The organism is Paenibacillus sp. FSL W8-1187 (assembly GCF_037965485.1).
GTDB lineage: Bacteria > Bacillota > Bacilli > Paenibacillales > Paenibacillaceae > Paenibacillus_O > Paenibacillus_O pasadenensis.
The window spans coordinates 1531220-1588097 of sequence record NZ_CP150181.1 but is presented as its reverse complement, the minus strand read 5'-3'; the positions used below and the strand labels follow the sequence as shown (position 1 = coordinate 1588097).

Sequence of the window (56878 nt, the reverse complement as noted above, 5' to 3'; positions counted from 1 at the left end):
GTGTCCGCCTCGCTGGCCGCGATCCACTGCGCTTCCGCCGCTTCCATCGTCATCTGTTCCACCCTGCTCTCTGTCTGCTGCATCCGTACTCGGAATCTTGTTCCCATTATATCGGCCGCCTCCGCATGCCGCAACCGCCGTCCGCTGCCGTCCGCCGCCGTCCGCCGCAGCGGCGGACGCGAAAAAAGCTCCGGCCGGGACCGGTCAGGTCCCCGTGCCGAAGCTCGCAAGCCTTTGCCGGGCATCCGCTAGTGGATGTCCCGTTTTTTGAACCGGCCGCCCTTGACGTCATGGATGTTGCCGACCGCGAGGAAAGCGGCGGGGTCCATGTCGGTCACGATCGACTTGAGCTTGGCCTCCTCCAGCCGGGTGATGACGACGAAGATGACTTTCTTGTCGCCGCCGGTGAAGCCGCCCTCGCCGTTGAGGTAGGTGACGCCGCGCCCGAGCCGGCTCATGATCGCCTCGCCGATAGGGCGATGCTCGTCGCTGATGATCCAGGCCGCCTTGGACTCGTCGAAGCCCTCGATGACGATATCGATCATCTTGTACGCTATGTAGTAGGCGATCAAGGAGTACATCGCGCGGTCCCAGGAGAACACGAACCCGGCGCTCGTCAGGATGAACAGGTTGACGAACATGACGATCTCTCCGACGGAGAACGGCATCTTCTTGGAGAACAGGATCGCGACGATCTCGGTGCCGTCGAGCGAGCCGCCGAACCGGATGACGAGGCCGACGCCGACGCCCAGCACCATGCCGCCGAAGATCGAGGCGAGGAACTCGTCGATCGTCAGCGGGTCGACGTCATGCAGCAGGAACGTCGTAATCGACATGACCGCTACGCCGTACAGCGTGGAGATCGCGAACGTCTTGCCGATCTGCTTGTAGCCGAGGAACAAGAAAGGCAGGTTGAGCACGAATAGGAAAAGTCCGAGCGGAGCATCCGTCAAATAGGAAACCATGATCGAAATGCCGGTGATGCCGCCGTCGATGATATTGTTCGGCACGAGGAAGATTTCCAGCCCAACCCCCATTAAAATCGCGCCGATCGTCAGAAAGATCGTCCTCTTGACCACCTCGATCAGAGGCAGCCTCAAGTGCTGTCCGTGAACCGAAGCCATAACCCCTCACTCCCTCTCTCCTGTCTATATCTTTAATTATAAAGGTTCTTTTTACTAAATTAAAGCGTTTTTGACCGTTTTCGAATAAAAAACTCGCTTTGGAACGATTTATCTGCGATTACAGCCGGTTATCCCTCGTTATCTCGACTTCTCACCTATTTTCATCCGGAATCCATCAGGATGCTCCCGAATCCTCTTCTTTATATTTATTTTGGGCTTTGCCTCTTAGACCCGAATCCGGTAGCATGAAAGACAAACCGAGGAGGCGATGCGCACATGTCCCGCAACCGCAAAAAAGCCTCGGCGAAGCAAGGAGCTTCGCCAAGGCAGCATGAACTCGATTCGACTCGCAAGCTTTGGCCGCGCAAGCCGCAGACGCAGGTCGGCCCGAGCCGCAAGCAGCAAGAGCGCCGCACCTGGTGCCGCAAGGGCCGGGATGACGGCGCTTTTCCTGTTCTTTCCGGCCGACCGGCCTGAACATGCCGGGCTTCGGGACGCCGATCGTTCCGCATCCGCGTCAGATCAATGCTCTCGCTCCGGCTTTCCCTCATGCAGCCGGTCGACCGACACGGTTTTCGTTTTCTGCGGAGTCGTGCCGACCTGCACGGTCGCCATGCCGTTCGCCTCATCCACGTTCTCGATCCAGACCGAATCCCCGCCCAGATGCACCGCGAACATATCCGAAGAGCTGTAGATTTCCATCGCGCGCTTCACGTCCATTGGTCTTCCTCCTTCATCTCGTTCGCTGTACGGACTTCGATTCCTGGCAAAGCCTAGTCGGCCATCAGCTGGCTCTTGATGCGGCCGAGCCGCTCCGTCGGATCGGGCTCTTCCTGCTCGTCCAAGCCGATATCTTCCTTCAGCCTCATCGTGTCGGTCGTCGATTCGCCGATATGTCCGTTATGGATCGTCACCTGGCCGCCTCCTAGCCCTTCGCCGACCATCCGGTCGATGTCCATCTCATAGTCCACGCGTCCGCCGTGATCGTTCGTCCTTCCGGTTCCGGCATCCGTCTCGGACGTCGCGCCTCCATCCTCCAGGGAGCCGTCCAGCTCCGTGCTCATCTCCGCATCGAGCTCGGCCAGGCTGCGCTCGTCGCGCTTGCTCGCCAGCATATGCCGGTTGTCCAGCTCCTTCTCCAGCTTGCGCCGGATTTCTTCCTCGTTCATGCGCTTTCGCCTCCCTTGCTGTCGCTGAGCGTGCAGAGGCTGCATCCAGCCCTATGCGTCAATATGCCCTCCCGCCCACGCCCCCATGCATGGAAAACGGCGCCGAAACGCACACTGTCCGTATTACGAGCCGGGCCTTCCCCGGCGCCAGGAGGTCGACTGGACAGCGATGCATACGGTATGGAAAGGCGCGATCAGCTTCGGGCTGGTCCATGTGCCGGTCAAGATGTTTTCGGCGACGGAGGACAAGGATATCTCGCTGCGCATGCTGCATTCGGTCTGCGGCAGTCCGATCGCTTATGTGCGGGAGTGTCCGGTCTGCGACAGGAAGATCGAGTGGGACGAGATCGTCAAGGGCTATGAGTACGAAAAGGGCCGTTTCGTCACGTTCTCGAAGGACGAGCTGGAAGCGGCCGCGGGCGAGAAGTCCAAGACGATCCAGATCCTCGATTTCGTCGCTTTGGAGGAGATCGATCCGATCTACTTCCAGAAGACGTACTATCTGTCGCCCGACCAGGCCGGGGGCGGAGCCTACTCGCTGCTGATGGAGGCGATGAAGCAGTCGGGCAAGATCGGCATCGCCAAAATTTCGATCCGCTCCAAGAGCAGCCTTGCCGCCATCCGCGTGCTGGAGGACGGCTGCCTGGCGATGGAGACGATCTTTTATCCGGATGAGATCCGGGCCGTATCGCAGGTGCCGAACCTGCCAGGGCAGGTTCAGGTGAGCGACAAGGAGCTGGCGATGGCCAAGCTGCTCATCGATCAGCTGACGACGCCGTTCGAGCCGGAAAAGTACACCGACGACTACCGCAGCGCGATGCAGGATCTGATCCAGGGCAAAATCGCGGGCGAGGACGTCACCGTCGCGCCGCGCCAGGAGCCGGGGCGGGTGCTCGACCTCATGGCCGCCCTGCAGGCGAGCCTCGAGTCGGTCAAGACGCCGGCCGCGATCCCAGTGACGGATGCGGGAGCGGGAGCTGCCGCCGCCTCAGGCGGCAAGCGCAAGAAAGCCGCCTCCACCGGGGCGGCGGGAGGCGGGAAGACCGATTCGGCAGCGGAGTCCGCCTCCGCCAACGGGACGAAAAAAGCGCCGAAGCCTCGCGTCAAAAAGAAAAAGGACGCCGGGGCTTCCTAGATGGGAGCGATCCGCGCGGGCGGAAAAGTCGGGCGGGCAGGCGAGATGGGCATGGCGGGAGCCGGCAGTTCCGGCGCGGCCGAGGCGGATCCGTGGCCTATCGCTGGGGCGCAGGCGGGCGGCGCGGCCGAGGCAGTTCCGTGGCCTATCGCTGAGGCGCAGGCGGGCGGCGCGGCCGAGGCAGATCCGAGCGCGATCGCTGAGGCGCAGGCGGGCGGCACGGCCGAGGCAGTTCCGTGGCCTATCGCTGAGGCGCAGGCGGGCGGCGCGGCCGAGGCAGATCCGTGGCCTATCGCTGGGGCGCAGGCGGGCGGCGCGGCCGAGGCGATGCAGCCTATGGCGCCGATCCATGCGGCAAAGCTGCCGGAAGGGCCCGACTGGGGCTATCAGATCAAATGGGACGGCGTCCGCTTGCTCGCCACGATCGGCGGCGATGGCGGAATCGAGCTTTTTTCTCGCAACGGACTGCGCAAAAACGCCATCTATCCGGAACTCGTCGAGCTGCTGCGAAGCGCCGCCCCGGCGCTCGGTCCATGCGTGCTCGACGGCGAGCTTATCGCTTGGACCGGCGAGCGTCCGAGCTTCCAGCGGGTGCTGCAGCGCGAGCGGATGCGCGGCCGTTCGGCAGGCTCGGCGATGACGCTCCTGCGTCATCCGGATCCCGGCGTCCGCCCTTGGCGGGGCGGAGCCGAAAGCGCTGCGGCTGACGCAGCCATGGCAGCGGAAGAGCCCAGGAGCGGGGCCAAAAGCCCCGGGAGCGGTCAAAAAGGCGAGGCCTCGCAGTCGGAGCTTCGGCATGATCGGCCCGATGGCAGCGGCGAGCCGCTCGGGCTTCCCGGCCTCGCCTTTATCCTATTCGACCTGCTGGCATACGGGGGAACCGACCTGCGGGCGCTGCCCTATGCGAGCAGGCATCAGCGGCTGCTCAAGCTGGTCCCTCTGCTGCCGGACGGCATGCTCGTGACGGAGCTTTATTCCGACGGTCGCGCGTTGTGGCGATGGGTGCAGGAGCAGCGCTGGGAAGGCGTCGTCAGCAAGCGGCTGACGGCCCCCTATCGTCCGGCCAAGAAGCATCGGGACTGGTTCAAGACGAAAACCGCGCTGCGGATCGATGTCGATATCGTGGGGCTGAAGGTCCGGGAAGGGCAGGTCGCGAGCCTGGTCATGAGCTTGGAAGGGCAGTATTTCGGCAGCGTATCGCTCGGATTGACGGGAGAGATGAGGACGCTGCTGACGGAGCAGCTCGTTCCGGACGAAGCCTTTCGGGAAGGAAGCCGTCAGCACGGCACGCTTCCTTTTTCGGCGCTGCCGTCGGACCTTAAGGGCGAGCGGATCGTCTGGCTGGAAGCGCCGCTGCCTGGCACCGTCACGGGACTGGAGATTACCGAGGCCGGACAGCTCCGGCATCCGAAGCTGGCGGGCTTCGGCCGCGCGACGAGCTGATCGGAAGGAGGAGTTGCAAGCATGGCGGTCAAGCCGGAAATAGGAGAAATCACCGTCGAGGGAGTCACGCTCTCGATCACGAATCCGTCCAAGCCGCTCTGGCCGGAGGCAGGCGTGACGAAGCTGACGTTCCTGGAGAAGCTGATCCAGCTTTCTCCTTATTTGATCCGCCACTGCCGCGACCGGCATCTGACGACGATCCGCTATCCGCATGGCATCCACGACAAGTTTTTTTACCAAAAAAATTGTCCGGAGCCCCGGCCGGAATTCGTCGCCACGCGCGTCAGCGGCGGAATCGACTACGTCGTGCTGGACAAGCTGCCGACGCTGCTTTGGCTCGGCAATCTGGCCTGCCTGGAATTCCACGCTTCGTTCGACCTCGCGGACGATCCGGTCCATCCGCTGGAATGGGTGATCGACCTTGATCCATCGCAGGAGGAGGAGCCGCGCATCATGGAGGCGGCCCTGCTCGTCGGCGAGCAGCTCGCCGCGCTCGGCATCGAGTCGCTGGCCAAGACGAGCGGAGCGACCGGCGTGCAGCTCATCGTGCCGTTGGCGGATCGGCTCTCCTTCGACGAGCTGCGCTCGATCGGGCAATTCGTCGGCGAGTATATGACGCAGAAGCGGCCGGACCTGTTCACCGTCGAGCGGCTCAAGAAGCATCGCGGCGACCGCATCTACTTCGATTACTTGCAGCATTATCAAGGCAAGACGATCGCCGCTCCGTACACGCCGCGCGCCAAGCCGGGCGCGACCGTGTCGACGCCGCTCGGCTGGGACGAGATCCGCGCCGGCGCGCAGATCGCCGACTTTCATCTGCTCAATATCGCGGAGCGGCTGCAGGAGAAGGGCGATCTGCTCGAAGCCGCTCCACGCCAGCGGCTGCGGCCGATTTTGGAGTTTCTTCGGCGGCGGTGAGGAGAGTGGACTCGTGACGGCATTGGACAGCCCTCCCACTACGCGCAGTTTTTCCGCGCGTAGCGGGCTGGGGTGCGCGGGGCGCTTTCGCTACGCGCAGTTTTTCCGCGCGTAGCGGGCTGGGGCGCGCGGGGCGCTTTCGCTACGCGCAGTTTTTCCGCGCGTAGCGGGCTGGGGTGCGCGGGGCGCTTTCGCTACGCGCAGTTTTTCCGCGCGTAGCGGGCTGGGGCGCGCGAGGCGCTTTCGCTACGCGCAGTTTTTCCGCGCGTAGACGGCTAGGGCGCGCGGGGCACTCCCGCTACGCGCAGTTTTTCCGCGCGTAGCGGGCTGGGGCGCGCGGGGCGCTTTCGCTACGCGCAGTTTTTCCGCGCATAGACGGCTAGGGCGCGCGAGGCGCTCCCGTTACGCGCAGTTTTTCCGCGCATAGACGGCTAGGGCGCGCGAGGCGCTCCCGTTACGCGCAGTTTTTCCGCGCGTAGCGGGCTGGGGCGCGCGGGGCGCTTTCGCTACGCGCAGTTTTTCCGCGCGTAGCGGACTGGGGCGCGCGGGGCAGGGCGACTCCCGCACTTACGCTGCTAGAAACGAAACTCATCTCTAAAGTACTGATATCTCCGCACACAAGTCGATTTTCCCAGCGCGATCAACCTTCCCTTCTCCACTAACTTTTTCATATAATGCCGAGCTGTGCTGGGATGAATTCCAATTGCCTTTGCCACTTGGCTTGGAGAGACGTCCTTGAGTTGGGTCTGAGCAAATTGCAATATAGCCAGCTCTGTCGTTGACAGATTGAGGGAAGTCTCGGAAGGCTTTCGCTCAAGGGATTGAAGCAGCTGCCTGATCATCTGCTGAAGCAGCTGCGGATCTCTGGCAACCGTGTCGTAGGGAATCGCAACATTTCGGAAAGAATAAGTTTGAAGCTGAATTTCTCGCAGAAGCTCGCGCTCATACTTCGTTCGATCCGTCTGCTCCACATGGGGGCCGTATCCTTTCACGTCGAGGTTGAAGCGCAGATCGCCTCTCAGCCATGCGAAGTCCAGGTAGCATCTCGCGCCACGCCAGTCACTCACTTCATACTCAGGGTGCAATTCGTCGAGCGAACCGAACATCGGCCACCATACTTTCTTTAGAAACAGCTTCTCCCCATGTCCGTGACCTCGTTTCAGCCGATCTCTCCGTTCGCCTTTGCGCTTGCGAAGGTGGCCGTTCAGCCATACCGCATGCGCCTCCTCGAATTCATGTTCTTCCTTTGCCTTGATTCCTTTCGCCTCCCTATCGCCCATAAAAAAACGCCCTGCCGCGTGACGGAATGGAGTCGTCGATCCGCCTCCTTTCGCGAGCGAAAGGAAACGAATCGGGATTCGATCCGGTCAAGCAACAGGACGTGCTTCGTCCAGGCCATTGATTGCGCGCACAAGCTTCATCGCTTGGCGTTTTTTCAAAGAATAGCCCAAAACGATGTAATAGGCAAGAAGATTTTCTACCAACCTGTAGAACAAGCTGCACCCTCCGTGCGCCGCACGACGGCAGTCCGGACCCCTTCCACGCTCGCCAGCAGGCTCGCGCCATCCGCCGCATGACGGTGTCCGGACCCTTCGCCGCTTGCCGCGCCGCTCAGCCCGCCTGGCGGCGCTCCTTCACGACGCCCTCGCGCAGCTCGCGCGGCGGAGCCGGCTCGCCGCTCTGGACCTGGCGGGCTGCCTGCGGAGCAGGAGCCGGCGCAGGCTGCGCGGCTTCTTGCAGACGCGGAGCCTCCATGCGGCAGCTGCCGCTGAGGACGCCGCCGTCCTGCACGAGCAGCGACGCCGTCGTCGCGCTGCCATGAAGCTGCCCGCTGCTCAGGATCGTGAGCCTGCCGGTCGTCACGACATCGCCGTACACCTTGCCGGAGATGGTCAAGTCGCGCGCGGATATGTTGGAGCGGACCACTCCGCTTTCGCCGACGATGACATCCTCCTTGCACTCGATGTCGCCCCGGTATTCCCCTTCGATGCGCAAGCTGGCCTGGCAGGACAGCGTGCCCTCTGCGCGCGTGCCTTGCCCGATCAGCGTGTCGGCCGCCATCAAGCGCTTGTTTTCCTTGAACATGCTCCATCCCCTCCCGCAGTGTAGGCTCGTGCTATGTAGTATGTATTCTCGATGGAGGCCGTTCATGACAGAACTCGTCGAGGGCAGGCCGGTTCATGTTCGAGTCTGCCGCCCAAGCCCGCGTATCGCTCCACCCCCGATTCCTGCTTGAAATCGCCGTCCATCGTTGATACTTATAGAGAAGATCCTATTTCATCTCCTATAAGAAGGTGCCCCATGTTCTGGCTGCTGATCGCGCTCTTGGTCTTCCTCTTTCAAATCATGACCATCCTCATCCTGGAATACCGCCAGCCGAGCAAGACCGTCGCCTGGCTGCTCATCCTGTTCGTGCTGCCGGTCATCGGCTTCGTCATGTACTACTTTATCGCGAAAGAGTTCCAGAACCGCCGCACCGTCCGCCGCCGCGGCGTCATCGCCCGCGAAGTGCAGCTGAAGGCGCTGCGTCAGAGCGCGCTCGTCCACCGGGCGCAGGATATGGAAGCGCCTGACTTCGCCCATGAGGAGCGGCTGTTCAACCTGCTCGGCAGCTTCTCGATGCTCCCGATCACCGGCTGCAACGAGACGGAGGTGCTGACGAACGCCGAAGCGACCTACGCCTCCATCCTGGACGCTCTCGAGGGGGCGAAGCATCACATCCACCTCGACTACTACACGCTGCGCGACGACGAGATCGGCTGCCGCTTCAAGGAAGCGCTGCTCCGCAAAGCGAAGCAAGGCGTCGAGATCCGTATCATCTACGACGGGATCGGCAGCCTGGAGCTCAAGAGCTGGTTCGTCAAGGAGCTGGAGGAAGCCGGCGTCTGCGTGCAATGCTTCCTCACGCCGCGGATCGCCTTTTTCGACAAGCGCGTCAACTTCCGCAACCATCGCAAGATCGTCGTCGTGGACGGCACGGTCGGGTTCGTCGGCGGCATCAATATCGGGGACGAATATCTCGGCAAGGACCCCAAGCTCGGCTTCTGGCGCGATACGCATATCAAGCTGACCGGGGACTCCGTCTATTACTTGCAGCTCGTCTTCATGAGGGATTGGTGGTTCACCGCGCGGGAGCGGCTGGAAAAGCCGGAGTACTTGCCGGAGCACGGCTGCATCGGCGAGGAGCAGGTGCAGATCGTCGCCAGCGGGCCGGATACGAGCTCCGACGCCATCCTGGAAGGGATCTTTTCCGCCATCAGCGCGGCCAAGGAAAAGGTGTACATCGCGACGCCTTACTTCATCCCCGATCCGAGCGTGCTCATGAGCCTGCGGACGGCGGCGCTGAGCGGCGTGGACGTGCGCATCATCCTGCCGCATGGATCGGACTCCAAGCTGGTTCTCTACTCCTCGCTCTCCTATGTCGAGGACCTGCTCATGGCGGGCGTGCGCATCTACCGCTACCGCAAGGGCTTCATCCACGCCAAGGTCATGATCGTCGACCGGCTGCTCGCCTCGGTAGGCACGGCGAACATGGACATGAGGAGCTTTTTCAGCAACTTCGAGATCAACGCCCATGTATACAGCGCCAAGGCGATCTCGCGGCTGGAAGAGGACTTCATGGCGGATCTTGGAGACTGCTACGAGCTGACCCTGCATGAGTTCGAGAAGCGCCCACGGATGCAAAAAGCGACGGAGGTCGTGGCGCATATGCTTTCTCCGCTGCTGTAGGAGGCTGCGGACCGTGCCGCTTGGCGTGCGAGCGGGTCAGAACGAGCAGGCGCGTCGGTCGGGAGACCGTATGCGCGTGATGGGCCGATCCTTCGGCTTGTCGAAGGATCGCGGCTGCCGCTTGCACCGACTGGATCGCCGTCGCCGCTCCTTCCGCCCCTGCCGCCTGCACCGACTGGATCGCCCCGCCCCTGTAGCTTACACCGACTTAATCACCGTTGCCGCTCCTTCCGCCCCTGCCGCTTGCAACGAACGGCCGCTCCTACTCGCACCGAGCCACCGAGCTAACGATACTCAGCGACGCTATTCCGCTCCAAACGACGCTCTGCATTTTCTAGCGATACTCACAAGCGCTATTGAGCCTCCGACGGCGAAAAAACATGGTTTCAGCACCCAATAGCGTTCCTCAGTATCGTTACGATTTTCAATCGCCTCTTTTCAGGACGAATAGCGTCCTGCAGTATCGTTAGCGCACCGCAAGCGAACGAAAAAAGCCCCACGCTCGAAATCGAGCGTGGGGCTGTGCCTAAGATCAAGCTCGCCAGCGTGAGCGTGCATCCACGCCTGGCGGTCAGCCGCCGGCGCGGCCTCACAGATGCGCCAGCCATGCAAAGCCTCTGCGCATCAGCACACGCAGCAGCCTGCACACGCCGTCTGGGCGCATTTTACATCCCTCTGCGCATCGTCGTGTATGCACAGTGCTTGGGAGCAGGGCCCTGCGCGGAGCCTAAGCGGCTCCGTCGCCGCTTAGGCCGCGACGTCCCGCTTCGTGAATACGAACCAGGACAGCGCCATGAAGACGAGGTAGTAGCCGGCGAGCACGGCCAGCGAGAAGCCGAGCGTCATCGGAGAGCCGGAATGGAGCTCTCCGCTCGCGCCGCCGCTGCCGATGTAGCGCGTCAGGTTGAGGTGCTGGAACAGCACGTAGTCCACCCACGGCTTGTCCACGAGCCGCAGCAGCTGCGACAGCGTCGCGCCCATGAGCAGCAGGAACAGCGACAGTCCGATCGACAACGCGCTGCTGCGGAATACCGCCGAGATCATGAAGGCGAGCGTGACGCCTACGGCCGCGGAGATCAGCTCGAGCAGGAAGTACTGATGATAGTACGACCATGCCGACAGGCCCGGGTCGAGGACGCCGAACGCCTTTTCAGCTGAGACGCCCCGCTCGTAGCCGAACACCGCCGAGTTGATCAGCAGCACGGACAGATAGACGACCAGCAGCGTGAACATCACGAAGATCAGCACGGAGACGTACTTGGAGAGAAGCACCTTGGAGCGCGTCCACGGCCGGATCAGCAGCAGCTTGATCGTGCCGCCGGTGAATTCGCCGGCGACGCTGTCGGCGGCGATGATGACGCTGAAAATGTTGGCCAGCGGCACGAGCAGCATGAGCATGACGCTCGTCATCGACCACATCTCCAGCGGAGAGCTGGAGGAAGCCGAGGCGATGAGCGCGATCGCCGCCGCCAGCAGCGCCAGCAGGCCGAGCATGATCCATGCCCGCGGGCGCCGGTAGATCTTCATGTTCTCGTTCGCGACGAGAGCTGCAAAATCAAACAACCGATTCCCCTCCCGTCACTTCCAGGAATTGCTCTTCCAGCGTCTTGCCGGCGGAGCGGATGCCGTACACAAGGATGCCGCCGCGCACGAGCAGCGCGTTGATCTCGGCGACGTCGGCGCGGCGGGCGTCCAGCAGGATCGCCCCTGCCTCGCTCCGCACCTGCACCTGCGCCGGCACTCCGTCCGCCGTCCGGATGGCGTCCCGGATCAGCGCGGCCGCCTCGTCCGGACGGTCAACCTCGAACAGCATCTGCACCGGCATGCGGATGCCGGCCGCATCGGCCTCCTCGCCGCCGCGCAGGCGGCGGACGTCGATCAGCCGTCCCGCCTGGATGATCGCCGCCTGATCGCACATCAGCTCCATCTCCGACAGGAGATGGCTGGAGACGAACACGGTCGTTCCCTCCTCCGCCGCCAGCCGGCGCAAGTAATCGCGCAGCTCGCGGATGCCCGCGGGATCGAGCCCGTTTGTCGGCTCGTCCAGAATGAGCAGCGAAGGCTTGTGCAGCAGCGCCTGAGCGACGCCGAGCCGCTGCCTCATCCCGAGCGAGTAGGTCTTGACCTTGTCCTCGATGCGCTTGTCCAGGCCGGCGAGGCGGATGACCTCGTCGATGCGGTTGCGGCTGATGCCCGGCACCATGCGCGCATAGTGCAGCAGGTTCTGGTAGCCGGTCAGATATTTGTACATCTCCGGATTCTCCACGATCGCTCCGACATGGCGGATCGCCTTTTCGTAGTCGGTGCGGATGCTGGAGCCGCCGATCACGATGTCTCCCTCCGACATGCGCATCAGGCCGACCATCATGCGGATCGTCGTCGTCTTGCCCGAACCGTTCGGACCGAGAAATCCAAATACTTCGCCTTGCGGAAGCTCGAGCGACAGATTGTCGATGATCGTCTTGCCGCCGATCCGCTTCGTCACTTGCTTCAATTGAACGATAGGCTGGCTCAGCATGGTTGACCTCCCTCCGTTTCCATCCATATCCAGCCTATTATAGCCTATCCGCGCTCCGGTTGGAAACCGCGCCTGCATCCGCGGCAGCGAGCCTTTTTTTTGGCGAAGGCTGTTTCAGAACGGATCCTTCCCGGTTAAGAAGAAAAGGATCCGCCGCTCCTTCCTGCTTCTCGCCGTGCGGATCGCGGCTCTGAAGCAGAATCTAGTCTCCTCGGCCGTCTTTTCCGACAAAAAAAAGCATCCCGCCCATGTCCTAGGCCGGAATGCCTGAAGCGATTCGCAAGTGTGTCGTTGTTCCAGCTCGCTCAGGCGCTTAGGATCGAGCAGCCGTACAGCAGGCTGGACGGAGATGAGCTTGGTCCCGGGTCAGATCCGGATCCCCCAGGGGAAGTCGATAGGCCGGAGCTGGAAGCTTGCTTCGCATCGCGGCAGGACGTGCAGCTGCCAAGCGGATAGGACGCCTGATAGAATCCGGTCTGGAACAGCTTGTCCGCCGCTTCGAGGCGAAGCAGCTGCCCGCAGCATAGACAATGGAACATCTGCCAGTTCGCTTTCATGTCCATCTTATCACTCCTCAGACTGGAATGGTCTTGCCCCCTTCTCCTTACCCGAGCTTACCAGATACGAAACGTATCCCGATTTCGTTTATTCATCCGGCAACCGTCAAGCCGAGATCGAATAGTGGGCGAAGCGCGAATGCGCGATGTCGCGAGCTCCAGGGGCTTGTCCGTCCCGGTCGGCCGCAGCGCCTCCCTCTGCCTGATCCTCGCAGGCTTTGCAGCAGCCGAGCCGGTAGTCGACGCGATAAAAGCCCGTCCGGAACAGCACCGACGCCTCGGCGCCCGGAAGCTGACGGTCGCAGCTGAGGCAATGGAATTGATCGTTGAATCTCATCATGAATCCCCCTTTGGGTTGTCGTTCTGCTCCTCTGCAAGCAAGCCGCGGTATGGAAGCGAGAGCAGCATGAGCCCCCTCGAGCGTTTTGGTTGTTACGATCTGTATCAACACCTCTTTAATTTATTGCAATTCTCTTCATTCGTCAAGACAGTAGAGGACCCGATTCCGCAGAAAGTTGTCGAAATTCGCTGGATCGTTATGTATCCGCTTACATTTTCGACCAAAGAAGAAGAATTCCTTCTTTATTTAGCGATATTTTAAAAAAATCCGGCTTTCGCTTGAAAGCCGGATTTCGCTGCCGCCGCGTATCGAACCGCCGATGTCGGCCTTGACGCCAGTCAGCCGATCTTTTCCCACTGATCCCGGCTTCGCTGGTCCATGCGGTCGAGGTTGGACAGCTCGAACCGCCGTCCATCGTCGTCGGTCACGATCCAGCGCCCGTCCGCCAGGCTGTGGATGCCTTCGTGCAGGATGCTCATATGCAGCATGCTCGGACCGTAGTCGGTCTCGACCGACCAGATCCACTCCGGCCCCTTCTTGCGGATGGAGACGATGCGCTCGATGCGCGGAATCGTATACTCCCGCTCGAGCTCCATGACGGCCGCGATGCGGCTCTCCTCCTCGAGCTGATCCAGGCTCGGCAGCAGCAGCAGCTCCTTGCCCGTATCGGCGGTACGCACCGAGATGAGCCGATCCGGCAGCGAGTACGGAAAGCAGCGCACGAGCTTGACGCGGCCCATCGGCTCGCCGCCGAGCACGGCCTTGAGATAGCCTTCGCGGCTGTGGTACAGCATCACCTCGTAAGGCTTCGAGCGGTTCATGAACACCAGGTTGCCGTTCATCATCCCACCTCCGATTCGGTCATCTGCTTCTGCGACTCGACGAGCCGCCAGTACGTGCCCTTGCTGCGGTACAGCTCGTCATGCGTGCCGGTCTCGGCGATGCGGCCCTGCTCCAGCACGATCAGCCGGTCGGCGCCGCGCAGCGTCGAGAGCCGGTGGGCGATGGCGATCGTCGTGCGTCCTTTGACCAGGCGGGCCAGAGCCTCCTGGATGGCGCGCTCCGTCTCCGTATCGACCGAGGCGGTCGCCTCGTCGAGGATGAGGATCTCGGGATCGAGCAGCACGGCGCGGGCGATTGCGATCCGCTGCTTTTCGCCGCCGGAGAGGCGGTGTCCGCGCTCCCCGACCTGCGTCTCGTAGCCTTCCGGCAAGCCGCAGATGAAGCCGTGCGCCCCCGCCGTGCGCGCCGCTTCGATGATGCTCTCGGGCGACGCGTCCTTTCTGCCGTAGGCGATGTTCTGGGCGATCGTACCGTCGAACAGGAACGTCTCCTGCAGCACGACGCCGATGCGCGCGCGCAGGCTTTCCTGGGCGATGTCCCGCAGGTCGATGCCGTCCAGGCGGATGCTGCCGGCATCCGGGTCGTAGAACCGGCAGACGAGATTGATGAGCGTCGACTTGCCGGCGCCGCTCGGACCGACGAGGCCGATCATCTCGCCGGGGCGGATCGTCAGGTTCAGGTCCTTCAGCACGGCGCGGCTCTTGTCGTAGCCGTAGCGGACGCCTTCGAAGCGGATCTCGCCCTGCGCGCTCTCGAGCTGCACCGCATCCGGGCGGTCCGGCGTGTCGCTCTTCGCATCCATCAGCTCGAAGATGCGCTCGGCCGAGCCCATCACCCGGTTGATCATGTTGAGCGAGGCGCCGAACGCCTGCAGCGGACCGAAGAACATGACCAGATACGACGCATAGGCGGTCAGCGATCCGAGCGTCATGCCGCCGCCGAGCACCGACTTGCCGCCGGCGTACCAGACGAGCAGGCCGAACGCCGCGATGACGAGCGAGAACAGCGGCGAGACGCTCATCCACAGGTTGCCCATCGAGATCATGCGCTTCACGAGCGTATCGTTCGCCTGCGCGAAGCGCTGCTTTTCACGCCGCTCCTGGGCGAACGCCTTGATGACGCGGATGCCCTGCAGCGACTCGCCGATGACGTTGTTGACGTTCATGACGCTCATCCACTGCGAGTACCACAGGATGCGGATGCGCGGCCAGATCCAGAGGAAGCCGAGCGCCAGGAACGGCACCGGAATGAGGATCATCCACGTCAGCGGCGCGTTGAGGTAGAACAGCAGGCCGAGCACGCCGACCGCGAGCAGCACCTGCGAGAGGAACTGGATGAAGCCTTCGGTGAGGAACTGCTTGAGCTCCTCCGTGTCGTTCTGCACGCGGCTGATGAACTGCGACACCTGCCTGCGGTCGAAATAGCTCATCGACAGCTTCAGGATCGCGTCGAACGCATGCTTGCGGATGTCGCCCATCAGCCTGCCGCCGAAGCGCAGGCCGATGAAGCTGCGGGCCATCGAGACGCCCGTGCCGATCAGATGCACGGCCGCCATGGCGACGATGAGCCAGAGCAGCGCGCTGCGGCTGCCGCCTTCGGTGAAGTTGTCGATGAGCAGCTTCATCAGATAGGTCGGGATGAGCTCGAAGGCGATGCTGAAGAGCAGCAGGACGCCGCTGGCGATCATCAGCCGGCGATGCGGCTGAGCGTACGCCAGGATGCGGCGGACCATGAGGTATTTGTTGCTGCAGCGGAGGCACTTGGTGCGCCGGTGCCAAAGGCGCTTGCCGCAGACGCGGCAAGCGCGGGAGGGCTCGGCCGCGCCCTGCGGCTCGGCCGAGACGGCTGCGCCGCGCGGGGCGGCGGCTTGCGCCGCGCCTCTGCGCACGCGCGGCGGGAGCTTTTGGGGCGCGCCGGCTTGCGGCGCGGCGTGGGGCTCGCGCCCGGAGGGCGCGGAGGGGCTCGCGCCGGCAGCGTCGCTGCCCGGCGCGGGAGGCTGCGGAGCCGCTCCCCCGGGAACCGGGAGCGGCTCCTCGAGCCATGCGGCGATGCGCGGCATGGCGATGCGGTACGCTTCCAGATGCGGAAGCGTGAAGCGCGCCCCCTCGCGCATGCCGTCGCGTGTCAGCAGGACGAGCGCGCCTCCTGCGACGCCTTCCCGCAGCTCGATCTCGTCGATCGTGCCTTTCGGGAAGCGCCGCTGCAGACGGCCCTGCTCGTCGATCACCGCCGCTTCGCGGTCGGTGAACACGAGCTCATAGCGCTGGAACTGCCGCGCTTCGTTGATGTCCGCGCCAAGCCGCAGCCAGCCATCGGCCAGCCGCTGCCTCAGCGCCGCAGCCGCTCCATCGCCTCCCGTTCGCTCACCATCCGTCGGCTCGACCGCCTTACGTCTGCCGCCGCCTCTGCCTGCCTTGCCGTACGCCATGCCCTCCGCCTCCTTGCTGTCCTAAGTCGCTAGTGTTGGTGCTAGCGCTGCTTGCTAGCGCTCCGTGCTAGCGTTGCTTGCTAGCGTTGCTTGCTAGCGCTGCTTGCTAGCGTTGCGTGCTAGCGCTGCTTGCTAGCGTTCCGTGCTAGTCAGACCGTCGCTCCGCTGGCACTGCACGCCCCCTCTCATCACCGCCACGCTACTTCGCTTGCTCCTTGCTCTGCCCAGCGGCTAGCATTCCTCCGCTATCGCCTCGCTGATGCCACGATACCTCGCGTTCAGACCTGCAACCCGACATTTTCGGGTTGCAGCCCCCGATTCGCGCCTCCGGGCTCCTGCAACCCGATTTTTTCGGGTTACAGCCTCCGATTCGCTCCTCCGGGCTCCTGTAACCCGACATTTTCGGGTTGCAGCCTCTGACTCGATCCTCCGGGCTCCTGCAACCCGACATTTTCGGGTTGCAGCCCCCGATTCGCTCCTCCGCACTCCTGCAACCCGATTTTTTCGGGTTACAGCCTGTGACTCGCTCCTCCGGGCTCCTGCAACCCGATTTTTTCGACTTAATGCCCTTCGGGAGCCCGCGTTAGAGCACATTAGCTCGATTTTTTCGAGTTAATACCTGCTGGATGCCCAACTCGAACCCTACTAACTCGATTTCTTCGACTTAATGCCTCCTGGGACGCCCCTATTCGAGCCGAGTTACTCGGTTTCTCCGCGCAACTCCGACGCTGGCGCATCTGTTCGAGCCGAGTTACTCGGGTTTTCCGAGTAACTCCGACGCTGGGGCATCTGTTCGTGCCGAGTTACTCGGTTTCTCCGCGCAACTCCGACACTGAGGCTCCTGTTCGAGCCGAGTTACTCGGTTTCTCCGCGCAACTCCGTCGCTGCCGCATCTGTTCGAGCCGAGTTACTCGGGTTTTCCGCGCAACTCCGGCGCTGAGGCCCCTGTTCGAGCCGAGTTACTCGGTTTCTCCGCGTAACTCCGACGCTGGGGCTCCTGTTCGAGCCAAGTTACTCGGTTTCTCCGCGCAACTCCGACGCTGGGGCATCTGTTCGAGCAGACTAACCCGGGTCTTCCGAGCAACTTGGGCGCTTGGACTCTCGTTCGAGCCTATTCGCTCGTCCCGTCCGCGCATCGGCGCGCTGTCTTCGTCAACGCGAAGCCGCGCGGTACATCGGCTTGCGGGACATGCTCCAGGTGCCGAGCTTGCGCGTAAATTTGCGCGTCAACGGATAGTGCAGCACGAGCCAGCGCAGCAGCCGCGCCTGCCAATGCTTCGGCGTGATCCACTTGCCGCCGAATTCAGCGGCACGGCTGCCCGTGCCTGATGGCGCCGCTCCTGCCGCCCCAACCGCGGCTACCGCTCCCTTCGCGGCCCTTGCGCCATCCGCATAGGCCTCCGATTCCGCGGATCTCGCCGCACCAGCCCCAACCGCGGCTACCGCTCCCTTCGCGGCCCTTGCGTCATCCGCATCGGCCTCCGACTCTGCGGATCTCGCCGTACCAGCCCCAACCGCAGCTCCCGCTCCCTCCGCGGCCCTTGCGCCAGCGGCATCGGCCGCCGCCTCCTTCGCCGCGCCAGCCCCAGCTGCCGCGATCCTCGCCACGCCCGCTCCTCCGCCGCGCCGAGCTCGGCGGACGCCGGTCCAGAGGCCGAGGATCGCCTCGGGGCCGACCGGGTCGTCGGCGACATAACTCGTGTCCCCGCGGAACACGTACTGACGGCCGGCGCCCTCGCCGCGGATCTCGACCAGGCGATGCCCGGTCAGGATGCCGCTGCCGCTTACGAACAAGCATACATCCCCTACCTCCAGGTCCCGCGCGCGGACGCGCACGAAGCGGCTTGCGTCGCCTTCCCGGATTAAGGGATACATGCTCATGCCGAAGGAGGTCAGCTCCATGGCGCCGCGCTTTTGAATCAAGGCGGCCACCATGGGGGCCAGGTTGCCCGCCGGACTATTCATGCACGATCAGCCCTACGCGGATGAGCTCCGCTACATACGCCTCCACGTCGGCCTGCACCTGCAGCGGATCCGCCGCATACTCCGAGGCGACGCGCTCCGTCAGCTGCGAGATGGTCGGGCATGCCTCGAGCAGCTCCCATATGTAGCCGCCCATCTCGTTCACCTTCGTGATCGAGTGGCTTTCCAGATCGAGCAGCACCCATTCGCCGTCGAGCTCCGCCGTTTCGATCGATTCCTGCCGCTTCAGGAGCTGATTTGCCAGCACTGTCATGAGATGACCTCCCAGAATGAATCGTTTTTTTGAAAATGCAGCTCATACGCCGGCACGCGCTGCACGACCTCGCGGCAGACCGCGATCATCTTGGCCGTCTCCGGCTTGCTGTGCTTCCAATAGAACACCTTGTCCATGAGGCCGATCAGCGCCTCGACCTTGCCCACCGGCTCTCGCCGCACTTCCTCCGCCTGCACGAGAAAATGAACGCCGCCGAGCGGACTGGCATCGGCCTCGCCGCGCTCTTCGTTCTCGCTGCGCAGCGGCGAGTCGTGGATCGTCACGCCGCCGTCCGCATCCAGCAGCAGCAGCGTCGCCTCGTCCGACAGAATCGGCCGCGGCGCCGACAGCTCGGCCGCCGTCGATTTGCCCGCTCCGCTATGCCCGACGAACATCCACGCCTTGCCGCCGTCCACGACGCAGGAGCTATGCACGAGCAGCCCCTCGCGGCGATGGATCAGCCATGCGCTGTACCAGTTGATGAGCGCATGCTTCAGAGCCAGATCGTCGAATACTTGCAGCTTCACGCTCGAATAGTCCGCCGACGTCTCCATCCGGTAATCCTTGCGCGAGTACACGACCGTGTCGCCGTCCGCTTCGATCTCGACCGGACCCTCGTCGTACATCGAGCCGTAAAAATCCGTTATGTACAGCACCGCCTTGGCCCCTGCCGCTTCCGTCGATGCCAACGCCGCCACCACTTCGCTCTCGCTCGCTTCACCCGCAGCCGCCTCGACTGCCGCCTCGCCGCTCCCGACCGGCAGCGCCGCCAGCTCGTCCCGATCCTCCGGGAACCTCGCGGCGATCCATTCCTTCAGATGCTCGGTCTGCACTTCGAACCGGATGCGATGGTGGCCTACTTTTGCTTGATATAGATACATATTGTATCACCCCATATGTGACAATTCGCCGCAACGCCGACCCGAGAGAGGGGAACGGCCATAGGCCCGTTCCCCTCTTCGAGTCTGCCTGCGCTTGCTCGGCGGCAGCTTCCCGCCATCCTGCACGCTTCGACCTCGCTCCGCCCGCCTTGCAGCGGGCTTGCACGCTTCGACCTCGCTCCGCTCGCCTTGCGTCGAGCCTGCACGCTTCGACCTCGCTCCGCCCGCCTTGCGGCGGGCTTGCACGCTTCCAATCGCTCCGCACGCCTCCACGCTCGTCCGCCTGCAACGGCGCCTACTTGGCGCCGTCGTAGCGGTCCAGGTAGCCGAGCGGCTTCGTTCCGCAGCCGCATGGACCTCCCGGTCCGCCCGGCCCGTAGAACAGCCGGCAGATGAACGGCGCGAAGTTCTGGCTTTTGCACCATTTGTAGAAAAAATTATTGCTGATGTTGACCGTGCCGAACTCGACCGACTGATGGCCGAGCACGGCAGGAGCGCAATACGGCTTCATCGACACCCACCTCATCCGGATATGCTGAGTCTGCTACTTCTTCGGCGTCCAGCCTTCCAGATGGTCAAGCGGCGCCGAGAAGCCTTTTCCTCCGCTCGGGCCGATGTTGCCATAGAACAGCCGGCAGATGAACGGTTTGAAGTTGTAGCACTTGCACCACTGATAGAAGAAATTATTGCTGATATTGACGGTGCCGAACTCAACCGCCTGATGGACGAGCACTCTAGGTGCGGCATAGGTCTTGATCACGCTGCTTCACCTCGTTTTCAGCCAGGACTGGCCGTCACTTCGGCGTTCCCTTGATGCCGGAGAAAGGCTCGTTGAAGCCATGTCCCCCGCCTACGCTCCCAGAACCAAAGAACAGCCTGCAGATGAACGGCCGGAAGTTGAACTGCTTGCACCAGCGATAAAAGAAATTGTTGCTGATGTTCACGGTGCCGAATTCGACCTGTTCGTGCATGATGACTTTGGGCGGGTTGTAAGCCTTCATGGAAACCACCTCGCTTTCTTCAATTTACGATACATTTTGTATCATGTCAAGGTTATTCCTTGTCGGATTCCCCTTGATATGACCAGAGGACCTTCCATTCACCGGACTCCTGCGCGACGAATACGTCCTGCCTGATCTCGAGCGCCCCGAAGCTGCTGAGATACGTCATCGTGACCGGCACGGCGAACACCTCCTCCAGCAGAGGCTGGTCCCCACCCATCCGCCAAGCGCCGACTTCCTCAAGCTCGCCGAGCTCGAAGCCGAACGTATCGACGCCGAAGTCCTGCATGAACACATGGGCTCGCTTCTGGATATAGCTGTCCTTGGCGAAATGCTCCTTCATCTGAGAGTGGAACAGTTCCCAGGACCCTCCGAAGTTGCCCTCCCGCTCCATCGTGTAGAAATCCGACACGACTTCGCGGGCGCCCCCCGAATCGACGCCGCCTCCGAGCCATCCCGCAGCAGAGCGCACCGTCAGCCACAGCAGCGCGGCCAAGCAAGCCGCAAGCAGCAGTCCGCCGATCGGCAGCCTTCTCTTTCTCCGGAACATTCGCTCCCTCCTCGTCCCATAACGTGCCTTAGGATATGAGCCGGGACGAGCGGTTAGACCTGCGGAACGCCTTCGAGACCAGGTATAGAAGCACCACCCCGAGGCAGCCGCCGATCCAATCGATCAGCACGTCCTCGGGGTTGGGGGTACGCGATAGGGAAAATTGCTGGTTGTACTCGTCCAGGCATGCGATCAGCGCCGTCAGCGACAGCGCGATGAACGCCGACAAGCCGGGCGTCACGCGGTACAGCCGGGCGAGCGCCCAGGCCAGAGCCGCCAGCACGGCATAGACGAACAGATGGGCCGCTTTGCGGAACAGGAACTCGATTACGTCATACGGGTTGAACGAGGGCATGTACAGCTGCCCGTTGTAATGGAACGACATCGGAGGCAGCCACTTCTGCGCCGTCTCCGCATCCAGCTTGCGCTCCAGCGCAGGCTTGATCGACTGGGTCTGATACGACTGGCTGGAAAAGACGAAAATCAGCAGCAGCCACGACAGCAGGCAGCCCCACAAAAGGGCTCTTGTCCGGCTCCGGCGAGGCGGCATCGCCGCGCTTGGCGGAGCGGCGGGACGCCGTCCTGCCGCCACGGTCCCGCGTCCGGAGCCGGGAGCCGCTCCGATCCGGCCTGCCGATTCCGCCGCCGTGCCGCGTCCGGCCGCAGGCCGGTTCCGGGAGCCGCTCGCGGTCCCGTCCACGCTTTTGCTTGCCATGCGGCGCTCTCTCCTTCATGCCCGGTTCGGGCGATCCGCCCGTCAATGGAGCACGGGCTTGCTTTGCTGCTGATGCTCCTTGATCATCGCGTGGAGCCGATCCCGCTCCGCCCGATCAACGATATAGTAGTAGATGCCGCCGATGCGCGTGCCTTGGCCGCTGACCTCTTTTTGCGTGATCTTCTCGATCTTCGGCCGATAGTTCACCAGCAGGTCCTTCATCGTGTCGAACGAGATGTCCGTCTTCACGTTGCTGCCGATCTGCTCGAGCATGCCGCTCGCCTTGGTCAGGCTGCTGATCGTGAGCGCGTTTTTCATCACCTGCTGGATGATGTCGCGCTGGCGGTTCTGCCGGCCGAAGTCGCCCCGCGGATCGTCGTAGCGCATGCGCGAGTACAGCAGCGCCTGCTCACCGGTCAGCTTCAGCTTGCCTTTCTCGTACGTCTGGCCGTCGATCGTAAAGGCGAACGAATTGTCCACCTCGACGCCGCCGAGCAGGTCGACGATCTTCTCGAAGCCTTCCATGTTGACCTTCACGTAGTAGTCCACCGGATAGTCGAGGAAGCTCTCCACCGTCTGCACGGCCATGTTCACGCCGCCGAAGGCATACGCGTGGTTGATCTTGTCCTCCGTATCGCGGCCGATGATCGTCGTGCGCGTATCGCGCGGAATGCTGAGCATGAGCACGTCGCTCTTCTGCGGATTGACCGCGAGCAGCATCAGCGTGTCGGTGCGTCCGACGTCGTTCAGCCGCTCGTCCACGCCCATTACGAGCACCGTGAACGGCAGGTTGTCGGACGGCACCGCTTCTTCCTCGACGGCAGGATCCTTGCTCACGTAGACCGGCCGCTGCGTCGGCTCGTAGACCTTGTGGGCCGTGCCTTTGATCGAGCTGTAGAAATACCAGGCGAAGCCGCCGACCGACAGCGCCGCCACCAGCAGGATGGACAGGACGGCGATCAGCGCCCGTTTCTGAATCAGGCTCATGGGGTGTCAAGCTCCTTCGCGCCGGCGCGCGGCCTTCTGCTGAGCAGATGCTTCAGCCGCAGCCGGTAGATTCGGGTGTACAGGGACAGCAAAGAGCCGCCCTTATCCTCCCGGAAATGGGAGCGCGCGTAATCCGCGGGCGGCAGGAACAGATACTGGATATGGCGGAGCATCGCGGACGGCTTGTCGTACGTGACGAAGATCGAGGCGAAGCGGAACAGATAGTACCGCCGGCTTTTGATGCCGAGCCCGGCCTCGCGCAGGAGGCGCTCGCTCCAGAACGGCCAGCGGCGCCGGCGATCGAGCGGCTTCACCCACTGCAGCGACGGGCAGAGGCGGTAAACGAGCGACAGCACCGCCGTCAGCTTCGCCAGATTGCCGTCTCGCCGGGCCCTGGCGAGCAGCGACTCGTAGGACACCGTATCCCAGGTCCGGTCGATCACCTGCGCGATGTCCACGATGTACTTCAGCGACGACATATGATGGTTGAACGCATGCAGGCAGACGTGGTAGAGCGTGTCCTCGTCGTTCAGCTCGCGCAGGCACGGGCTGCCGTCCAGCGGAGCCGTGCGGCTCCACAGCGCCTCCACGTCCGTCTCATGCCCGTGCGAGCGGAGGAGGCTCCAGTGCAGCTCGACGGCCAGGAACGGGAACATCGGGTTGTCGTAGAACTTGTTGAACAGCAGGTGGAAATGATCGTCGTCCAGCTGCTCGCCGTCCTCGAACCCGAGCCGCCGAAGCAGCGCCGACGCGCGCTGCAGATCCTCGGGACGGACGAGCACGTCGAGATCCGTCGTCGGCCTCGCCGCGAAGTGGCCGAAGAAGCGCTCCGCCATGCGGATGCCCTTGAGCGGGACGAGCGGGATGCCCTCCTGCTCGAACGCGCGGAACAGCTTCTTCTGCTCGGCGCGGATCAGCATGTTTTGGAACAGGATGCGCTCGGACTCCGCCTTCAGCTCGGCCTGCAGCCAGGCGGGAGCTTCCTGGAGCAAGCCCCTTTCCTGAAGGAGATGGTAGAACTGGCTGCCGGTAAAGGAGTCGCGGATATCCGCCCAAGCCCGCCTCCAGCTCTCCTCCTCCCAAGGCTCGTTCTCGGATCGCTCATAGATCCGGTCCAGCAGCTGCATCGATTCGCTCGGCTTCAATGGAATCCTCGCCTCCTTTCCGGCGGCCAGCCGCCTCTTGCTAAAATTGCAGAGCGGGGCTCTGCTCGCGGACGCCCTTGCTCAGATTGGGACGGCCGACCGAGTAATAAACGAACGACGTGCCGGCGAGCTCCTCCTCCGTGAACTGGTTGCGGCCGTCGATCAGCACGGGACGGCGCAGCAGCGTCTCGAGCCGGGCGAGCGGGAACTCGCGGAACTCCTTCCACTCCGTCAGCAGGCAGAGGGCGTCCGCTCCTGCCGCCGCCTCCTCCGCGCTGGCGCAGTAGTCCACGCGAGGATGATCGAGCTGACGGCTGAAGTTGTCCTGCGCCACCGGATCGTAGGCGCGCACCCGGACGCCGGAGTCGACCAGCGTCTGGATGATCTCGAACGCCGGCGCGTCCCGCACGTCGTCCGTCTCCGGCTTGAACGCGAGGCCCCAGACGGCGACCGTCTTGTCGGCGAGCTCGCCGAGCGTCGCCTCCAGCTTGCGGATGACGCCGAACCGCTGATCGCGGTTCACCTCGACGACCGACTTGAGCAGCTTGAACTCATAGTCCACATGGCCCGCGATCTGGATGAGCGCCTCCGTATCCTTGGGGAAGCAGGAGCCGCCGTAGCCGATGCCGGCCTTGAGGAACGACGAGCCGATGCGCCGGTCATGTCCCATGCCCTCGGCGACGCGGGTCACGTCCGCGCCGACCTTCTCGCAGATGTTGGCGATCTCGTTGATGAAGCTGATCTTCGTCGCGAGGAACGCGTTGGAGGCGTACTTGATCATCTCCGCGCTGCGGATGTCCGTCAGCAGGATGTTGTCCGTCAGCGGACGGTGCAGGGCGCTCAGCCGCTCCCGCGCGATGCCGCTGTCCGTCCCGATCACGATCCGGTCCGGATTCAGCGTGTCGGCGATCGCCGAGCCCTCGCGCAGGAACTCCGGCACCGACGCGATGTCGAAGGAATGGATCGTATGCTCCGAGACGATCGCGCCGACCTTCTCGTTTGTGCCGACCGGCACCGTGCTTTTCGTCACGATGATCTTGTAGCCGTCGAGCGACTCGCCGATCTCCTTGGCCGCCTGCTTGATGTAGCTCAGATTGGCTTCGCCGCTCGGCAGCGACGGCGTGCCAACAGCCAGGATGACGATATCCGCCGCCCTCACCGCCGACGGCAGGTCCGTCGTGAAGCGAAGCCGTCCCGCCGCCGCGTTGGAGGCGATCAGCTCCTTCAGGCCCGGCTCGTAGATCGGCACCTCTCCCGCCTGCAGCTTGGCGATCTTGTCCTCGAGCTTGTCGACGCAGATCACGTCGTTGCCCAGCTCGGCGAAGCATACTCCCGACACCAGACCGACATAGCCGGTCCCGATCACAGCAAGTTTCATCTCTCTATCCGCTCCTTATCCGATAGGCTGCACGTAGCTCATAATGTCTTCCCAGTGCAGGCAGAGCCGCACGATGTCTTCCTCCACCAGCTCCGAGCCGCTCTGCACCTCGATGATCTCCAGCTCGCGGACGGCGCGGACGCTGTGCAGCATGCCGGCCGGCACGAGCACGACATCGCCCGGCAGCAGCCGCTGCTGCTTGCCGTCCAGGATCAGCTCGCCTTCTCCGGACGTCACCGTCCATACCTCGCTGCGCCGCTGATGGTACTGATAGCTGAGGTTCTTGCCGGCCGCGATGCGGATCCGCTTCGTCAGCACCTCCCGCCCGTCGTCGTACTTCACATAGTCGACGACCTTGTACGAGCCCCAGCGGCGCTCCTCGAACATCGGGCGCTGCTCGAGGCTGCCGTTCACGTCCTTGATGCGGGAGCTGGCCGCCTTCTCCGAGACAAGGATGCCGTCGGGGCTGGCCGCGACGACGAGGCCCGACACGCCCATCACCGTGATCGGGATGTCCAGCTCGTTGATCAGATGCGTATCGCGGCAGTCCTCGGTGACGATGCCTTTGCCGACGACCGTCTCCGTCATCTCGCCCGTCAGCATGTTCCATGTGCCGAGATCGCGCCACACGCCGCTGTACGGCGTGACGACGAGCCGCTTCAAGTTCTCCACGACCTCGTAGTCGAAGCTGTTCTTGGGCAGCCTGCGGTACTGCTTCACCATCTCGTCGTACTGGATCGGCAGGTTCATCGAGATGAGCAGGTTGATCATGAGATCCAGCCGGAACGCAAAAACCCCGCAGTTCCAAAGCGCCCCCAGCTCCATGAGAGCCAGCGCTTCTTCCCTTCGGGGTTTTTCCTTGAAGCTATTCACTTGTCTAAGGCCGAGCGGCATGGGGGCGGCGGTCGGGACGATATAGCCGAAGCTTTCCGATGGATGATCCGGCACGACTCCGATCAGCGCCAGCTCCGCATCCGACGCGGCCACCGCTGGCTCCAGCGACTTGACGACATCGAAGAAGGCGTCGTCCACATACGGATCGACCGGCATGATCGCGATGATCTCATCCAGGGGCACGCCGGCAATCGAGTACAGATAGGTCGCCGCGAGCGCGATCGCCGGGAAGGTGTCTCTTCGTTCCGGCTCCACGATGATCGGCACCTCATGCCCGAGCTGGCTTTGCAGCACCTCGACCTGCGAGCGGCTGGTCGCGATGTAGCTGCCGCTTGCCAGTCCCGCTTGCTCCAGCTGCCGCCATACTCGCTGGACCATCGACTCGGCCGCTCCGTCCTCCCTCTTCAGCAGCGGCAGGAACTGCTTCGACCGGAGATCGTTGGACAGCGGCCAGAGCCGCTTACCGGAGCCTCCCGACAGTAGAACGGTTTTCATATAGAATCTCCAATCTTAACGCTTTTTGTTTTTTTCTCAACTTGTTTTTTTAGGACATTAACCAATTTCCCTTTCAGTTCTTTATCAAGTGAAAATGTTAGTATTAAAAATAGAGAAAACAAAATAACCACACCAAGTACAGGGTTCAACCACGATATTCCCTTTAAATAATATCCCAGCAACAACATGGTTATGAAGATCGGAGCCAAGGAACCAAGTGACTTATAGATGATAACAATTCCAATTTTTCTCAGTGCAACTAGACCAATTAAATTTATAAGCTCAACTATTACTGCCGCAAATGCAGCACCGACTGCACCATATCTCGAACTTAATAACAAAAACAAAATCACCGCCAAACAGCAATTTGCTACTTGGAAAATTGACCGCTTCTTATGATATCCAGCAGCTGCCAATCCGTCAGAAATTGGTGAGCTTATTGACTGCAATAAAACAATAAAACTTAAAACAGATAGCAGGAAAGCAGCCTCAACCCATTGTCGTCCTAAAACTATATTTACCCACCACTCTGAATAAATTGCAAAAGGCAAACAGAGCATCATTCCTATACATGACATGAATTTAGTTTGCATTATATTTAATTTCACTTGTTCGAAGTTGTTATTCGCATTACTAAGTTTGAATAACATTGGATAGAAAGCAAGAGCTAATACATTGGGAATTTGATATAAAATACTCGGAATTCTATATGCAGCCGAATAATTTCCCACCTGAGTCAACGAACTCGTCTTTTCTAATATAATTGGCCCCAGCTGAGGAAAGAACATGACAACAAAACCAGAAATCGAAAATGAGATCAATCCATTGGACAACTTATTCGACCACTTAAGTTTAAATCTCACTTTTCTCAATACAAGACCAGTACTAATAACCCCACCAAAGAGTATTGAAAAACCGTAGGCTAATGAATATGAAAAAACGTCGGACTTCAGATAAAAACAAAGCAACAATGATAGAGCAGTTAACAGCCCGGTCGAAGCACGTATAAGTGCCGTAAACTTCATCAGTTGAGTTACCTGAAAATATGCCACACCATATCCAGTTAAAACAGAGCCTAATATCGAAGGTATTACGCACCACAGTAAAACCTGGTAATGAGATGGAGAATAAAGAGTCAGTATAAGTACACAAGTAACTAAAAGAGTTAATCCCCCGTAAAAAAGTCGTTTCCCTAAGTAAATAGCCAATAGTTCCTCAATATCAGATCCCGCTTTTGTCCCTTCTCTAATGAGAGTATGTGTCAAACCAAGCTCAGTAAAAAAACCACTGATAATTGTAATTGATATTGCTAGACTCAAGAGACCGTATTCATCGATTCCGAGAGATCTAGCTACTAAAATGGTTGCAATACCAGATACAAATCGAACTAAAACATGACTGAAAAAGAGGTAGATCGAATTCTTAACAATGGTCAATAAATTCATATTAATTCTGATCTTACTTTTGGAATGTATAAACTTCTCTTTCTTTGCTGCCTCAAACGAACCTCATTCGTCCCATAGGATTCATTTTCATTATGGTTAAGATATTCATTTAAAAACACCAGCCTAGCTACTATGAACCCTAGAAATGCAAAAATTGGGCTGGTGCCTCCAATTAGAAAACTTTGTGTCAAGGAGTAATATACAAAAATAAAACTCAACGTAATAAACTCAACCCTCTCAAATGAAGAATCGCTATATAACTTAAAGTTGACATATAGAATCTTGAAGAGATATAAACTAAAGATAAGTAGTGAAAGTAAACCTATAATTCCCGAATACTTAAACACCACTAAAAATGGTGTTTGAAAAATAAACCGATATCCATAGAAATTAGTACTTTTATCAATTATTTTCACTTCTCCATAGTCATTACTTACATAATCCGATTTGTATGGAGTTCCTATTCCAGACCCAGTAATATATTTCGCAACATTGCTTGAGTTAATGTCATTTATATAGTCTGAGATTTGACCACCTCTTGTATTTATGCCATTGGAATTCATTACTCCTTCAATAGAAGAATAGTTGAAGCAAATTAAAATGATCAAGATCGCAAATACCGAATACCATTTCAGAAACATATTCATTTTCATCTTCAATAGAGGGAATAGTACTAAAACAAGAAAAAGATAAATAAAATTAGTTTTATACACGGAGAGGAAATTTTGATAGGCCATGAATAAAAAGATAATATAAAGTCCAATTCTGAAAAAGCGATTCTCTTTTTTGAAATTCGAAATAATCAATACAAATGTTAACGTGATTATCAAAAGTGAGATTGTATATGCATCCTCCTGGTCCAGTATTTTCACAACTTGACCGTATCTCACCCATAATTCATTTGAATTAAAACTTAATAAGCTAATGTACCCGCTGATTAGAATAAGCGAGATTGGAATTAAATATTTCTTCAAACTCAATTTCATTCCGATGAATCTGTTCGTTAACAAAAATGTCCCCAAGAAATAGAACAAACCTTTTGTCATTAAGATCTGATAACTCCCATGATCAAGCCAATATCCTTTATAAACGAAAAATGAAAACAATCCAAGAAATAAGATCACACTTTCCTTTAACATGAATACTCTAGCAAACTGATTTGTTCTTATGAGTTTGAACAAATCAGGCATCAGCAATACCGTAGCTATGATAAAGATTAAATCAAATATACTAAAAGACAATGGAAGTTTGAAATTCCACAAAAAGTTTCGAGGGATTGTAACATTGAAATCATGTATTTTCTTGATCATTATATTATACGAAGTATTGAAAACCATGAAGATGATAAAAACAACTGTTTTATTTGAAACCCTGGTTTTCCAAAAAAACAATGTTATTAGGAAAACGATTGAGGTCACAAAAAAAAGTATCGAGTCAAGAGCTAAACCTCGTTCCATAAGATTTCTCCTTATTATTTAAATACTGATCATATATTTCAAGATGTGATTTTAACATTTTTTCAGTTCTAAATTCTTTCGATTTTTCAAAGCAACCATTAATTATTTCACCTTTCTCAGTAAGACTCAAATCTAAAAAATCATTTATTTTCCTGGTTAGATTCAATGGATTATCCACATCGAATAAGTGATTCGAATCCAAGATAATTTCTGGAATCCCCCCTTTATTTGATGCAATGACTGGAGTTCCATTATTGTAAGCCTCTATTACTACCCTTCCAAAAGGTTCTTCCCATCTCGAAGGAACTATAATTAGATCGGACTTAAACATTTCGTTGTCAACCTGCTCGCTGCATATCTTTCCATGAAACACAATATTGTTATGATGAAGATTTTTCGACCTCATCTCTTCATAATCATTCCCTGTCCCAAAAACATTCAATTCAGCTTCATGGCCAATACCATTAAACGCATTAATTAAGATATCTACCCCTTTGTTTCTTTCGACTTGACCAAAGTAACTAATTATAGCCACCTGATTTTCTTCCTTCTTTAATAATGATTCTTTTGCACCTTCAATCGAGTTAAAGATAACGTGTTTGGTTGCATTACTAAAAAACTTTTTTTCTAAATGTTTGTTTAATATAAAATTAGATATCCCAATAACAACATTGACATGTCTGCTATGCCATTTTGTGCTGAGCGAAAAAAAATAGTTAAAAGCCTTAAATTTTATTGGTTCAAATAAAGAATAGTCACGCAACGTGTGGATTAGTGGAATGTTCCTCTCACCAGCCAGCGACCAAACAACAGAACTTAAACCGGTAATATTCTGAGTATGAATCAGAACAGGCTCTATATCATCAATAATTTTAGATACTTCTTTTCTAATATTTTTGTTCTTTATATCCTTTAAATGCCATAATATTTTATTTAAAACACTCTTTTTCTCTCTATTACCAATCCAAAATTTATTATGAGGAGGTATCCGAAACACTCTGACGTTATTAACAATATCGCATTGCACAGAACTATTATTACCCGTTGTTATAACATTGACATTAAAATAATCAGTTAATGCTTCAGCCAAAATCTTGGTTGATTTTTCAGCTCCGCCAATTATGTCTGGATAGTACAGACTATTCACAATCACTATATCTTCCTTCATACATCACCTTATCGTTGATTTTATTCATTATTATAGTATTCATGAATTTTTCAGATGTGTAGTCCCATTTAAATTTTGAAGAATGGTTCAAGGAACGTTGAACAAAAGCTGCTTTTCTATTTTTATCTTCATACAACTGATTAATTACCTCTGCAATATCATCAACACTCATAGGGTCACAATAAATAGCTGCGTCTCCACAAATCTCTTGCAAGCAAGGGATTCTCGATACAATTACGGGACATCCGCATGCCATCGCCTCTAATGGCGGAAGTCCAAACCCTTCATATAAAGAAGGGAATAGAAAACAATAGGCGTGGCTGTATAACGTTTTGAGTTGCTCATCAGTGACATATCCTAAGTAATGAATGTTATTTTGATTTGATAAAATGCTGGGATTGAATACTTTTGGATTCGCTCCACCTGTAATAAGAATGTTCAAGTTCGGATTAAGGAGCGCAGCCGCTTCAACTATGCGGCTATAATTCTTATTTGGGTTCATGCTGCTTACAACAAGCACATAATCCCCATAGGAATGAACATTAAATTTTTTATCCTCTGAGACCTCATTAATATGATTAATACCAGAGTATATGACCTCAACTTTTTTCTCATTCAGAATACAATGGTGAATCAATTCACTTTTAGAAAAATTAGATACAGTCACAATTCTACTTGCAAAGAGTGAAAAGGAGTGGAATAGCAATTTATACCACAGTTTAAACTTCCAATTAAAGCCCTCTGGTGCTGAGAAAACTGCCGCATCATGAAGCGTAATACTTTGATTCATTTTAAAGATGGGCCCAGTGTTGCATAGATTGACCAGGAACTTTTTACGAGAGAAAAAAGCCAAATCGACCTGCTCCCAACTATGTCCCCTTCGCTTTCCGTAATGGACAAGCTTAATAGTCTCTAATGCAAAAGGTAACTCTTTAACGTCATACCCTTCAGGAACGACTAACTGTGCCTCCACAGTAAGATCGATAAACTTTTTATCTAAACTTTTAACCAATTCAATTGCATAACGTTGAACGCCCGTTAATTGCTGGGTCAAAAATCGACCATTTATAACTATGTCCATTGTTTATCACCTTTATAAATTTAAACTAACTTCATGATTTAATGAAGGTTTGTTTAAATATGTGTTTAGAATTTGTTGATTCATTTCTTCAGCAATGAAATGAGCTAAATATATTTCCCGGGAACGTTCTCCCATCTTCTTTAACGTAGCTTTATCTAACGAACCAATAATACTTTTGAGTTCATTTAATCGATCTAGGTTAAAAACATATCCATTTTCATTATGACGAACGAGTTCAGGTAATGCACCTCTATTGCTGCAAACGACAGCCTTCCCGTTTCTCATTGCCTCGATCGCAACAATTCCAAATCCTTCCCAACGAGATGGAATAATAACGCAATCTGCTTGACTAATATAGAAATCGATTTCCTTATTATTAATCCACCCTAACTGAATCGAGTTATACGGGAAATTATACTTTGCATCATTTAATACAGAAGCACCTATTAAATATAGGTTTACTTGATTAAAGTTATTTCTATTGAACACATCCAAAAGAATATCAAACCCTTTTTGGCGATCAAACCTTCCAATGAACAACAAGCTTATTTTATTTGGATCAAATTTTATGCGTTCACTTACTTCCTCAAATTGAACTTTTCTTTCAGAAACGCCATTATAAATGACTTGCGACTTATCAGCAGGAAGGCCATACTCCATAGCTTTTAAATATTCATATTTTGAAATATGAATGATGGAGTCCGTTTTTATACTTAAGACCTTCTCTATCATTGCGTAGATTCTCTTCTTAATCGGATGAATCTCCATAAGAAAAGACCAGCCATGAGAACAGTATATGACGCGATATTTTCGACCACTTAAAAAAAGCAGTAAACGAACAAATAAGCCTGCAAATGTCCCATGGATATGGACAATATCAGGCTTGATTTGCTTCAATTGCTTTCTAATAAACCATATTGCCTTAATAAAATATTTCAGACTTCTCTCATATGGGTACAGTATAACTCGTGTAGGATCAAGTGGCAGGTTTTCTTTATTCGTATTTAGCTCTGAAGCGATTAAAAATACATCGTAATTATGTTTCTGGTACTGCAGCACTTCATTTAGATGTGTTTCTATTCCGCCTTTAGTAAATTCACAAACATGTACAATTACCGTCATGTTGTACCTCTCAAAAAGCATCTTTTGAACCCGTCAATAATTTAAGGGTTCTCAAGATGATTTTAATATCGAACAGAATGGTTCTCTTTAGTATATACTCGACATCCAGCTCCACCATGTCCTTGAAGCTCAGGTTGTTCCGTCCGCTCACTTGCCAAAGCCCCGTGCAGCCGGGCGTCACTTTAAGCCGTTGCTTGTCATATGGCGTATACTCCGCAACCTCTCGGGGCAGCGGCGGCCTTGGCCCGACCAGCGACATGTCGCCTCTGACCACGTTCCACAGCTGAGGCAGCTCATCGATGCTCGTCTTGCGGATGAAACGGCCGATCCTCGTAATGCGCGGATCATCCTTCATCTTGAACATGGCGCCTTCGATCTCATTCTGAGCGAGAAGCTGCGGCAGCAGCTCCTCCGCATTGGAGACCATCGAGCGGAATTTATACATGCGGAAGGCCCGCTCGCCCTTTCCCACTCTTTCTTGAGAGAAAAAGACAGGCCCGTTGCGATCCTCCAGCTTGATCAGCACCGCAAGCACGATAAAAACCGGCAGCAGCAGCAGCAGTCCGATTGATGCCGCGATGATATCCAATGCTCGTTTCATCATCAGGTAGCCTCTGAGGCTTCTTTTGGCTTCTGCAGCATAAGTAGAGTAATAGGAGGTCGAGTCGAGCACCGCTTCGGCTTCCTTGCCATTCGGGTTCAGGCTCATCGTATCGTCACCTCAGCTTGATCATATTGGATTGGTTCGTATGGTCTTTGATCATTTCTTCGAGTGCGGTCAGGAGAGGGTGCTTCAGCTCATCGTTGCGGAGAGCGAAGTCGATCGTCGTCAGGATGAAGCCGAGCTTCTCGCCGACATCGTAGCGTTTGCCTTCAAAATCATAGGCGTAGACGCCTTGCCGCTCATTGAGCTTCTGAATGGCATCCGTCAGCTGAATCTCCCCGCCGGCGCCAATGCTGTGCTCGCCGAGATAGTCGAAGATCTCCGGCGTAAACACATATCGCCCCATGATGGCCAGATTGGAAGGCGCTTCTCCCAGCGGCGGCTTTTCGACGAACCGCTTCACCTGTACGAGCCGTCCCAACGTCTCGATCGGATCGACGATGCCGTAGCGGTCCGTCTGCTCGATGCCGACCGTCTGGACGCCGATGACGGAGCGCCCCGTGTCTTGATACTGCTCGATGAGCTGCCGCGTGCAAGGGACGTCCGCCTGGACGATGTCGTCGCCGAGAAGTACGGCGAACGGCTCGTCACCGATGAAGTTGCGGGCGCACCAGACCGCGTGGCCCAGCCCCTTCGCTTCTTTTTGCCTTATGTAATGAATGTCCACATTGGACGATTTCTGCACCTCGCTCAGCAAGCCGAGCTTGCCCTTCTCCATCAGGCTGTGCTCCAGCTCGAACGCGATGTCGAAGTGATCCTCGATCGCCCGCTTGCCTTTGCCCGTCACGATAATGATGTCTTCGATGCCGGACTGGACCGCCTCTTCCACGATGTACTGGATCGTCGGCTTGTCGACGATCGGCAGCATCTCCTTGGGCATCGCCTTGGTGGCCGGCAGGAATCGGGTTCCGAGACCGGCAGCCGGGATGATAGCCTTGCGCACTTTTTTCATGCAATCACCTATCCTTATCTTTTTTCTCTCTGGCTCTTCAGCCCTAACATGAAGAAATGCCAAAAAAACGAGCTACGTTTCCCTGTCGAAACATAACCCGTTTTTATGGCTTTTCTTGATTTTTACCCTCTCCATAAGGGTAAAGTGGGGCATTCAACCCCGCCTCACGCCATACCATCGACGACTCGCGTCTAAGGTCCGCATACGGACCCACAGTATGGCCGAGTGCCTACAGTGATAAAGGTTCAGTAGGCATTACCTATACGATTCCTTCATCAGGCTCGAAAACTTATTTCGCTTCCGCTCCGTAATAGTAGTAGTTGTACTTGTCGCCTTTGCGGCTTTTCGTGTTGTTGAGCACGACGCCCAGGATGCGGGCGTTCACATGCTCCAGACTGGACTTCGCCTTGCGCACCAGCTCGCTTTTCACTTTGCCGGCATGCACGACGAGCAGCACGCCTTGGCAGAGCGAGGAGACGATGATCGAATCGGTGACGGCCAGCACCGGCGGCGTATCGAAGATGACCACATCATAGTCGGCTTTGAACTGCTCCAGCGTCGCCTTCATGCTCTGGGAAGCGAGCAGCTCGGACGGATTCGGAGGCACCGGCCCCGACGGCAGGACGAACAGGTTGTCGACGAGCGTCTCCTGCACCGCATCCGCAGCGCGGCATTGGCCTGATACGACCGTCGATAATCCCACGCGGTTGGATACCTGAAACACTTTGAACACGGACGGCTTGCGCAGATCGGCATCGATCAGCAGCACTTTTTTGCCTTCCTGAGCGTAGGTCACCGCGAGGTTGGAGGCCGTCGTGCTTTTGCCCTCGCCCGGATTGGCCGAGGCGACCATGATGACCCGGATCGCTTCATCGAACGAGGAGAACTGGATGTTCGTGCGCAGCGTCCGGTACGCTTCCGAGATCGGCGATTTTGGATCGTAATAGGTGACGAGGCTGGATTCACTGGTTGAGCGTGGCATACGATCCCTCCCCTACAGGCTTAGGCTTGGATGCGGACGGCTTTTTCGAGCGCGTGCCGTACTTGTCGATTTTGGTGATGAGCGCCAGCATCGGCAGCTCAAGCTCTTTTTCGATATCCCGCTCCGTCTTGATCGTGTCGTCCAGATAGTGGAGCAGGAACACGAGGCCGACCGCGAGCATGAACGAAACGACGAATGCGATGAAGATCAGCACGATCGGGCTGGTGTTGATGCTGTATGCCGCCGCTTCGACATCGGCTTTGTTGAGAATCGTGACGTTGTCCACTTTCATGATGTCGGGGTTGGTCGTGCGGAACGTTTCTGCGATCGCGTTGACCGCCTTGGCCGCTTGAGGGTAGGAGGTGCTGACGAAGCTCAGGTCCATGACCTGGGATTCCGCAGAGGATCCGATGCTGAGGCCGCTGCGCAGCTCATCGGCGCTCATCTTCAGATCGGGGAAGTTGGTCGATACTTTGTTCAGGATCGCGTAAGACTGTATAATTTCTTTGTAGGAATTGATGACGGTAATATTGGTCTGCATCGTACTTAGATCCAGCATCGACGTTCCCTGAAAATCGAATGCTTGGTTGACGATGAGCTTGGCCGAAGCCTGGTAGATCGGCGTCGTATACATGAAGCTTTTGATTCCGGTCGCGACGCAGGCCAGCAGGACGATCGCGGCGATGAGCCACTTGCGCTTGGCCAAAATGCTGAGATACTCTTTCAACTCCACGTGATGGGCCTCCCGTTATGTATAGTGGTCAGTTCCGATATAAATAGTGGACTTTATGCTCGGGCAACGCTGGCTGATGCCGGAGCAGCCACTCGTTCAGCTCCCGGATCCAGTCCGTGCGGCTAATCGAGCTTCCGGCGATGCGGAGCTCATACAGATAGAGGTTTCCTTGCTTGACTCGCGAGGCGACGATGCCTTCGAGGACGATTCTCTTCTCCCCCAGCTTCAGCTGGAAGGACAGGCGGTACCGGTCGTTCACCGGAAAACGGAGCGTCGTGGAGAATTCCAGTTCGTTTGCGTTCATATGAATCAGTAAGACTTTGCGGACGCCGGATCGGACCGGTTCTCCGCCGACCTGGGAAATCGCAAGCTCCGCCAGCAAGGCGCGGCTGTTGCCGGTTCGGGAAATGACGCCAGCAGAAGTCTCCATATTCCGACGCAAGAGCACGGTTCACCTCCGACAAATGCCTCCGGGCCTAGGTTTGAGAAAAGCTCCGGCGGGGAAGAATGATGACTAATTGATACGTTTTGTATCGCTTTGACATCTCCAACTTTACGATACAATTCGTAACATGTCAAGGGGTTTTCAGGCTTAATTTTCAAGATTGCGTCTTTTCGTATCATGCCTTCAGAAATCCTTTTAGCGGCGGCATTTCCGTATTAAACTTGAATATAGAGGGAGTTAGGAGGTACGTAAGTGGACATAGGATCACGGCTTGCAAGTCTGAGGGAAGACCGGGGATGGACTCAAGAGCATACGTCTCAGGTTCTTGGCATTTCCCGCGCAGCCTTGAGTCATTATGAGAAGAACCGGCGTGAACCGGATACCGATACGCTTGCAAAATTTGCGGATATCTATCAGGTCTCGATCGACTACCTGGTGGGAAGAACCGACAATCCGGAGGCGACGCTAGATCCGGACGTCAGGGAGTTTGCCGGCAGTATCGAGCTGTCCGATCAGGAGCTGTTGGAGAAGTTCGCCTTCTCCATCGACGGCAGCCCGCTTACGCCCGAGGAATCCAAGATGTTCATCGCTTTCATTCGGGCGAACCGGTCTATGAGATAATCTGGAATATTGTAATGCTTGCAAACCTGCCGTTGGCGGGTTTTTTTGTTGTTTTAAGAACGGGTAGTAGGAGAAAGGAATCAAATAAGACAATTTGTTAATCCAATAGTCCTGATTCGACAAAAGCTCCTTTATTTTTCTCTGATTGCCGCTTCACATTCCGACACTCTTTGCACCTTCAGTCGGATATACTTTATCCTATGTTCCCAGTACATAGAGAAACTAAATAGGAAATGGGAGTGGGGTACAGGAATGAACAGCCATCAACCAGAAAGCAGCTCAAAATCTCCTGTGAAGGTATTGGACGTCAGGCAAGTGCTCGAACAGCTGGGGTTGCAGCCCGATGCCGCACTGAAGGAATTGTTCCCGGAACGAACCTCGCCGCCTCCTTCGGAGGACCGTCAGAACCGCACCTCGAAGAAATAAAGCGCTGAACGCCTCTCCCCCCAACCCGAGGCATCGCTTATCTCTACCGCTAGCTTTCCTCCATTCGCTACCATCTCGAAGGTCTCTCGGTACATACTCGATACACCTTGTATAGATACATATTGTATCAATACGGAGCCGGCTTGTCAGCCATCAGGATAGGCCCTCCCGCACTTAATGACGGCCGATACGGTCGTCTTTTGGTTATTTTCCCGGTGTTATGGGGCCATGCTGATCGAGAAAGGAGGTCATGATCAATGGACCTGCTGGCGATGGCCACGATGACGTTCTGCGTCATTTTTTTCCTCTACGCGATGCGCGCGATCGTGAACAAGGAAAGCGATCGGAAATTCTTTGCCCTGGCCGTTCTCGCCTCTCTTTGCGCCGGGGTTTCTTTCCTGCTTTTGATCGGAGCGATCGGCTCGATCATCCTTTGAAGGTTGCGCCGCGACCGGCCCTCTCCAACGGTGAGTATGGCATGGACGAGCTGCATCCCCGAAGAAACAGCACAAAATCAAAGAGCCGCCAGCCCATAATCGGGCTAGCGGCTCTTTGCATGCCGGCCGGCTGCATCGCCGGAGGCTTAGTTGCCTCCGACTCGCGCCAGCTCTCTCATATTGGCCTCGAAGGCGGCCAGCAGGGCTTCGTCGCCCTTCAGGCCTTGCGCCTCCTCGGCATGGCGGATCTGCTCCAACATCCGCTTGTAATCCTTTGGAATGACGCGGACGAAGTCGCCCAGCGACTGCTCCCAGTTCGCCAGGACGCGTTCGCCGATCGCGCTGCCCGTATAGCGGACATGGTCTTCGATCAGCGAGCGCAGCTCCTGCACGTCCGCCTCGTCCTCGACGCGCTCCAGCAGCACCATTTCCAGGTTGACCTGCTTGTAGAAGGTGCGGTTCTCATCGAGCACATACGCCACGCCGCCCGACATGCCGGCCGCGAAGTTCCGTCCCGTGCCCCCCAGCACGACGACGCGTCCGCCTGTCATGTATTCGCAACCGTGGTCGCCCGTACCCTCGACGACAACCTTGACGCCGCTGTTGCGCACGGCGAAGCGCTCGCCCGCGATGCCGCGGATGTACGCTTCCCCGCCCGTCGCGCCGTAGAAGGCGGTGTTGCCGATGATGACATTGTTCTCCGCCGCGAAGGTCGCCTTCGGCGACGGAGCGACGATGATCTTGCCGCCGGAAAGGCCCTTGCCGACGTAGTCGTTGGAGTCGCCCTCCAGCGAGAGCGTGATGCCCTTCGGCACGAACGCGCCGAAGCTCTGGCCGGCGGAGCCGACGAAGTGCATCTGGATCGTATCCTCCGGCAGCCCCTTGGCTCCGTAGCGGCGCGTCACCTCGCTGCCGAGGATCGTGCCGACGACGCGGTTGGTGTTGCAGATCGGGAACGTCGCCTTGACCGGCTCGCCGCTCTCCAGCGCGCTCTGGGCGGCCGGCAGCAGCGACTGCATGTCGAGCGACAGCTCGAGGCCGTGGTTCTGCTGCTGCACGTTGTAGCGGACCGCGTCCTGCGGCACCTCAGGCTGATGCAGCAGCGGCGTCAGGTCGATGCCCCGCAGCTTGTAGTGGTCCACAAGCTCCTTGGCTTCCAGTACATCGACGCGGCCGACCATCTCGTTGATCGTGCGGAAGCCGAGCTCGGCCATGTACTCGCGCATCTCCTGGGCGACGAACCGCATGTAGTTGACGACATGCGACGGATCGCCCATGAACTTCTTGCGCAGCTCCGGATTTTGCGTCGCGACGCCGACCGGACAGGTGTCCAGCTGGCAGACGCGCATCATGACGCAGCCGAGCACGACGAGCGGAGCGGTCGAGAAGCCGTACTCCTCGGCGCCGAGCAGCGTGGCGATCGCCAGGTCGCGGCCGTTCATGATCTTGCCGTCCGTCTCCACCACGACGCGGTCGCGCAGGTTGTTGAGCATGAGCGTCTGATGCGTCTCCGCCAGGCCGAGCTCCCACGGGAGGCCCGCATGGCGCATCGAGTTCATCGGAGACGCGCCCGTGCCGCCGTCGTAGCCGCTGACGAGGATGACGTCGGCGCGGCCCTTGGCCACGCCCGCCGCGATCGTGCCGACGCCGACCTCGGAGACGAGCTTGACGTTGATGCGCGCGCGCGGATTGGCGTTCTTGAGATCATGGATCAGCTCCGCGAGATCCTCGATCGAGTAGATGTCATGATGCGGCGGCGGCGAGATGAGGCCGACGCCCGGCGTGGAGCCGCGCACCTCGGCGACCCAAGGATACACCTTGCGGCCCGGAAGCTGTCCGCCCTCGCCCGGCTTGGCGCCCTGCGCCATCTTGATCTGGATCTCGTCGGCGTTGACGAGGTAGTTGCTCGTGACGCCGAAGCGTCCAGAGGCGACCTGCTTGATCGCGCTGCGGCGCGAATCGCCGTTGGCGTCCGGAATGAAGCGGGCCGGGTCCTCGCCGCCCTCACCCGTGTTGGACTTGCCGCCGATGCGGTTCATCGCGATCGCGAGGCTCTCATGCGCTTCCTTGGAGATCGAGCCGAAGCTCATCGCGCCGGACTTGAACCGCTTCATGATCGCCTCGATGCTCTCGACCTCGTCGATCGGCACCGGCTGGCGGTCCTTCTTGAAGTCGAGCAGCGAGCGCAGCGTCATGAACTTGCGGTCCTCGCCCTGCACGAGATGCGAGAACCTTTTGTACAGCTTGTAGTCGCCAGCGCGGGAAGCCATCTGCAGCGTATGAATCGTCTGCGGGCTGAACAGATGGTCCTCCCCGTCCTTGCGCCACTGGTACTCGCCGCCGGAGTCGAGCTCGCGCTCTCCGCCCTGCTGCTCGGCATAGGCGCGGTGATGCGGCTTGAGAGCCTCCTGGGCGATGATGTCGAGGCCGATGCCGCCGATGCGCGAAGGCGTCCAGGTGAAGTACTTGTCGATGACCGACTCCTGCAGGCCGACCGCCTCGAAGATCTGCGCGCCGCGGTACGACTGGATCGTGGAGATGCCCATCTTGGACAGGATCTTGAGCACGCCCTTGGTCGCCGCCTTGATGAAGTTCTTGACGGCCTTGTCATGCGTCACGCCGCGCAGCATGCCCTGGCGGATCATGTCGTCGAGCGTCTCGAACGCCAGGTACGGGTTGATCGCGCTCACGCCGTAGCCGAGCAGCAGCGCGAAGTGATGCACCTCGCGCGGCTCGCCGGATTCCAGCAGCAGGCTGACGCGGGTACGCGTGCCTTCGCGGATCAGATGGTGATGCAGGCACGAGACGGCGAGCAGCGCCGGGATCGGGCAGTTGTCCTTGTCGGAGCCGAAGTCGGACAGGATGAGCACGTTATGCCCCTTGGCGATGACGCGGTCGGCCGCGTCGCACATCGTCTGCAGCGCCTGGCGCAGGCCGGCCTCGCCCCCGTCCGCCGGGAAGAAGATCGGCAGCGTGATCGACTTGAAGCCCGGACGGCGCACGTGGCGCAGCTTGGCGAACTCCTCGTTGGAGAGGATCGGCGAGTCGAGGCGGATCTGACGCGCGCTCTCCGGCTCCGGATGGAGCAGGTTGCGCTCCGGTCCGAGCGACGTGCCGGTCGCCGTGATGATCTCCTCGCGGATCGCGTCGATCGGCGGGTTGGTCACCTGGGCGAACAGCTGCTTGAAGTAGCTGTACAGCCGCTGCGGGCGCTCCGACAGGACGGCCAGCGGCGAGTCGTAGCCCATCGAGCCGACCGGCTCGACGCCGGAGGACGCCATCGGCTCGAGCACCTTGCGCAGGTCCTCGAACGTGTAGCCGAACGACTGCTGGCGCTGCTGCACCGTCGCATGCTCGAGCTCCGGCAGCTCCGGCGCGTCCGGCAGGTCGGCCAGGCTGATCAGGTTGTCGTCGAGCCACTGCTGGTACGGCTTCTCGGAGGCGATGAGGCTCTTGACCTCCTCGTCGGAGACGATGCGGCCCTCCTTGGTGTCGACGAGCAGCATGCGGCCCGGACGCAGGCGGTCCTTGTACAGGATCTCCTCCGGCTCGACCGGCACGGTGCCGGCCTCGGAGCCGAGGATGATGACGTCGTCCTTGGTGACGTAGTAGCGCGCCGGGCGCAGGCCGTTGCGGTCGAGCACGGCGCCGATCTGCGTGCCGTCGGTGAACGCCATCGCGGCCGGTCCGTCCCACGGCTCCATCAGGCAGCTGTGGTATTCATAGAAGGCTTTTTTCTCCGGGCTCATGTCCTCGTGGTTCGACCACGGCTCCGGCACCATCATCATCGCCACATGCGGCAGCGAGCGGCCGGCCAGGTACAGGAACTCCAGCGTGTTGTCGAACATCGCCGTGTCGGAGCCGTCCGGGTTGATGATCGGCTTGATCTTGTCCAGGTCCTCGCCGAACAGCTCGGAGGCGAACAGCGACTGGCGCGCGTGCATCCAGTTGACGTTGCCGCGCAGCGTGTTGATCTCGCCGTTGTGGATCAGGTAGCGGTACGGATGCGCGCGCTCCCAGCTCGGGAACGTGTTGGTGCTGAAGCGGGAGTGGACGAGCGCGATCGCCGTCTCCATCGCCTCGTCATTGAGATCGACGTAGAACGAGCGCACCTGCTCGGTCGTGAGCATGCCCTTGTAGACGATCTTCTTGGACGAGAAGGATGGGAAATAGAACATGTCGCCGCCCTCGAGCCCCGCATAGCGGATCGCCAGCTCGGCGCGCTTGCGGATGACGTACAGCTTGCGCTCGAAAGCCAACTCGTCCGCGAGTGCCGCATCACGCGACACGAACACCTGGCGCACGTAAGGCTTGGCCTTGAGCGCCGACTCGCCGAGCTTGGCGTCGTCGGTCGGCACGGTGCGCCAGCCGATGACGCGCTGGCCTTCCTCGGCGATGATCGCCTCGAGCTTGCTCTCGAGCGCCTCGCGCACGGCCGAGTCCTGCGGCAGGAAGAGCATGCCGACCGCATAATCGCCCTCGGCGGGCAGCTCGACGCCCTGGCGGCTCAGCTCGCGCTTGAAGAAGCCATGCGGAATCTGCAGCATGATGCCCGCGCCGTCGCCGGTGTTGGGCTCGCTGCCCTGGCCGCCGCGATGCTCCATGTTCTCCAGCACGGTCAGCGCCTGCCGGATGATCGTATGGGACTTCACTCCCTTGATGTGCGCGACGAAGCCCATGCCGCAAGCGTCTTTTTCGAACTGTGGATCGTAAAGGCCTTGTTTCGGCGGCAATCCCGTCATTTTCCTGTTCATCGGATGGCAACCTTTCTGTCGGAGGATGGATATAGAACGGACGGCTGCGAACGGCTACCTATTAGATAGACATCTTCACTCCGGAAGCGGCTCCCGCCTGGCATGGAAGCTCTCCGATTCCATCTCATGAATAAAGATGCATATTAATACATATCCATTACGTTCCGTCCCGTCGTTCAAAAGGCAGAAATCGGTCGGATCTCCCGGACGGCGATCCCGGAAAAAGGAAGGGGGGCTTATATAGCTATTCCTCGATTTTATCACTAGGGTCGGCGCAGATCAATTTAATCTTTTTGATCGCGAGAGGAAAAGTTTCGCTCCCGATCCCTCCCTTCCCTTGCGCGGCAAGGGATTGAAGCGGGTCCAACCGTTGCTTTGCCACGCCACAGCGGCGCTTCTGCATTCATCCTATCACAAGGCTCGGCAGCTTGGGTATACCAAGTTTAAGGAATGGCGGATCTGCCCGAACGATGACGTTCCATGTCAGGTCAAAGTGAGCCGGCACATGTATACTCATGCAAATTTTTGAACCAAAACTGCAACTGCGGCGGCCGCGGCTTCATGAAAACGCTGTCTCGCTGTCAGCTTGCCGGAAGCTCCGGCGCAGGGGCGCGGGCATGGGATGCAGGGCGCGGGATGCGGGGCGCGGGATGCGGGGCGCGGGATGCCGGCGCGGGATGCCGGCGCGGGATGCCGGCGCGGGATGCCGGCGCGGGATGCGGGCGCGGGATGCGGGCACGGGAGTGCGGGCACGGGATGCGGACACGGGAGTGCGGGCGCGGGATGCAGACACGGGAGTGCGGGCACGGGATGCCGGGCGCCTGAGGCGAAGCGCTCCGAGCGCTAACGATACTGTCGATCGCTATTGGCCTCAAAAGAGCCCAATTCGAAATGTAACGATACTGAGACGCGCTATTGGAGGCTGGAGAGCCGATTTTGCGGGTTTTAGGAGCAATAGCGCTTATGAGTATCGTTAGAAGTTCCAAAGGGCGGTGTGGAGCGAAATAACGTCTCTGAGTATCTTTAGCGCTGTGCATGGTGCGGGCGGCGCAACAGAAGCAGACGGCAGCCGCTTCTCCTTCTTCAGCAGATACGGGTTGTCGAGGGTGCAGCGCACAACGGCATGGCGTAGGTCCACTTGCATAGGGCGATGCATGGAGGAAGCGAACGACGAAGTCACAGGATGCTGACAGGGCGCGCGAAGGACGGAAATGACTCAAGCCCGAAACGCAGACAACGCACGAATGCACGCAGGCGGCGTGCGCTCAGGGCGCAGGCGGCGCAAGACTGCATGGATTCAGGCGACACCCAGGCGGCGCAACACCGCATGGACGCAATCGATGCCCAAGCGGCGCAAGACCGCATGGACGCAATCGATGCCCAGGCGGCACAAGACCGCACGGACGCAGACGGGGCGCAGGCGGCGCAAGACTGCATGGATGCAGACGGTGCCCAAGCGGCACAAGACCGCGCGAGCGCGCGCAAAGGACAGCGGCGACTCGTGCTCGAGGCGCAGACAGCGCGGACTGACGAGAGTCCGCGCCGAGCGCCGGCTACCGGTAGTCCGCGGACACGGTCCGCAGCTGGTCGGCCGCGCGCGCCGCCCAGCGCTGCAGCCGGTCGAGCTCCTCCAGCATGCGGGCGACGGCCTGCTCGCGGGAGGCTTCGTACTCCGGCAGATCCGCCGCGGCATGCGGCTGAATGTCGCGGTTGGGCACGAGCGCCTTTTCGCGATGGGCCAGCGCCCGCCTTTCATGGAAGAAAGGCACGTCGGGATCGTACGGATGGTGCAGGTCGCCCTGCTCGGGATGGCGCAGCACGGCCAGCGTCTCCACGACGCTTCTTGGCGAGCCCTGCTCGACCAGCCTGCCCGCATACTCCCCCGTCTTGTAGACGAAGCGCACCCAGCCCTCCGCGGCCTTGGCCTGATTGTCGTCGCTCATCGGTCATCGTCTCCTTCGGATCGTTTCCCCAAGAATATAGGAAGCGGGCCGGTAAGCACAAGCGGACAAGCCGAGCTTGTTTTATAGGCGGCGCTCGTCGTAATATTGGAAGTGGAAAAGTAGGTGAGTGCATGCGTAAAAAAAGAGTGCTGCTGCTATCGGAGGGGTTCGGATCCGGACACACCCAAGCGGCATATGCGCTCGCTGCCGGGCTGAGGCAGCTGTCTCCGGATGTCCAGACCCGCGTGCTGGAGCTGGGCAAATTCCTGAATCCGGTGCTCGGTCCTCTGATCATGTCCGCCTATCGCAAGACGGTCGGCAAGCAGCCCAAGCTGGTAGGCATGATGTACCGCACCAACTATAAGCGATCGTTCAACCGGTTCGCGCAGCTCGCGATTCACCGGATCTTCTATACCCAGACGGAGCAGGTCATCCAGCAGTTGCGCCCGGAGATCATCGTCTGCACGCATCCCGGCCCGAACACCGCCGTCGCCAGGCTCAAGCGGCTCGGCCTCGACGTGCCTCTTTACACGCTGATCACCGATTACGACGCGCACGGCACCTGGGCCAGTCCGGAGGTCAACCACTACCTCGTCTCCACGCCGGTCGTCAAGCGCAAGCTGATGGACCGAGGCATCCCGTCCGGCCGCATCGAGGTGACCGGCATCCCGGTCCATCCGCAGTTCTGGGAGTCCCAGGACCAGGTCCAGGCGCGGAGCGGGCTGGGCTTGCGGAACCTGCCGACGGTGCTGGTCATGGGCGGCGGCTGGGGGCTCATGGAGGAGGAAGACGAGCTCTTCACCTACATGACCCGCTGGCGCGAGGAGGTGCAGCTCATCTTCTGCACGGGCACCAACGAGAAGTCGCGGGAGAGCATGCTGGCCGACGAGCGGTTCAACCATCCGAACATTCAGGTGCTCGGCTTCACACGCGAGATCTCCAAGCTGATGGACGCCTCCGACCTGCTCGTGACCAAGCCCGGCGGCATGACCTGCACCGAGGGCATGAGCAAGGGCATCCCGATGCTGTTCTACAAGCCGATTCCCGGCCAGGAAGAGGAGAACCTGGACTACTTCGTCGGCAGCGGCTTCGGCGAGATGCTGCAGTCGGCTGCGACGATCGACCGCTGGTTCCAGCTCATCCAGGAGCCCTACAGCTCCGGCCGGCGCCGGCAGCGGCTGCAGTCCAAGAGCAGCCAGCAGTACGATCCGCAGGAATGCCCGTCGGCCGTGCTGCGGCTGATGCGCTGACCGCCGACGCGGAGACGTCCGCGTCAGGCGCAGGGACAGGATCTGCGCAAGCGACTGCGACGGACGCGCGGACGGCGCGCCGAACGTTTGGAGCGCATGCGCCGAGGCAATACCTATACGGGGGACGGGAGGACGCTCCCTCCCCTTTTCTTTCTCCAACACGTATTCTACGCCTCTAAAGGCAAAAGCCAAGGAGATGAGCCGATTGAACAACAAGGCATTGGACGGCAAGACCGTCATCGTCCGGCTGGAGATCGACTCCGGCACCAACTTCAGCTCGGTCGTATCCGCCATCGAGGCGGCCGGCGGCGACATGATCGCCATCGACGTCATCCAGACGGGCAAAGGCAGCACGACGCGCGACTTGACGGTCAAGGTGAAGGACACCGGCACGACGGAGCGGCTCGGCAAGACGCTGGGGCAGCTGCCGGGCATCCGGGTCATCAACACCTCCGACCGCACCTTCCTGCTGCATCTCGGGGGCAAGATCACCGTTCAGCCCAAGACCGCCATCCACAACCGCGACGACCTTTCCCGCGTCTACACGCCTGAGGTGGCGCGCGTCTGCACGGCCATCCACGAGGATCCGTCCAAGGCGTTCACGCTGACGATCAAGCGCAACATGGTCGCGGTCGTCTCCGACGGCAGCGCAGTGCTCGGCCTCGGCAACATCGGCCCCGAAGCGGCGATGCCCGTCATGGAGGGCAAGGCGATGCTGTTCAAGCAGTTCGCCGACGTCGACGCGTTCCCGATCTGCCTGGACACGCAGGATACCGAGGAGATCATCCGCACGGTGAAAGCGATTGCACCTGCCTTCGGCGGCATCAACCTGGAAGACATCAGCTCGCCGCGCTGCTTCGAGATCGAGGAGCGGCTGCGCGAGGAGCTCAACATCCCGGTGTTCCACGACGATCAGCACGGCACCGCCGTCGTCCTGTACGCGGGCCTGCTCAACGCGCTGCGCCTGACGGGCAAGTCGATCGAGGACGCGCGCATCGTCGTCTGCGGCATCGGCGCGGCCGGCACCGCCTGCACGAAAATGCTGCTCGCCGGCGGCGCCCGCAACGTGCTCGGCGTCGACCGCGACGGCATCCTGACGGCGGATCGCGACTACGCGCATCCGATGTGGAACTGGTACGCCGCGAATACGAATCCCGGACGCGTCTCCGGCAGCCTGGCCGATGCCGTCGCCGGAGCGGATGTATTCATCGGCCTGTCGGCCGGCGGCATCCTGAAGCGCGAGATGGTGCTCACGATGAACGAGCAGCCGATCGTGTTCGCGATGGCGAATCCGGAGCCGGAGATCCGGCCCGAGGAGGCCGAAGACATCGTCGCGGTCATCGCCACCGGGCGCTCGGACTATCCGAACCAGATCAACAACGTGCTCTGCTTCCCGGGCATCTTCCGCGGAGCGCTCGACTGCCGCGCGACGACGATCAACGAGGAGATGAAGCTGGCCGCGGCCGAGGCGATCGCCTCCACCGTCGGCGAGGACGAGCTGAGCCGCAGCTACATCATCCCGAGCGTGTTCAACGCCAAGGTCGTCGAGGAAGTGCGCCGCCGCGTCGTGCAGGCGGCCCGCGAGAGCGGCGTCGCCCGCCGGAATCCGCGGGAATAGCGCGCGGCACGCGGCAGCGGCGTCGCCCGGCGGAATCCGCAGGAACAGCAGGCGGCAGCAAGGCCGGTTCGCCGCGCGAGAGCGGCTCTGCAGCTGGCGCAGACGAAGCAGCCGTTGCGGCTGGCCTTAGAAAAGAAACAAGGCAGAGAGCTCGCTCTCTGCCTTGTTTCTTTCTTGCCGCGGAACGCTTCGCTTTGCCGGCGGTCAGAGGCCGGCCGTGCGGGCGGCTGGAGCTTCCGTAGAGCCGAGGCTCGATTGGCGCCGCGCTCCCTTTCCATAGAAGAAGGATGAGCTGAGCAGGATCGCGGCGATCAGGCTGAAGACGATCATGCCGCTGGTTCGGTCAAGCAGCCAACCGCCGAGCAGCGGACCGAGAAAGTAACCGAAGTTGCCGAATGTCTGCGCGCCGAAATACGTGCCGCGAAGCGCCCCTGGCGCCAGCCGGTCCAGGAGCAGGCTGCCTGCCGGGTAATTGAGGATTTCGCCGATCGTGAACAGAATCATCGAGACGAAAAGCAGAGGAATGGTCGGAGAGATGCCGAAGCCGACCAGGCCGAGCGCGAACAGGATGTTGCCCGCATGGATCGCCGAGATGGGACGATGCTTTTCGAGCAGCCTGGACAGCGGCATCTGCAGGACGATGACCGTGACGGCATTCGCCGTCATGAGCCAGCCGAACACGTAGACGCCCTGATTGAAGCTCATCTCCAGATGTTGCGAGAGCGTGACGGCATGCTGGCTGTAGCCGATGGCGACGAGGATCGCGCCGATCGTGTACAGCTGAAGCACCCGGTCGCGGCGGACGGCGGCCCATGCGGAACCGATCGTGACCTTCTCCTTTTTGGCTGCGCCCTCGATCTCCTTTATACCGAACGCATTCATCATCGCGAACAGGATGCAGCCGTAGAGCAGGAAAATGAGTCCCGTCACGAGAAAGGGAAGCGGGCTGCTGCCGACGCCGAGATAGACGCCGAGCAGCGGTCCGATGGCGACGCCGACGTTGCCCATCAGATAACGGAGCGAGTACAGCTTGAACCGGCGCTCCGGCTCGGTGAGATCGCCCATCAACACTTGGGAGACTGGCTCGAACCAGGAGCGGCAAATGCCGTTCAGCAGGCTTAGCAGAAACAGCAGCGCCGGCTGCATGAAGAAGGCGAATCCGATGAAGACGGCGCTCCAGGCGAAAAGCGAGATGAACATGATGAGCCTGCGGCCGCAGCGGTCTGACAAAGCTCCGCCGATGAAGCCTCCGAACGTGCCGGCGAGAGATCCCGCACCGGCGACGAAGCCGATCATCGCCGCGCTCATGTCGGTGTTTTTGGCGAGGTACAGGGCGAGAAACGGCATGCTCATCGACATCGCGATCCGGGAGATCATCTGGCCGAAGAGCAGCGACGTGACTATCGGATGGTAGCTGCGGAACAGAAGCTGAATTCGGTTCATGGCTTCACCGACCTTGGAAGGATTGGCATGTACAGGATGCGACGATCGATGCTGGACATGGGCGGACGAATTCGTCTTGGATTAGAGCACGCATGATCAAACGGGCGGTCGGTTGCGACGGCCCGCGGACGGACAGGAGCCCATTTTATACCAGATACGTCCGATCTGCACAGGTATATTTTGGACTAGACCGTTTTCCCCCTGCCGCGGCGCGTCCTAGGGCCGTGTAGCACTAGCGGGCGTGCTATCCAGCGGCTGCGGCGCTTCTTAACGCCAAATTTGCCGTCAGCGGCATCCGGTTCCCCGGCTGCCGCACTTCTTAACGACAATATTGCCTTTAGCAAGGCCGGTTCCCCCGTCGCGGCGCTTCTTAACGCCAAATTTGCCGTTTAGCGAAAGCGTCTCCACTCCGTGGACCCGGCTCTGCTTAAGCATGGTCAGCCCCGCTCTCCGAGCTCCGGCACATAACGATATCGGCGAGCGCGTTTCCCTGCGGATATCAACTGGACTTTCCCTTCAAGCATCAGCTTCTTCAGGTACTTGATGACCGTCCTAGGATCGAGGCCAAGCTCGTCCGCAGCTTTGCTTGGATAGATGCACTCGCTGTGCTTTCTCGCATAATCCAACAAGGCTTGTTCGGCCAATGGACGCTCGGCCCGGCGGCCGGCACGCGCATAACGCATGATGTCCGGCTTCAGAAAATCGCGGATCAACGCCGGATCTTCCTTCAATGCATCATAGGCGATGGAAATATTCGTGTACCCTCTGCTGTGAAGGTACAGCTCTCGCATCAGCTCTCGTCTGTATCCCGTCCGATCGGCCTGCTGCACATGCGGGCCGAAGCCTTTCACATCGATGTTGAAACGACGCAGGCCCGGCAGCCACGCGAAATCCAGATACAGCGTCCCGCCTCTCCAATCCCGCACCTCATACTCGGGATGCAGATCATCGAAATTCCCGACCAGCGGCCACCAGACGTTCTTTAGAAAAAGCGCCTCTCCATGACCGTGCCCGCGCTTCAGACGATCCTTCCTCTCCCCTCTCCTGGCTCTGAGATGCCGCTCCATCCATGCATTCCGCGCTTCTTCGAATTCTTGCATCCGATTTTTGTCCATGTCCATCTGCTCCTTCGCATTCAAATCGAAAAAACGCCCGGTTTCATGCCTCGCCTCCTGCCCGGTCCCCTGTAAAGGGAATCCGAGAACAAGATTCGAAGAGAAACAGGACGTTCTTCGTCACTGCATGTCTTGCTTATCTGTCTGTGCCAGCCGTTTAGGAAAAAAGCCTCCAGCTCGATTTCATCCGAAAGCCCCGCCGGCTTTCAGACTAGCAGCTCCGCTCCCTACAGCGCGCTGCCGCCGAACATGAAGCGCGTCTTCCAGGTCGAGTTCTGCGGGATGTCCGTCACCTGCACGCCGCCCGACTCCTTGGAGTACGTCTGCAGGATCTTGTTGTCGCCGAGGTAGATGCCGACATGGGAGATGAGCGAGGCGTCGAGGCTCTCCTCGGCCGTCATGTCCTTGCCGATCGCGGTGGTCGTGAAGAACATCAGGTCGCCGCGCTTCAGCTCGTTCCAATCCTGCGTGTAGGCGCCTTTGTTCTTGACCTGCTGGCCTTGGCCGCGCGAGTCGGCTGCCAGCTTGATCCCGAGAGCGTCGAGGAAAGCTTGGCGCACGAAGTCCGAGCAATCGAACGTCGTCGTGTCGTTGCGGCTGGAGCCGAACTCATACGGAGTGCCGAGATACTTGAGGCCGGCGGCGATGACCGCCTCCAGCTCCGGCGAGGCGAGGCCATCCCCATCGCCGGACGGAGCCGGCGTCGGAGATGCGGGAGCCGCGCTCGGCGTCGGCGATGCGCTAGGAGCAGGCGTCGCGGTTGGAGCGCTCGGGAGCGTCCCTGTCACGGCGATGTACTTGGCGTCGGAGCTGACGTAGCCGGATTGGCCCAATGCGTCGACGATCTGGTACCAGCTGCGATTGGAAGTGGAGACGATCTGCACGGCCTCGCCCGTCTTCAGGTAGCGGATGCGGTCTTGCGAAGTGGACGGGCCGATGCGGAACGCCACCGCCGAAACGGCCTTCGCGTTCGGCGAGAACGCCTCCGTGCCGCCTTCTGGCGTCGGCGTCGCGGTCGGCGTTGCCGACGGCGCCTTGCTCGGCGTTGGCGTCGCGGTTGCCGCCGGCGTCTTGCTCGGCGTCGGCGTCGGCGTCGGCGTCGGCGTCGCGGTCGGCGTCGCCGACGGCGCTGGCGTCGAAGCTCCGGGCAGGACGCCGGTTACGGTGACGTATTTCTTGTCGGAGCTTATGTATCCGCTGTTGCCCTGCTCATCCAGGATCAGATACCAGTACGCGGTCGGCACGGCCACGATCTGCACCTGCTCGCCCTTGTTCAGGTAGCGGATGCGGTCGCTGGAAGCGGAGGCGCTCTTGCGCAGCGTGACGGTAGCCGCAATCTCCGCGTTCGCGGCGAGCGACGGCTTGGCGGAGGCGGCAGGCTCCTCGATCAGGCTGATGTAGGCGGAGGAGGAAGAGACGAAGCCGATCTTGCCTGCGCGTTCCTTGACTTTGTACCAGCTGCCGTCCACCCGCTCGAGCACGGTGAGCGGCTCTCCTTTGGCGAGCAGACGGAGCACCTTGCCCTTGGTCGACGGCTCTTCCCTCAGGTTGACGGTGGACTGGGTGACGGCAAGCTGGGCGGCGGCGGAAGGAGCGGCCTCCGCCCCGGTCGGGGGCATGCCCGCAAGCAGCAGGCTCGCGGCCAGAACGGCGGCGACGGGCTTTCTCATTCGATCACGACTCCTCATCTGGTTGAATGTCGATTGTCCATGGTCTAGATCACAGGTAGGTTATCGGCATCCGGCTTGTCCGGATTTAGGCTTGACTCTGTCGAAGGAGGAGCGATCGTGCGGCTCGCTGGGATGTTCTGGCGTCTTCTGGTGTCTATTGTAAATAAAACCGGCAAAAAGCGCATGGACCGCTGCTCCCAAGTTCGCCGCCACCTCAAGCTAGGACGAGCGGCCCGCCCGCGCCGAGCCTCCGGGGCCGCTCCGTTTTTTCACATAAAAAAACCCGCCTCCGTCCCTGAAGGGACTTGGAAGCGGGCTGACGGACGGAAGCAGGCTCAAGCCGGCTCCGGCTCGTAAGGCTCCACATGCACATGCACGTTCATGATGTTGTGCTTGCGCTCCATCCGGCTCTCGATCTCGTCGCTGATCCGATGGCTCTCGACCAGGCTCAGCCTGGAGTCGACGGTCACGATGACGTCGACGAGCACATGGCTGCCGTGGATGCGGGCTTTGAGGTCCTTGATCGACTTGACGCCCTCGACCTTCTCGATCGAGCTGCGCAGCGTGCGCAGCTCGCCGTCGTCGAAGCCGTCGGTCAGCGCATGGGTCGAGCCGTAGAAAATTTCCCATGCCGTCTTGCAGATGATGAGGCCGACGGCGATCGCCGCTACGGGATCGAGCCACGGCATGCCGAGCGAAGCGCCGGCGATGCCGACCGCCGCGCCGATGCTGACAAGCGCGTCCGACAAATTGTCCTTGGCCGCGGCGTCCAGCGCCTGGCTCTTGATCTGCCGGGCGAGGCGGCGGTTGTACAGATAGACGCCGAGCATGACGACGGCTGAGACGATCGCCACGACGGCGGACAGGATGTTCGGCGCCTCCTCGCGCCCGGCGAACAGCGAGCGCACGGAGCTGATCAGCACCTGCAGGCCGACCGTCGCCATGATGAAGGAAGCGATGAGCGAGGCGATCGTTTCCGCGCGGAAGTGTCCGTAGGGATGGTCCTCGTCCGGCGGCTTCTGCGAGATGCGCAGGCCGATGAGCACGGCGAACGACGCGACGATGTCGGTCAGATTGTTGAAGCCGTCCGCAGACAGCGCCTTGGAGGCGAACAGGTAGCCCGCGCCGATCTTGGCGATGGACAGCACGACATACGCGCCGATGCTGATCCAGGCTCCGCGCTCTCCTCGGCGCATATCGGCGTATTGTTGCTCGGTAGACACGTTTTCTTTCCCCTCTCAAAAAACACTCTCCCCACCTTACCGTCCGATCCCCCAGTGGGTCTAGAGAAACATTGTTGTCCTAATGCGCCTTTTTGTGGCTCTGCGCAACACTTTCCGCCTCCTGCAACGCCGCTTAGCCTGCTCTGGATATGCCATTTTTATGCAGGATGACGTCTCGTTTTTTCCACGCGGCGGCAGCAAAAAAAAATCCAAGGCAGAGGGAGCTGCCTTGGATTCGTAGCCTCGCGCTGCACCGCAGCGACTGCGGTCGAGGCCGCCTATTGCCAGGAGGCCAGCTCGCTGCCGCAGCGCGTGCAGCGCTTGGCGTCGAGCCGGTTCTCCGCCTTGCAGCGGCCGCAGAGCACATGCACCTGGCCCTCGAGCTGCAGCGCCGGCAGCACGCCCTCTTCGGGGAAGGGGGCGCCGCAATCCGGGCAGTAGCGGGCCTCATGGTCGGCCTCGCGCCCGCAGGTCGCGCAAGCCTTGAGCGCCTTGAGCGCGCGGATGCGCTGCTCGAGCTGGTCGATCTGCCCCTGCGCCGACACGATCTGCTGGCAGAGCCGATGGGCGGCCTCATGGGAGGCGGCCATGTCGTCCTTCATATAAGCGGCGAACACGGCGTCGCCGATCTCTTTCTTGAGCCGCGAGATGTCGCGCTGGCGAAGCGCGACCTGGGACTTGAGCCGCGCGGTCTCCATCGTCTGCTGAGCCGCCTTCGCCGCTTCGGCCGCTCCTTGCTTCATTTTGTCGAATATGGACATGATGCACGCTCCCCGCTTCCGGGATGAAGGTTCTTCCCCTAAGGCTACACCAATCGCAGCTTGACCGGCAAGGCATGACAGTTGTCATGTCGGATCGCTTACGGCTATGACTGCCTGCGCCCCGCCTCTTTCCCTATACTGGAATTATCAGCCGCAGCGCTCCGCGCGCCATACGGCCACACGGGAGGAAGCCATGAACCAGACGAAACAGCTCCGCAAGATGATCGCTCCCTTCGAGCGCAACGACAAGACCGCCAGCGTCCGCCAGCTGCTCAATACGATCCCGCCGTTCATCCTGCTCTGGATCGCGGCTTATGCCAGCTTGCAGGTCTCGTATGCCCTGACGCTGCTGCTGTCCGCGCTCGCGGCCGGCTTCCTCATCCGCAGCTTCATCATCTTCCACGACTGCTGCCACGGCTCGTTCTTCCGCAGCCGCAAGGCCAACGACGCGCTCGGCACGCTGCTCGGCATCCTGACGCTGTTCCCGTACGAGCAATGGAAGCACAGCCACAACATCCACCACGCCGGCAGCGGCAACCTGGAGCGCCGCGGCACGGGCGACATGTGGCTGCTCACCGTCAAGGAATACAAGGAAGCGTCCGCTTGGACCAAGCTGCGCTACCGCATCTACCGCAACCCGTTCGTGCTGTTCGTCGTCGGACCGATCGCGCTCATCCTGATCACCTACCGCTTCAACGAAAAAGGCGCGCGCCTCAAGGAGCGCCGCAACACCTGGCTGACCAACGCCGGCATCGCCGTCCTCTACTCGCTGCTCATCTGGGCGATCGGCTGGCAGTCGTTCCTGCTCGTGCAGCTGCCGGTATTCTGGATCTCCGGCGCCGCCGGCATCTGGCTGTTCTACGTCCAGCATCAGTTCGAGGACTCCTACTTCGAGCATGAGGAAGAGTGGGACTACGTCAAGGCGGCCGTAGAAGGCAGCTCGTTCTACAAGCTGCCCGCCTGGCTGCAATGGCTGACCGGCAACATCGGCTACCACCATGTGCATCATCTAAGCCCGCGCGTGCCGAACTATCATCTGCAGCAGGCGCATGAAGCCGCGCCGCCGCTCGAGCATGCGACGACGATCACGCTGCTCACGAGCCTCAAGTCGCTGCGCTTCAACCTGTGGGACGACGAGCGGCGCCAGTTCGTCACGTTCCGCGAAGGCATCCGCCGCGCCGCGGAGCCGCCGCTTCGCTCCACCGGACGCCCGGCCTGAGACGGATATTTTGCCGGATAGTATGCTACAATGAGGCTAACCATCCCCGCCGGAAGACAGCGGCCTGAGCGCCGCCGTCCGGCCCAAGGAGCAAGCAGCGCATGCAGCAAAAATGGAATCAGATCCTGCCCCGCAACACCGGGCTCGGACCGTATATCTGGCTGGCCTTCATCGTCCTGCCGTTCTATTTCATCTTCCGCTACCCGGATACGGGCAGCATTCTCGCCGGCAGCCTCATGGTTGCCGTCTTTTTCATCTGCTACCGGCTCACGCGCGAGGGCCGGGGCTGGCGGATGTATACCGGCATCGCGATCCAGATGGCCATTTCGGCGGCGATGACGATTTATTTCCACTACCCTTACTTCGGCTTCTTCCTGGCGTTCTATATCGGCAACACGCGCAGCAGGGCCGGCTTCACGAGCCTCTATGTCGTGCATCTCGTGCTCGTCGCCGCCACGATCTATACCGCCTACTTCATGCATAACCGCTTCTTCATCCAGCAGTCGCCCTTCGTCGCGATCCTGCTGATCGGCGTCTCGGTGCTGCCGTTCAGCCGCTACAACTGGCTCAAGCAGGAGCGGCTCCAAGGGCAGCTCGAGGATGCCAACCGACGCATCGCCGACCTGCTCGTGCTGGAGGAGCGGCAGCGGATCGCGCTCGACCTGCATGACACGCTCGGCCAGCAGCTGTCGCTCATCCGCCTCAAAAGCGACCTTGCCGGCAAGCTCGTCTCCAAAAATCCCGAGCGGGCCCGCGCGGAAATGAGCGACGTGCACCAGACCGCGCGCATCGCGCTGCAGGAGGTGCGCGACATGGTCTCGCATATGCGCGGAGCCCGGCTCGAGGACGAGCTCGGGCGGGTCGGCCAGATTCTGCGCGCGGCCGAGATCGAGTTCGAGCTGGTCGGCGATCCGAAGCTTGCGCATACGTCCCGTTTCACCGAGAACGTGCTCAGCATGTGCGTCAAGGAGGCGGTCACGAACGTCGTCAAGCATAGCCGGGCTTCCCGCTGCCTCGTGCGGATCGAGCAGAAGCCCGACCTGCTCCGCGTGCTCGTCCAGGACAACGGCATCGGCATGCGGCTGCCGCGCGCCCAGGATCGGGGCAACGGCCTGCAAGGCATGAAGGAGCGGCTCGAGTTCATCAACGGCAGCCTCCAGATCGGCCAAGGCGCCGGTATGGATTCGAAGTCGGCCGCCGGCGCGAAAGCCTCGGATTCAAAGGGCGGGACGCGCGCTGCCGGGACGGACGGCGCTGCCGGAAGGCCGGGCACGACGCTGTATATGATTGCGCCGCATAATGTCAGCCGCAGAGAAAAGGAGGATTTCCAATGATCCGAATCGTGCTTGCCGAGGACCAGCGGCTGCTGCTGGGCGCTCTCGGCTCCCTCATCGACCTCGAGGAGGACATGCAGGTCGTCGGCCAGGCGACGAGCGGCGAGGACGCCGTCGCGCTCGTGCGCAAGCACAAGCCCGACATCTGCATCATGGACATCGAGATGCCCGTCATGAACGGGCTCGAGGCGGCCGAGCAGTTGAAGGACAGCGGCTGCCGGGTGATGATCCTGACGACGTTCGCCCGCAGCGGTTACTTCGAGCGGGCGCTCAAGGCGGGCGTGCAGGCGTATCTGCTCAAGGACAGCTCGAGCGACGAGCTCGCCACGTCCATCCGCAGCGTCATGGAAGGACGCCGCCTGTACGCGCCCGAGCTCGTCGACGAGGTGTACAACGAGAGCAACCCGCTCACCGAACGCGAGCGGGAAGTGATGGAGCTCGTCTCCGCCGGCAAAAACACCAAGGAGATCGCGAGCCAGCTGTACCTCTCGAGCGGCACGGTCCGCAACTACATCTCCGTCATCCTCGA

Annotated in this window: 54 protein-coding genes and 1 pseudogene (2 of these 55 cut by a window edge); 13 read left to right on the top strand and 42 right to left on the bottom strand. The window is 59.2% G+C overall.

Translation table 11 applies throughout. The features are described from left to right. Together tsaE and NYE40_RS06815 are read right to left on the bottom strand one after the other, a co-directional pair. Window positions 1–53: pseudogene (gene tsaE / locus NYE40_RS06820) on the bottom strand (tRNA (adenosine(37)-N6)-threonylcarbamoyltransferase complex ATPase subunit type 1 TsaE); its annotated part reaches 400 nt to the left of the window's first position; the annotation flags it as partial. A 195-nt stretch (window positions 54–248) separates the two neighbouring features. Then, window positions 249–1124 carry a YitT family protein gene (locus tag NYE40_RS06815; protein ID WP_028600601.1) on the bottom strand — a complete coding sequence of 292 codons (876 nt, stop codon included), beginning with the start codon at window positions 1122–1124 and terminating at the stop codon, window positions 249–251. A 276-nt stretch (window positions 1125–1400) separates the two neighbouring features. Between NYE40_RS06815 and NYE40_RS06810 the strand changes: the two genes are divergently transcribed. Then, the gene (locus NYE40_RS06810) at window positions 1401–1601 is read left to right on the top strand and encodes a hypothetical protein (protein WP_028600602.1); all 201 of its coding nucleotides are present in this window, start codon (window positions 1401–1403) and stop codon (window positions 1599–1601) included. Window positions 1602–1646: 45 nt separating this feature from the next. Here the strand turns inward: NYE40_RS06810 and NYE40_RS06805 are convergent, their stop codons facing one another. Beyond that, window positions 1647–1844, bottom strand: coding sequence for an H-type small acid-soluble spore protein (locus NYE40_RS06805; RefSeq protein WP_339279654.1), 198 nt, complete (start codon window positions 1842–1844; stop codon window positions 1647–1649). Between the two features lie 53 nt (window positions 1845–1897). Then, the gene (locus NYE40_RS06800) at window positions 1898–2293 is read right to left on the bottom strand and encodes a hypothetical protein (RefSeq protein ID WP_339279653.1); all 396 of its coding nucleotides are present in this window, start codon (window positions 2291–2293) and stop codon (window positions 1898–1900) included. Between the two features lie 169 nt (window positions 2294–2462). Between NYE40_RS06800 and NYE40_RS06795 the strand changes: the two genes are divergently transcribed. From NYE40_RS06795 to ligD, 3 genes are read left to right on the top strand one after another with little or no spacing between them, the layout of a single operon-like run. After that, a complete protein-coding gene (locus NYE40_RS06795) occupies window positions 2463–3428 on the top strand; it encodes a Ku protein (RefSeq protein ID WP_339279652.1) in 966 nt (321 codons plus the stop codon). After that, window positions 3429–4871, top strand: a complete 1443-nt coding sequence (locus tag NYE40_RS06790) for a hypothetical protein (protein WP_339279650.1) — start codon at window positions 3429–3431, stop codon at window positions 4869–4871. Between the two features lie 21 nt (window positions 4872–4892). Further along, window positions 4893–5789: a non-homologous end-joining DNA ligase gene (gene ligD / locus NYE40_RS06785; protein ID WP_028600606.1), complete on the top strand. Its 897-nt coding sequence runs from the start codon at window positions 4893–4895 to the stop codon at window positions 5787–5789. Between the two features lie 575 nt (window positions 5790–6364). Here ligD and NYE40_RS06780 read toward each other — a convergent pair. The 3 genes from NYE40_RS06780 to NYE40_RS06770 form a co-directional block, all read right to left on the bottom strand. Continuing rightward, entirely contained in the window at window positions 6365–7069 is a 705-nt protein-coding gene (locus NYE40_RS06780; protein WP_146000514.1) for a hypothetical protein, read from the bottom strand. A gap of 87 nt (window positions 7070–7156) precedes the next feature. After that, window positions 7157–7285 (bottom strand): hypothetical protein, encoded by a 129-nt coding sequence (locus NYE40_RS06775; RefSeq protein WP_255309779.1) that lies wholly within the window; start codon window positions 7283–7285, stop codon window positions 7157–7159. A gap of 115 nt (window positions 7286–7400) precedes the next feature. After that, on the bottom strand, window positions 7401–7874 hold the full coding sequence (locus NYE40_RS06770) for a polymer-forming cytoskeletal protein (RefSeq protein ID WP_101808737.1): 474 nt from the start codon (window positions 7872–7874) through the stop codon (window positions 7401–7403). A gap of 216 nt (window positions 7875–8090) precedes the next feature. Between NYE40_RS06770 and cls the strand changes: the two genes are divergently transcribed. Then, complete coding sequence (gene cls, locus NYE40_RS06765; RefSeq protein ID WP_339279649.1) at window positions 8091–9518, top strand: cardiolipin synthase; 1428 nt, start codon at window positions 8091–8093, stop codon at window positions 9516–9518. A 747-nt stretch (window positions 9519–10265) separates the two neighbouring features. On the opposite strand, the gene NYE40_RS06760 is transcribed toward cls, so the two are convergent. The 28 genes from NYE40_RS06760 to NYE40_RS06625 form a co-directional block, all read right to left on the bottom strand. Continuing rightward, window positions 10266–11081 carry an ABC transporter permease gene (locus NYE40_RS06760; RefSeq protein WP_153783113.1) on the bottom strand — a complete coding sequence of 272 codons (816 nt, stop codon included), beginning with the start codon at window positions 11079–11081 and terminating at the stop codon, window positions 10266–10268. Further along, window positions 11074–12036 (bottom strand): ABC transporter ATP-binding protein, encoded by a 963-nt coding sequence (locus NYE40_RS06755; protein ID WP_043112008.1) that lies wholly within the window; start codon window positions 12034–12036, stop codon window positions 11074–11076. Before NYE40_RS06755 ends, NYE40_RS06760 begins: the two co-directional genes overlap by 8 nt. 305 nt (window positions 12037–12341) lie before the next feature. Continuing rightward, window positions 12342–12599, bottom strand: a complete 258-nt coding sequence (locus tag NYE40_RS06750) for a hypothetical protein (protein WP_153783112.1) — start codon at window positions 12597–12599, stop codon at window positions 12342–12344. Between the two features lie 100 nt (window positions 12600–12699). Next, window positions 12700–12933: a hypothetical protein gene (locus NYE40_RS06745; RefSeq protein WP_127464560.1), complete on the bottom strand. Its 234-nt coding sequence runs from the start codon at window positions 12931–12933 to the stop codon at window positions 12700–12702. Window positions 12934–13271: 338 nt separating this feature from the next. Beyond that, window positions 13272–13778 carry a DUF1854 domain-containing protein gene (locus tag NYE40_RS06740; protein ID WP_084137587.1) on the bottom strand — a complete coding sequence of 169 codons (507 nt, stop codon included), beginning with the start codon at window positions 13776–13778 and terminating at the stop codon, window positions 13272–13274. After that, the gene (locus NYE40_RS06735) at window positions 13775–16204 is read right to left on the bottom strand and encodes an ABC transporter ATP-binding protein (protein WP_228551330.1); all 2430 of its coding nucleotides are present in this window, start codon (window positions 16202–16204) and stop codon (window positions 13775–13777) included. Before NYE40_RS06735 ends, NYE40_RS06740 begins: the two co-directional genes overlap by 4 nt. A 1152-nt stretch (window positions 16205–17356) precedes the next feature. After that, window positions 17357–18169 carry a hypothetical protein gene (locus NYE40_RS06730; RefSeq protein WP_101808730.1) on the bottom strand — a complete coding sequence of 271 codons (813 nt, stop codon included), beginning with the start codon at window positions 18167–18169 and terminating at the stop codon, window positions 17357–17359. Beyond that, the gene (locus NYE40_RS06725) at window positions 18162–18440 is read right to left on the bottom strand and encodes a PqqD family protein (protein WP_028600625.1); all 279 of its coding nucleotides are present in this window, start codon (window positions 18438–18440) and stop codon (window positions 18162–18164) included. The genes NYE40_RS06730 and NYE40_RS06725 overlap by 8 nt, the downstream gene beginning before the upstream one ends. Next, window positions 18437–19321, bottom strand: a complete 885-nt coding sequence (locus NYE40_RS06720) for a hypothetical protein (RefSeq protein WP_153783111.1) — start codon at window positions 19319–19321, stop codon at window positions 18437–18439. The genes NYE40_RS06725 and NYE40_RS06720 overlap by 4 nt, the downstream gene beginning before the upstream one ends. Before the next feature lie 295 nt (window positions 19322–19616). Continuing rightward, window positions 19617–19832, bottom strand: a complete 216-nt coding sequence (locus tag NYE40_RS06715) for a hypothetical protein (RefSeq protein ID WP_028600463.1) — start codon at window positions 19830–19832, stop codon at window positions 19617–19619. Between the two features lie 33 nt (window positions 19833–19865). Next, window positions 19866–20081 carry a hypothetical protein gene (locus NYE40_RS06710; protein WP_146000513.1) on the bottom strand — a complete coding sequence of 72 codons (216 nt, stop codon included), beginning with the start codon at window positions 20079–20081 and terminating at the stop codon, window positions 19866–19868. A 34-nt stretch (window positions 20082–20115) separates the two neighbouring features. Further along, window positions 20116–20322, bottom strand: coding sequence for a hypothetical protein (locus NYE40_RS06705; protein WP_028600461.1), 207 nt, complete (start codon window positions 20320–20322; stop codon window positions 20116–20118). Between the two features lie 52 nt (window positions 20323–20374). Then, window positions 20375–20872, bottom strand: a complete 498-nt coding sequence (locus NYE40_RS06700) for a hypothetical protein (RefSeq protein WP_339279644.1) — start codon at window positions 20870–20872, stop codon at window positions 20375–20377. 28 nt (window positions 20873–20900) lie between these two features. Next, a complete protein-coding gene (locus tag NYE40_RS06695; protein WP_153783109.1) occupies window positions 20901–21587 on the bottom strand; it encodes a VanZ family protein in 687 nt (228 codons plus the stop codon). Between the two features lie 42 nt (window positions 21588–21629). Beyond that, window positions 21630–22574 (bottom strand): LCP family protein, encoded by a 945-nt coding sequence (locus tag NYE40_RS06690; RefSeq protein WP_153783108.1) that lies wholly within the window; start codon window positions 22572–22574, stop codon window positions 21630–21632. Beyond that, window positions 22571–23719: a nucleotidyltransferase family protein gene (locus NYE40_RS06685; protein WP_339279642.1), complete on the bottom strand. Its 1149-nt coding sequence runs from the start codon at window positions 23717–23719 to the stop codon at window positions 22571–22573. The genes NYE40_RS06690 and NYE40_RS06685 overlap by 4 nt, the downstream gene beginning before the upstream one ends. Before the next feature lie 40 nt (window positions 23720–23759). Beyond that, the gene (locus NYE40_RS06680; protein WP_153783106.1) at window positions 23760–25097 is read right to left on the bottom strand and encodes a UDP-glucose/GDP-mannose dehydrogenase family protein; all 1338 of its coding nucleotides are present in this window, start codon (window positions 25095–25097) and stop codon (window positions 23760–23762) included. 15 nt (window positions 25098–25112) lie between these two features. After that, entirely contained in the window at window positions 25113–26486 is a 1374-nt protein-coding gene (locus NYE40_RS06675; protein WP_339279641.1) for a sugar phosphate nucleotidyltransferase, read from the bottom strand. After that, window positions 26483–27931 (bottom strand): oligosaccharide flippase family protein, encoded by a 1449-nt coding sequence (locus NYE40_RS06670; protein WP_339279639.1) that lies wholly within the window; start codon window positions 27929–27931, stop codon window positions 26483–26485. The genes NYE40_RS06675 and NYE40_RS06670 overlap by 4 nt, the downstream gene beginning before the upstream one ends. After that, window positions 27928–28572 (bottom strand): hypothetical protein, encoded by a 645-nt coding sequence (locus tag NYE40_RS06665; protein WP_339279637.1) that lies wholly within the window; start codon window positions 28570–28572, stop codon window positions 27928–27930. Before NYE40_RS06665 ends, NYE40_RS06670 begins: the two co-directional genes overlap by 4 nt. Before the next feature lie 793 nt (window positions 28573–29365). After that, a complete protein-coding gene (locus tag NYE40_RS06660) occupies window positions 29366–30535 on the bottom strand; it encodes a glycosyltransferase family 4 protein (RefSeq protein WP_339279635.1) in 1170 nt (389 codons plus the stop codon). After that, entirely contained in the window at window positions 30528–31637 is a 1110-nt protein-coding gene (locus NYE40_RS06655; RefSeq protein ID WP_339279634.1) for a glycosyltransferase family 1 protein, read from the bottom strand. Before NYE40_RS06655 ends, NYE40_RS06660 begins: the two co-directional genes overlap by 8 nt. A 12-nt stretch (window positions 31638–31649) precedes the next feature. Continuing rightward, window positions 31650–32759 carry a glycosyltransferase gene (locus tag NYE40_RS06650; RefSeq protein ID WP_339279632.1) on the bottom strand — a complete coding sequence of 370 codons (1110 nt, stop codon included), beginning with the start codon at window positions 32757–32759 and terminating at the stop codon, window positions 31650–31652. Between the two features lie 10 nt (window positions 32760–32769). Continuing rightward, window positions 32770–33468 (bottom strand): sugar transferase, encoded by a 699-nt coding sequence (locus NYE40_RS06645; RefSeq protein WP_339279630.1) that lies wholly within the window; start codon window positions 33466–33468, stop codon window positions 32770–32772. 7 nt (window positions 33469–33475) lie between these two features. Next, entirely contained in the window at window positions 33476–34375 is a 900-nt protein-coding gene (galU, locus tag NYE40_RS06640) for a UTP--glucose-1-phosphate uridylyltransferase GalU (RefSeq protein WP_028600450.1), read from the bottom strand. Between the two features lie 289 nt (window positions 34376–34664). Next, on the bottom strand, window positions 34665–35357 hold the full coding sequence (locus tag NYE40_RS06635; RefSeq protein ID WP_101808714.1) for a CpsD/CapB family tyrosine-protein kinase: 693 nt from the start codon (window positions 35355–35357) through the stop codon (window positions 34665–34667). Then, a complete protein-coding gene (locus tag NYE40_RS06630) occupies window positions 35338–36090 on the bottom strand; it encodes a Wzz/FepE/Etk N-terminal domain-containing protein (RefSeq protein WP_153783092.1) in 753 nt (250 codons plus the stop codon). Before NYE40_RS06630 ends, NYE40_RS06635 begins: the two co-directional genes overlap by 20 nt. Window positions 36091–36118: 28 nt before the next feature. Continuing rightward, on the bottom strand, window positions 36119–36394 hold the full coding sequence (locus NYE40_RS06625) for a hypothetical protein (RefSeq protein ID WP_127464509.1): 276 nt from the start codon (window positions 36392–36394) through the stop codon (window positions 36119–36121). Window positions 36395–36787: 393 nt separating this feature from the next. Here NYE40_RS06625 and NYE40_RS06620 point away from each other — a divergent pair, with 393 nt between their 5' ends. The 3 genes from NYE40_RS06620 to NYE40_RS06610 all read left to right on the top strand — a co-directional run bounded on the left by NYE40_RS06620 (window position 36788) and on the right by NYE40_RS06610 (window position 38019). Beyond that, the gene (locus NYE40_RS06620) at window positions 36788–37156 is read left to right on the top strand and encodes a helix-turn-helix transcriptional regulator (RefSeq protein ID WP_028600446.1); all 369 of its coding nucleotides are present in this window, start codon (window positions 36788–36790) and stop codon (window positions 37154–37156) included. Between the two features lie 252 nt (window positions 37157–37408). Next, the gene (locus NYE40_RS06615; RefSeq protein ID WP_153783090.1) at window positions 37409–37582 is read left to right on the top strand and encodes a hypothetical protein; all 174 of its coding nucleotides are present in this window, start codon (window positions 37409–37411) and stop codon (window positions 37580–37582) included. A 257-nt stretch (window positions 37583–37839) separates the two neighbouring features. Further along, the gene (locus tag NYE40_RS06610; RefSeq protein ID WP_028600445.1) at window positions 37840–38019 is read left to right on the top strand and encodes a hypothetical protein; all 180 of its coding nucleotides are present in this window, start codon (window positions 37840–37842) and stop codon (window positions 38017–38019) included. A gap of 146 nt (window positions 38020–38165) precedes the next feature. Here NYE40_RS06610 and gltB read toward each other — a convergent pair whose 3' ends face one another. Continuing rightward, on the bottom strand, window positions 38166–42773 hold the full coding sequence (gltB, locus tag NYE40_RS06605; RefSeq protein ID WP_339279627.1) for a glutamate synthase large subunit: 4608 nt from the start codon (window positions 42771–42773) through the stop codon (window positions 38166–38168). Between the two features lie 1553 nt (window positions 42774–44326). Then, complete coding sequence (gene kapB, locus NYE40_RS06600) at window positions 44327–44716, bottom strand: sporulation phosphorelay system protein KapB (protein WP_339279625.1); 390 nt, start codon at window positions 44714–44716, stop codon at window positions 44327–44329. Between the two features lie 131 nt (window positions 44717–44847). Here kapB and NYE40_RS06595 point away from each other — a divergent pair, with 131 nt between their 5' ends. Both NYE40_RS06595 and NYE40_RS06590 read left to right on the top strand, forming a co-directional pair. Further along, window positions 44848–45966 (top strand): glycosyltransferase, encoded by a 1119-nt coding sequence (locus NYE40_RS06595; protein WP_028600442.1) that lies wholly within the window; start codon window positions 44848–44850, stop codon window positions 45964–45966. 196 nt (window positions 45967–46162) lie between these two features. Then, a complete protein-coding gene (locus NYE40_RS06590) occupies window positions 46163–47584 on the top strand; it encodes an NAD-dependent malic enzyme (protein WP_174817696.1) in 1422 nt (473 codons plus the stop codon). Between the two features lie 204 nt (window positions 47585–47788). On the opposite strand, the gene NYE40_RS06585 is transcribed toward NYE40_RS06590, so the two are convergent. The 5 genes from NYE40_RS06585 to NYE40_RS06565 all read right to left on the bottom strand — a co-directional run bounded on the left by NYE40_RS06585 (window position 47789) and on the right by NYE40_RS06565 (window position 53796). Next, window positions 47789–49027, bottom strand: a complete 1239-nt coding sequence (locus NYE40_RS06585) for an MFS transporter (RefSeq protein ID WP_052333590.1) — start codon at window positions 49025–49027, stop codon at window positions 47789–47791. Between the two features lie 437 nt (window positions 49028–49464). Next, on the bottom strand, window positions 49465–50142 hold the full coding sequence (locus NYE40_RS06580; RefSeq protein WP_052333589.1) for a hypothetical protein: 678 nt from the start codon (window positions 50140–50142) through the stop codon (window positions 49465–49467). Window positions 50143–50369: 227 nt separating this feature from the next. Next, window positions 50370–51812, bottom strand: coding sequence for an SH3 domain-containing C40 family peptidase (locus NYE40_RS06575; RefSeq protein ID WP_339279622.1), 1443 nt, complete (start codon window positions 51810–51812; stop codon window positions 50370–50372). Between the two features lie 335 nt (window positions 51813–52147). Then, the gene (locus tag NYE40_RS06570) at window positions 52148–53008 is read right to left on the bottom strand and encodes a cation diffusion facilitator family transporter (protein ID WP_339280028.1); all 861 of its coding nucleotides are present in this window, start codon (window positions 53006–53008) and stop codon (window positions 52148–52150) included. A gap of 305 nt (window positions 53009–53313) precedes the next feature. Beyond that, window positions 53314–53796, bottom strand: coding sequence for a zinc ribbon domain-containing protein (locus NYE40_RS06565; protein ID WP_052333587.1), 483 nt, complete (start codon window positions 53794–53796; stop codon window positions 53314–53316). A gap of 193 nt (window positions 53797–53989) precedes the next feature. On the opposite strand from NYE40_RS06565, the gene NYE40_RS06560 reads away from it, so the two are divergent. The 3 genes from NYE40_RS06560 to NYE40_RS06550 all read left to right on the top strand — a co-directional run. After that, complete coding sequence (locus NYE40_RS06560) at window positions 53990–55015, top strand: fatty acid desaturase (RefSeq protein ID WP_028600438.1); 1026 nt, start codon at window positions 53990–53992, stop codon at window positions 55013–55015. Between the two features lie 101 nt (window positions 55016–55116). Next, window positions 55117–56349: a sensor histidine kinase gene (locus NYE40_RS06555; protein ID WP_101808708.1), complete on the top strand. Its 1233-nt coding sequence runs from the start codon at window positions 55117–55119 to the stop codon at window positions 56347–56349. Beyond that, on the top strand, window positions 56346–56878 hold the 5' portion of the coding sequence (locus NYE40_RS06550) for a response regulator transcription factor (RefSeq protein WP_028600437.1). It continues 67 nt past the right edge of the window; only the first 533 of its 600 coding nucleotides appear in the window; the start codon lies at window positions 56346–56348; the stop codon falls past the right edge of the window. The genes NYE40_RS06555 and NYE40_RS06550 overlap by 4 nt, the downstream gene beginning before the upstream one ends.

Excerpts from the sequence above, each read along its gene's own strand:
- NYE40_RS06815 (WP_028600601.1), bottom strand. The coding sequence starts at position 1,124 with ATGGCTTCGGTTCACGGACAGCACTTGAGGCTGCCTCTGATCGAGGTG.
- NYE40_RS06810 (WP_028600602.1), top strand. The coding sequence starts at position 1,401 with ATGTCCCGCAACCGCAAAAAAGCCTCGGCGAAGCAAGGAGCTTCGCCA.
- NYE40_RS06805 (WP_339279654.1), bottom strand. The coding sequence starts at position 1,844 with ATGGACGTGAAGCGCGCGATGGAAATCTACAGCTCTTCGGATATGTTC.
- NYE40_RS06800 (WP_339279653.1), bottom strand. The coding sequence starts at position 2,293 with ATGAACGAGGAAGAAATCCGGCGCAAGCTGGAGAAGGAGCTGGACAAC.
- NYE40_RS06795 (WP_339279652.1), top strand. The coding sequence starts at position 2,463 with ATGCATACGGTATGGAAAGGCGCGATCAGCTTCGGGCTGGTCCATGTG.
- NYE40_RS06790 (WP_339279650.1), top strand. The coding sequence starts at position 3,429 with ATGGGAGCGATCCGCGCGGGCGGAAAAGTCGGGCGGGCAGGCGAGATG.
- ligD (WP_028600606.1), top strand. The coding sequence starts at position 4,893 with ATGGCGGTCAAGCCGGAAATAGGAGAAATCACCGTCGAGGGAGTCACG.
- NYE40_RS06780 (WP_146000514.1), bottom strand. The coding sequence starts at position 7,069 with ATGGGCGATAGGGAGGCGAAAGGAATCAAGGCAAAGGAAGAACATGAA.
- NYE40_RS06770 (WP_101808737.1), bottom strand. The coding sequence starts at position 7,874 with ATGTTCAAGGAAAACAAGCGCTTGATGGCGGCCGACACGCTGATCGGG.
- cls (WP_339279649.1), top strand. The coding sequence starts at position 8,091 with ATGTTCTGGCTGCTGATCGCGCTCTTGGTCTTCCTCTTTCAAATCATG.
- NYE40_RS06755 (WP_043112008.1), bottom strand. The coding sequence starts at position 12,036 with ATGCTGAGCCAGCCTATCGTTCAATTGAAGCAAGTGACGAAGCGGATC.
- NYE40_RS06750 (WP_153783112.1), bottom strand. The coding sequence starts at position 12,599 with ATGGACATGAAAGCGAACTGGCAGATGTTCCATTGTCTATGCTGCGGG.
- NYE40_RS06745 (WP_127464560.1), bottom strand. The coding sequence starts at position 12,933 with ATGATGAGATTCAACGATCAATTCCATTGCCTCAGCTGCGACCGTCAG.
- NYE40_RS06740 (WP_084137587.1), bottom strand. The coding sequence starts at position 13,778 with ATGATGAACGGCAACCTGGTGTTCATGAACCGCTCGAAGCCTTACGAG.
- NYE40_RS06735 (WP_228551330.1), bottom strand. The coding sequence starts at position 16,204 with ATGGCGTACGGCAAGGCAGGCAGAGGCGGCGGCAGACGTAAGGCGGTC.
- NYE40_RS06730 (WP_101808730.1), bottom strand. The coding sequence starts at position 18,169 with ATGAATAGTCCGGCGGGCAACCTGGCCCCCATGGTGGCCGCCTTGATT.
- NYE40_RS06725 (WP_028600625.1), bottom strand. The coding sequence starts at position 18,440 with ATGACAGTGCTGGCAAATCAGCTCCTGAAGCGGCAGGAATCGATCGAA.
- NYE40_RS06720 (WP_153783111.1), bottom strand. The coding sequence starts at position 19,321 with ATGTATCTATATCAAGCAAAAGTAGGCCACCATCGCATCCGGTTCGAA.
- NYE40_RS06715 (WP_028600463.1), bottom strand. The coding sequence starts at position 19,832 with ATGAAGCCGTATTGCGCTCCTGCCGTGCTCGGCCATCAGTCGGTCGAG.
- NYE40_RS06705 (WP_028600461.1), bottom strand. The coding sequence starts at position 20,322 with ATGAAGGCTTACAACCCGCCCAAAGTCATCATGCACGAACAGGTCGAA.
- NYE40_RS06700 (WP_339279644.1), bottom strand. The coding sequence starts at position 20,872 with ATGTTCCGGAGAAAGAGAAGGCTGCCGATCGGCGGACTGCTGCTTGCG.
- NYE40_RS06695 (WP_153783109.1), bottom strand. The coding sequence starts at position 21,587 with ATGGCAAGCAAAAGCGTGGACGGGACCGCGAGCGGCTCCCGGAACCGG.
- NYE40_RS06690 (WP_153783108.1), bottom strand. The coding sequence starts at position 22,574 with ATGAGCCTGATTCAGAAACGGGCGCTGATCGCCGTCCTGTCCATCCTG.
- NYE40_RS06680 (WP_153783106.1), bottom strand. The coding sequence starts at position 25,097 with ATGAAACTTGCTGTGATCGGGACCGGCTATGTCGGTCTGGTGTCGGGA.
- NYE40_RS06675 (WP_339279641.1), bottom strand. The coding sequence starts at position 26,486 with ATGAAAACCGTTCTACTGTCGGGAGGCTCCGGTAAGCGGCTCTGGCCG.
- NYE40_RS06670 (WP_339279639.1), bottom strand. The coding sequence starts at position 27,931 with ATGAATTTATTGACCATTGTTAAGAATTCGATCTACCTCTTTTTCAGT.
- NYE40_RS06665 (WP_339279637.1), bottom strand. The coding sequence starts at position 28,572 with ATGTTTCTGAAATGGTATTCGGTATTTGCGATCTTGATCATTTTAATT.
- NYE40_RS06655 (WP_339279634.1), bottom strand. The coding sequence starts at position 31,637 with ATGGACATAGTTATAAATGGTCGATTTTTGACCCAGCAATTAACGGGC.
- NYE40_RS06650 (WP_339279632.1), bottom strand. The coding sequence starts at position 32,759 with ATGACGGTAATTGTACATGTTTGTGAATTTACTAAAGGCGGAATAGAA.
- NYE40_RS06645 (WP_339279630.1), bottom strand. The coding sequence starts at position 33,468 with ATGAGCCTGAACCCGAATGGCAAGGAAGCCGAAGCGGTGCTCGACTCG.
- galU (WP_028600450.1), bottom strand. The coding sequence starts at position 34,375 with ATGAAAAAAGTGCGCAAGGCTATCATCCCGGCTGCCGGTCTCGGAACC.
- NYE40_RS06635 (WP_101808714.1), bottom strand. The coding sequence starts at position 35,357 with ATGCCACGCTCAACCAGTGAATCCAGCCTCGTCACCTATTACGATCCA.
- NYE40_RS06625 (WP_127464509.1), bottom strand. The coding sequence starts at position 36,394 with ATGAACGCAAACGAACTGGAATTCTCCACGACGCTCCGTTTTCCGGTG.
- NYE40_RS06615 (WP_153783090.1), top strand. The coding sequence starts at position 37,409 with ATGAACAGCCATCAACCAGAAAGCAGCTCAAAATCTCCTGTGAAGGTA.
- NYE40_RS06610 (WP_028600445.1), top strand. The coding sequence starts at position 37,840 with ATGGACCTGCTGGCGATGGCCACGATGACGTTCTGCGTCATTTTTTTC.
- gltB (WP_339279627.1), bottom strand. The coding sequence starts at position 42,773 with ATGAACAGGAAAATGACGGGATTGCCGCCGAAACAAGGCCTTTACGAT.
- kapB (WP_339279625.1), bottom strand. The coding sequence starts at position 44,716 with ATGAGCGACGACAATCAGGCCAAGGCCGCGGAGGGCTGGGTGCGCTTC.
- NYE40_RS06595 (WP_028600442.1), top strand. The coding sequence starts at position 44,848 with ATGCGTAAAAAAAGAGTGCTGCTGCTATCGGAGGGGTTCGGATCCGGA.
- NYE40_RS06590 (WP_174817696.1), top strand. The coding sequence starts at position 46,163 with ATGAGCCGATTGAACAACAAGGCATTGGACGGCAAGACCGTCATCGTC.
- NYE40_RS06585 (WP_052333590.1), bottom strand. The coding sequence starts at position 49,027 with ATGAACCGAATTCAGCTTCTGTTCCGCAGCTACCATCCGATAGTCACG.
- NYE40_RS06580 (WP_052333589.1), bottom strand. The coding sequence starts at position 50,142 with ATGGACAAAAATCGGATGCAAGAATTCGAAGAAGCGCGGAATGCATGG.
- NYE40_RS06575 (WP_339279622.1), bottom strand. The coding sequence starts at position 51,812 with ATGAGAAAGCCCGTCGCCGCCGTTCTGGCCGCGAGCCTGCTGCTTGCG.
- NYE40_RS06570 (WP_339280028.1), bottom strand. The coding sequence starts at position 53,008 with ATGCGCCGAGGAGAGCGCGGAGCCTGGATCAGCATCGGCGCGTATGTC.
- NYE40_RS06565 (WP_052333587.1), bottom strand. The coding sequence starts at position 53,796 with ATGTCCATATTCGACAAAATGAAGCAAGGAGCGGCCGAAGCGGCGAAG.
- NYE40_RS06560 (WP_028600438.1), top strand. The coding sequence starts at position 53,990 with ATGAACCAGACGAAACAGCTCCGCAAGATGATCGCTCCCTTCGAGCGC.
- NYE40_RS06555 (WP_101808708.1), top strand. The coding sequence starts at position 55,117 with ATGCAGCAAAAATGGAATCAGATCCTGCCCCGCAACACCGGGCTCGGA.